The organism is Streptomyces zingiberis, from assembly GCF_012034935.1.
In the GTDB taxonomy this organism is placed as follows: domain Bacteria; phylum Actinomycetota; class Actinomycetes; order Streptomycetales; family Streptomycetaceae; genus Streptomyces; species Streptomyces zingiberis.
This window is the reverse complement of sequence record NZ_JAATEN010000022.1, coordinates 1-57,671: the sequence shown is the minus strand read 5'-3', so window position 1 is coordinate 57,671 and position 57,671 is coordinate 1. Positions and strand designations below refer to the sequence as shown.

The following is a 57,671-nucleotide window of genomic DNA, read 5'->3' as shown; positions in this document are numbered from 1 at the left end:
ACACGGCAGAGGCCGAACTTGCGGTAGACGGAGTGGGGCCGGCCGCAGCGCTGGCAGCGGGTGTACGCGCGCACACCGAACTTCGGCTTGCGGGCGGCCTTAGCGATCAGAGCCTTCTTCGCCACGGTCAGTTCTCCTTGAACGGGAAGCCGAGGTGACGCAGGAGGGCACGGCCCTCTTCGTCGTTGGTCGCCGTGGTGACCACGGTGATGTCCATGCCCCGGACCCGGTCGATCTTGTCCTGGTCGATCTCGTGGAACATGACCTGCTCCGTGAGACCGAAGGTGTAGTTGCCCCGGCCGTCGAACTGCTTCGGCGACAGGCCGCGGAAGTCGCGGATGCGCGGCAGCGCGAGCGACAGCAGCCGGTCGAGGAACTCCCACATGCGGTCACCGCGGAGGGTGACATGGGCGCCGATCGGCTGGCCCTCACGCAGCTTGAACTGCGCGATGGACTTCCGGGCCTTGGTGACCGACGGCTTCTGGCCGGTGATCGTGGTGAGGTCGCGGATGGCGCCCTCGATCAGCTTGGAGTCGCGGGCGGCGTCGCCCACACCCATGTTGACCACGATCTTCGTGAGACCCGGGGTCTGCATGACGTTCTCGTAGGAGAACTCCTCACGCAGCTTGCCCGTGATCTCCTCGCGGTAGCGCTGCTTGAGACGCGGGGTCACTGTGGTGGCAGTCATCAGATGTCCTCACCGGTCCGCTTGGCAACGCGGATCTTGTTGCCTTCGTCGTCGAAGCGGTAGCCGACGCGCGTGACGACCTTCTTGCCGTCCTTCTCCACCACGAGCTGGACGTTGCTCACGTGGATCGGGGCCTCGGTCGTGACGATGCCACCGGTCTTCGAACCGCGGGCGGTCTGGCCGGCCTTGGTGTGCTTCTTGACCCGGTTGACACCCTCGACCAGGACACGGTCCTCGCGGGGGAAGGCCTGGATGACCTTGCCCTGCTTGCCCCTGTCCTTGCCGGTGATGATCTGGACCAGGTCGCCCTTCTTGATCTTCATCGGTTACAGCACCTCCGGCGCGAGCGAGATGATCTTCATGAACTTCTTCTCGCGCAGCTCCCGGCCCACCGGGCCGAAGATGCGGGTGCCGCGGGGGTCACCGTCGTTCTTGAGGATGACGGCCGCGTTCTCGTCGAAGCGGATGTACGAGCCGTCGGCGCGGCGGCGCTCCTTCACCGTGCGAACGATGACCGCCTTGATGACGTCACCCTTCTTCACGTTGCCGCCGGGGATCGCATCCTTCACGGTGGCGACGATGACGTCACCGATGCCCGCGTAGCGGCGACCGGACCCGCCGAGCACACGGATGCAAAGGATTTCCTTCGCACCCGTGTTGTCGGCGACCCGCAGTCGCGACTCCTGCTGGATCACGTCTATCTCCTGATCGTCTGCCGGTTCCCGGCAGGGACTCCGCAGAGTCCCTGCCGAGCCTGGCGGAACTGGCCTGAGGGGAAACCTCAGGTTCTCTCACGCCGTCCCCGGCGGGAACGGCTCCTGGCTTACTTCGCCTTCTCGAGGATCTCGACGATGCGCCAGCGCTTGGTGGCGGACAGCGGCCGGGTCTCCATCAGGAGGACGCGGTCGCCGACACCGGCAGCGTTCTGCTCGTCGTGCGCCTTGAGCTTGTTGGTACGGCGGACGACCTTGCCGTACAGGGCGTGCTTCACGCGGTCCTCGACGGCGACGACGACGGTCTTGTCCATCTTGTCGCTGACCACGAGGCCCTCACGGGTCTTGCGGAAGCCGCGCTCGTTCTTCTCTGCAGTCACATTCGTCTCGCTCATCAGGCGCTCTCCACCGTCTCGATGCCGAGCTCGCGCTCCCGCATCAGGGTGTAGATCCGGGCGATGTCCTTGCGGACGGCCTTCAGCCGGCCGTGGTTCTCCAGCTGTCCGGTCGCCGCCTGGAAGCGGAGGTTGAACAGCTCCTCCTTGGCCTCGCGAAGCTTCCCGACGAGTTCCTCGTCGCCCAGCTCACGCAGCGCGGACGCCTTGGTTTCGGTCGCCATCACGACTCACCTGCCTCGCGCCGGACGATCCGGCACTTCATCGGAAGCTTGTGGGCGGCGCGGGTCAGCGCCTCCCGGGCAACCTTCTCGTTCGGGAAAGACAGCTCGAACATCACCCGACCGGGCTTGACGTTCGCGATCCACCACTCCGGGGAACCCTTACCGGAACCCATGCGGGTCTCGGCCGGCTTCTTCGTCAGCGGGCGGTCCGGGTAGATGTTGATCCAGACCTTGCCGCCACGCTTGATGTGACGGGTCATGGCGATACGAGCAGCCTCGATCTGCCGGTTCGTCACATAGGCCGGGGTGACGGCCTGGATGCCGTACTCGCCGAACGCCAGCTCCGTACCACCCTTGGCCATGCCACTGCGCTTGGGGTGGTGCTGCTTGCGGTGCTTGACCCTCCGAGGGATCAGCATGGGTCAGCTCTCCTTTCCGGCAGCGCTCGGCTCGGCGGCAGCGGCTGCGGGGGCCTCGGCCTTGGCCTCGGCCGGAGCGGACTGCTGCTGCGGCTTGCGACCGCGGCCACCGCGCTCTCCACCACGGCCGCGGGGCGCCCGGTCGCCGCCACCGCGCGCGGGACGGTTACCCGCCCGGGCGGCGGCGTTCTCGGCGCGCACCTCGGCGATGTTCTTGACGTCGCCCTTGTAGATCCACACCTTCACACCGATCCGGCCGAAGGTCGTCTTGGCCTCGAAGAAGCCGTAGTCGACGTTGGCGCGGAGGGTGTGCAGGGGCACCCGGCCCTCGCGGTAGAACTCCGAGCGGGACATCTCGGCGCCGCCGAGACGGCCACCGCACTGGATCTTGATGCCCTTGGCGCCGGCCTTCATCGTCGACTGCATGCTCTTGCGCATGGCGCGACGGAAGGAGACGCGGGAGGAGAGCTGCTCCGCGACGGCCTGCGCGACCAGCTGGGCATCCGTCTCGGGGTTCTTGACCTCGAGGATGTTCAGCTGGACCTGCTTGCCGGTGAGCTTCTCCAGCTCACCGCGGATACGGTCGGCCTCCGCGCCGCGGCGGCCGATGACGATGCCCGGCCGGGCGGTGTGGATGTCGACGCGGACGCGGTCACGGGTGCGCTCGATCTCCACCTTGGAGATACCGGCGCGCTCCATGCCCTTCGTCATCATCCGGCGGATGGCGACGTCTTCCTTGACGTAGTCCTTGTACAGCTTGTCGGCGTACCACCGGGACTTGAAGTCCGTGGTGATGCCGAGCCGGAACCCGTGCGGGTTAACCTTCTGGCCCATTACCGGGTTCCTTCCTTGCTGCTGACGACCACGGTGATGTGGCTGGTCCGCTTGCGGATCCGGTAGGCGCGGCCCTGGGCGCGCGGACGGAACCGCTTCAGGGTCGGGCCCTCGTCGACGTACGCCTCGGAGATGAAGAGGCTGCCGGCGTCGGTGTGGTCGTAGTTGTGCGCGGCGTTGGCGATGGCGCTGTCGAGCACCTTGGCCACCGGCACGCTCGCGGCCTGCGGGGCGAAACGCAGGACCGCCTGGGCCTCCGTGGCATCCATGCCACGGATGAGGTCCACCACACGGCGGGCCTTCATGGGCGTGACGCGGAGGTACCGCGCCTGGGCCCTGGCTTCCATGGTTGTCCCTTCGGTGTCTGTCATGGTCTTCGCACTCCGCCCGTCAGCGACGCTTCGACTTGCGGTCGTCCTTGACGTGGCCGCGGAAGGTGCGGGTCGGCGCGAACTCGCCGAGCTTGTGGCCGACCATCGACTCGGTGACGAACACCGGGACGTGCTTGCGGCCGTCGTGCACCGCGATCGTGTGGCCGAGCATGGCCGGGACGATCATCGAGCGGCGGGACCAGGTCTTGATGACGTTCTTGGTGCCGGCTTCGTTCTGCGTGTCCACCTTCTTGATGAGGTGGTCGTCGACGAAGGGCCCCTTCTTGAGACTGCGCGGCATCTGAACCCGCTCCTAGCGCTTCTTGTTCGTCTTGCGGCGGCGGACGATGTACTTGTTGCTGGCCTTCTTCGGCGAGCGCGTACGGCCTTCCTTCTGACCCCACGGCGAGACCGGGTGGCGACCACCGGAGGTCTTGCCCTCACCACCACCGTGCGGGTGGTCGACGGGGTTCATCACGACACCGCGGACGGTCGGACGGACGCCCTTCCAGCGCATCCGGCCGGCCTTGCCCCAGTTGATGTTCGACTGCTCGGCGTTGCCGACCTCGCCGACGGTGGCGCGGCAGCGGACGTCGACCAGGCGGATCTCCCCGGACGGCATGCGGAGGTGGGCCATGGCCCCCTCCTTCGCGAGCAGCTGCACGGAGGCACCGGCCGAGCGGGCGAACTTCGCGCCGCCGCCCGGCCGCAGCTCGATGGCGTGCAGCGTGGTACCGACGGGGATGTTGCGCAGCGACAGGTTGTTGCCGGGCTTGATGTCCGCGGCGGGACCGTTCTCGATCCGGTCGCCCTGCTTCAGGCCACGCGGGGCGAGGATGTAGCGCTTCTCGCCGTCCGCGTAGTGCAGCAGCGCGATGCGCGCGGTGCGGTTGGGGTCGTACTCGATGTGCGCGACCTTGGCCGGCACGCCGTCCTTGTCGTGCCGACGGAAGTCGATCAGGCGGTAGGCACGCTTGTGGCCACCGCCCTGGTGGCGGACGGTCACACGACCGGCGTTGTTACGGCCGCCCTTGCTGTGCAGCGGGCGGACCAGCGACTTCTCCGGCGTGGACCGCGTGATCTCGACGAAGTCGGCGACGGACGAGCCACGACGGCCCGGGGTCGTCGGCTTGTACTTGCGGATACCCATTTCTCAGTCCTCGGAAGATTCCGGACTTCAGGACGTTCCGGTCTCCGTCAGGAGACCGGGCCGCCGAAGATGTCGATTCGGTCGCCCTCGGCGAGGGTCACGATGGCGCGCTTGGTGTCCTTGCGCTTGCCGTAACCGGTGCGGGTGCGCTTGCGCTTGCCCTGGCGGTTGATCGTGTTGACCCCGGTGACCTTGACCGAGAAGACCGCCTCGACGGCCTGCTTGATCTGGGTCTTGTTGGCGCGCGGGTCGACGACGAACGTGTACTTGTTCTCGTCCAGCAGCGCGTAGCTCTTCTCCGAGACCACCGGCTTGACCAGGATGTCACGGGGGTCCGTGAAGGTCTTGCTGGTGACCGCGGTGGCAGTTGCCTCGCTCATCAGGCGTTGCTCCCTTCGAGCTCGGCCTCGGAGGCGACGGCCTTGCCGGCCGCGGCGGGACCCGCCACAAAGCGCTCGAAGGCGGCCTTGGTGAAGACCACGTCGTCGGAGACGAGCACGTCGTACGTGTTCAGCTGGCCCGGCTCCAGGAGGTGCACCTGGGGCAGGTTGCGGGCGGAGAGCCACGCGGCCTCGTCGGACCGCTCGGCGACCAGGAGCACGTGCTTGCGCTCGCTGACCTTGCCGAGCAGGGTCTTGGCGGCCCTGGTGGAGACCTCGCCCTCGACCACGCCGGAGACGACGTGGACACGGCCGTGGCGCGCCCGGTCGGAGAGGGCGCCGCGGAGGGCGGCGGCCTTCATCTTCTTCGGGGTGCGCTGCGAGTAGTCGCGCGGCACGGGGCCGTGCACGACGCCACCGCCGGCGAACTGCGGCGAGCGGGTCGAGCCCTGGCGCGCGCGGCCGGTGCCCTTCTGGCGGTACGGCTTCTTGCCGCCGCCGCGGACCTCGCCACGGGTCTTGGTCTTGTGCGTGCCCTGGCGGGCAGCGGCCAGCTGGGCGACGACGACCTGGTGGATCAGCGGGATGCTGACCTGCGCGTCGAAGATCTCCGCGGGGAGCTCGACGGTCCCGGCCTTGTCGCCTGCCGGCGAAAGGATGTCAATGGTGCTCATTACCTCAAGCCCCCTTGGCCGCGGTACGGACCAGGACGAGGCCGCCGTTCGGACCGGGCACGGCTCCCTTGATCAGGAGCAGTCCCTTCTCCGCGTCAACGGCGTGGACGGTCAGGTTCTGGGTGGTGACCCGCTCGTTGCCCATGCGGCCCGCCATGCGCAGGCCCTTGAACACGCGGCCCGGGGTGGCGCAGCCACCGATGGAGCCCGGCGAGCGGTGCTTGCGCTGGGTGCCGTGCCCGGCGCCGAGGCCGGCGAAGCCGTGGCGCTTCATGACACCGGCGGTGCCCTTGCCCTTGCTCTTGCCGGTCACGTCGACCTTGGTGCCCGACTCGAACACCTCGGCGGTGACTTCCTGGCCGAGGGTGTAGTCGGACGCGTCGGCCGTCCGCAGCTCCACCAGGTGGCGGCGCGGGGTGACGTCGGCCTTGGCGAAGTGGCCCTTGAGGGGCTTGTTCACCTTGCGCGGGTCGATCTCGCCGAAGGCGATCTGGACGGCGTCGTAGCCGTCGGAGTCAGCGGTACGGACCTGGGTCACGACACAGGGACCGGCCTTGACGACCGTCACGGGAACGACGCGGTTCTTGTCGTCCCAGACCTGCGTCATACCGAGCTTCTCGCCCAGGACGCCCTTGATCTGCTTAGCCATCTCGCGCGTCACCTCAGAGCTTGATCTCGATGTCGACGCCCGCCGGCAGGTCGAGCCGCATGAGCGAGTCGACGGTCTTCGGCGTGGGGTCGAGGATGTCGATGAGGCGCTTGTGCGTACGCATCTCGAAGTGCTCGCGCGCGTCCTTGTACTTGTGCGGCGACTTGATGACGCAGTACACGTTCTTCTCTGTGGGCAGCGGCACCGGGCCCGCGACCGACGCACCAGTACGTGTCACCGTCTCGACGATCTTCTTCGCCGAGGTGTCGATGACCTCGTGGTCGTAGGCCTTGAGCCGGATGCGGATCTTCTGTCCCGCCATGGCTACTTCGTAGTCCTGTCTCTCGTAACGCTCCGGTACCCGGCGGGCCGGTCACCTTCTCTCCGACCCACGCGGTCGGGCGTGTCGCACTCCCGCCGGTACACGTCTCCATAAGGAGATCCCTGCTACGGGGGGTGCGGCGCGAGCCGCGGGCCGGGGGAAGACACCCACCGGGTGCCTGGCTGAGACCCCGCTGACGCTTCCCGGAAGATTCCCGTACTTCCGCCCCTGAGAAGGGGCGACGAGTACCGCGGGACTCGCTTCCGGTCCTCCCGGCGGGAGGCGCGCAGCATCGGCACTCAACCGAGCAACCTGGACAGTGTGCCACAGGGGAGGGAAGCCATGCCAATCGGCCCGGGACCGTCACACCGGGGGCCGAACGGCCCGGCGGGTCTCCGCGCTCGGGAGACCTCTTCCCCACCCGGCGGTCCCGCTACACCTCCCGCCCGCCGCGCTTCCCCCCGCCGCCACGAGGGCACGGGCCGGGACCGGGACGCGGCGGCTCCCACCGCGCGCGCCGGGGCGCGGTGCGCCGGGCGCGCGGTGCCTCAGAGCGCCGCCGGCACGGGGGCGGGGGCCGCAGCGGGGACGGCTGTGGGGAGCGCCGCGGGAACGACCGTGGCGGCGCCCGCGACGGCCTGCGGGCTGCGCCGCTGGTCGCTGCCGGGCACCGGCTCGGAAGGGTCGCCGCCGAGGGCGACGACGCGGTTGTCCGCGTCCACGTGCACCACGCGCGGGGTCATCCGCCGCGCCTCGGCGTCCTCGACCTGGGCGTAGCTGATGAGGATGACGAGGTCACCGGGGTGGACCAGGTGGGCCGCGGCCCCGTTGATGCCGATCACCCCGGAGCCGCGCTCACCCTCGATGACGTAGGTCTCCAGCCGGGCACCGTTGGTGATGTCCACGATGTGCACCAGCTCGCCCGGGAGCAGGTCGGCGGCGTCCAGCAGATCGGCGTCGACGGTGACGGAGCCGACGTAGTGCAGGTCGGCCTGGGTCACGGTGGCACGGTGGATCTTGGACTTGAACATGGTGCGCAGCACTTTGGACTCCTCTAAGACGGCTCCCTGCCCGCTTTGTGCAGGTCAAGGGCGGTCTCGACTTTACACCGACACGCCCGTCCGATGTTTGTGAGGAACATCGCTCCGGCCTGGCTGGACGGCTTCCCGCCTGGGTTTCCTCTCAGTGGGCGGTTCGTAAGGTGATGCCCGTTTCCGGCTGAGGTTGGGGCAAGGCCGGTGGCGAAGGTTCCGTCGGCTATTGCTTCCTGGTGAAGTTGCCGGTGTCGGCCTCGGCGATGATCCCGAGTTTGACCAGGCGTTTCAGCTTGGCGCGGGTGCCTTCGACGTTCTTCGGCAGCAGTTCGTGGCCGAGGGCTTCGCAGACGTCCTTGGCCCGTAGCGGCCCGGTCTCGTGGTTGAAGACGGCGAGGATGCGGGGGTAGTCCAGGTGCTCGGGCAGCTCCGGCGCGACAGCCGGGAGCCGGTCGGCGAGGCCGGTGACGGTCTTGCGGGTGATCGCGAGGTGCTCCAGGTGCGTCTCGGCCTCCCGCAACCGGGCATGCAGGCCGTCGATCTGTGCGCGGAGGTCGTCGGCCAGGACCCGGGCGGCGTCTTCCTGGAGGTCCAGGGCGTCGAGCAGGGGCTGGATTCACGCTGCCACCGCCTGCGGCTCGCGCCAGGTGGGTGTGTTCGCGCCGGTGAGGCGTCGGGTCATGACGTGGGTCATCGCCCAGTAGACGCGGGAGGCGGAGGAGGAGGGGCGGTGCTCGTAGTCGCGGACCAGGCGCCGGTGCAGTATCAGGATCCCGTAGGTCTGCTCGACCCTCCACCGCTTCGGCTGCGGCACGAACCCCTTGACCTGTGGGTTGCGTGCGACGATCTCAACGTCAACGTCAACGCCCAGGCCGGCGCCGTGCATGACGACCTGGTTCTTGAAGCCCTGGTCGACCAGGGCTTGCCGGACAGTCCCGCCGGCGTGCTCGGCGACCTGGTCCAGCAGGACGATGCCCGCGGCGTTGTCGTGGGTGTTCGCCGCGAGGACGACGACCGCGACGACCAGGCCGAGGACGTCCACAGCAAGGCCCCGCTTGCGGCCCAGCACCCGCTTGGCCGGATCGTGCCCGGTCGTGGCGGCGGGGACCCCGGCGGCCACGTGGACACTCTGGGTGTCCAGCACCACCAGGGTCGGGTCCTCTAACCGCCGGGCGCGCTCGCGGACCTGGCAGCGCAGCAGTTCATGGATGACCTGGTCGGTCCCGTCGTCCCGCCACGCGGCGAAGTAGTAGTACGTCGCGCTCTTGGGCGGCAGGTCGTGCGGGAGATAGGCCCACTGGCAGCCGGTCCGCCCCTGGTAGAGGATCGCGTTGACGATCTCCCGCATGTCGTAGGCGCCCCGGTGGCCGCTGACCGAGCGGTGCCGGTCCTTCCACGCGGTGATCACCGGCTCGATCGACGACCACTGCTCGTCCGATAAGTCACTCGGGTACGGCTTACGTTCACTCACCCGGCCACATCACCAGATCATCAACCGCGGACCGGCAGATTCCGCCCCGCCGCCACACGATCAGGCGACAGCGGATCCACTCAAAGACTCACGAACCGCCCACTTACAGTCCCCGTCCCGGGCGAACCGGCCTTCGTCCTGTGCGGCTGGGCCTCGTACAGGTCCTCGGGCCTTCGTCTCCAGCGCGGGCAGGGCGGCGGCCACCGGGTCGCCGGCTGGGTGTCTTCCAGCCCATGGGCTGGGTCGGCTCCTGCTTCGACAATGCCGTCAGCGAGGCGTTCAACAGCGTGCTGAAAGTCGAGTACGTCCACCGGCAAGCCTTCGCCACACGCATCGAGGCCCGGATCCGAATCGCGACCTGGACCACCGACTTCTACAACAACCGTCGGCTGCACAGCGTGTGCGGCTTCAAGAGCCCGATCGACTACGAACACGACTACTGGGCCAGCCTCGATGAGGAGCTGGCTGCATAGGAAGGTCTCCACGATTCGAGGGATTGACACATCCGCGGTGCAGCGCAGCCACCCACCGTGGACGGCTCCGGGTTGGAACCTGCTGGCTACACCGCATCCTCTCGTTGCAACGGCGGTAGAGGGGATGGACGCGATGACCGCCTCTCAGGCGTTCTCGTCATGGATCCGCGCGCCCAGGTCCTCCACCCACTCCAGCGCCCACGCCTTGAGTTCTTCGATCTGCCGGGAGGTGAGCCCGTACGCGGTGTAGTCCTCGTCCTCGTACCAGTCCGCGCCGATGAGCCGGTCCCGGAGGTCTTCGAGGCTGAACTCGTCGTGGGCGCGACGGCGGCCCAGGGATTCGAGGTCGGCGGTGGAGCGGTGGCGGGAGGCGGCCTGGACGTCGATGAGGTCACGGACGGTACCGCGGTCGGCGAGGGCACGGACCTTGGTGGCGATCACGTCATCGAGGGAAAGAACGGGGCCGTAGGGGGTCTGAGCGGGCGGAGCCCAGAACGCCTCCTTGAGGACGTCGACCTCGCACTCCTCGCCGGTGTCCAGATCGGTGACGAGGAAACGGCCGCTGAGCGGATCAGTCTGGACGTGGGTGGTCCGCCATCCGCGCGCGCTGAGACCCGCCGTGAGTGAGGCGACGATCTCCTGCATGGGAGCGGGGTTCTCGGTGGCGACGTCGAGGTCGCGGCTGAAGCGTTCGACCAGGCCGTGGGCCTGCACGGCGTATCCGCCGGTGAGGACCAGGGGGTAAGGGGAGCCGATGTCGAGGATGTCGGCGAGGAGACGCTCGTGGAGCGGAGTGAGCTTCACGCGGCGGTCGTGTCGGCCGGAGCGGTGCGGAGCAGCTCGGGGAAAACGTCCTCCCAGGCCTCGCGGATGTAGGGGCTGATCAAGCGCCGCAGCACGGGCCACTGCTCTGTGAGCAGCCGGTGGTGCAGGAGTGCCACCAAGTCCTCACTCAGTCCTTCGGCGAGGACGGTCCGGTAGAGCGTCATGCGGGACTTCGGACGGTCCAGGCTGTAGCTCGTCCGCCCGGACCAGACGATGTGGAGCGGCAGGTCCACGGTGCCCTCGACGGGGCCGGCCAGCTCCTGCAAGCGCTCGGGCAGTCGGCTGCGGTAGCGGTCCCGCAGCACCTCGGCGCGGGGTGCGGTGGTCGTCGTGTCCATGTATCCAGTATCGCTGCTGGGAAGCGACGGCATGGCGGATACGGGGTCCCCTGTCGCACGTACGGGTCGGGCGGCCACCCGCCCTTCTCGGACATCTCACCCAGTGGGCGCTTAGCGCATCCTCGCCTACCCGTGCAGGCCCCCAGGTGGCGCGGCAACCGGCTGCCCTGCACGCCCGGATGCCCTGCACGCCCGGACCAGCCCGCCTGCGGGCGCGGGTGATCATGACACAGCAGGTCACACGGAGGGCCGCCGCGGTCGGACCGGCTGCGGCTTCGGTGGGAGCCAGAGACCTGTCGAGGTCACCCGTCGTGGCGGCCACCTGGTCAGCAAGCTGGGACACTCCCGCGCCCGATGCTGACCGTTTGCTGACCTGAGCGGGGCCATCAAGCCTCTGACCTGCGGAAACATGCAAACGCTAGCTCTTGGACTTGAACAAGGTGCGCAGCATGAGGATCTCCCGACTCGTCTGCTCCCTGCCCGCTGCCTGCGGGTCAAGGGCGTCCCTTCGGAGACTACAACGATCGGCGGGGGCGGTCAGGGGCCCCCGGCTGTCGCGGGACTCACACGGACACCGGGGTGTGGCGGCGGGAACGGGATCGGCCGGGGGCGACGGAGTGGGGGCGCGGGAGCGGGGCCGGCCGCGCGTCAGGCGGGAGGCGCGGGGTCCGCCGTCACGGCGACTTCGAGGACGAGGGGTTCGGTGCGGTTGCCGAGCGTGGGCGTCAGCTCGTCGAGCGTGCGCAGCAGATCGCCGTGGCCGGTGACGGTGCGCGCCGGGCACCCCAGGGACCGGGCCAGGCCGGCCACGGAGACCTCGGTGAACGCGGGCCACGGGGCCTTGCCCCCCTGTTCCGCCGCGAGCTGGTCCATGATCGCGTAGCGGCCGTTGGCGAGGACCACGAAGATCACGCCGACCCCGTAGTGCGCGGCCGTCCACAGCGCCTGGATCTGGTACAGGGCGGAGCCGTCCCCCGCCACCGCCACGACCGGGCGGCCGGGCGCCCCCATCCGTACACCGATCGCGGCGGGCAGCGCGAAGCCCAGGCCGCCCATCGCCGCGCTGAGGAACCCCAGCGGCTCCCGGGCGGGCAGGAGTTCGTGGAGCCGGGTGCGGCTGGACGGGGTCTCCTCCACGACCACGGTGTCGGCCGGCATCCGCCGCGCGAGGGCGGCGAGCACGTGTTCGGGGCGGAGCGGCTCGCCCGGCGCCGGCGGTGCGGGCGACGGCGGGCGGGCCGCCGCGAAGGTGGCCGCGCGGGCGGGGGTCCGCTCCGCCAGCGCGGCGCAGAATCCGGGCAGCGGCGCCACGACGGCCAGGCCGACGGGGGCGCGTTCGGCCTCGGCCGGATCGTCGGTGACCAGCGCGAGCCGGGTGGTGGCGGGGGCCAGGGGGCCGTCCTGGTATCCGTACTGGCGCAGCACCGGCGCGCCGACGGCGAGGACGAGGTCGTACGGGGCGAGGATCTCGCGCAGCTCGGCGCGGCCGGCGGGCAGATGGCCGGCGAACTGCGGGTGGTCCTGCGGGAAGCCGGCCCGGGCGCCGAACGGCTCCTGCCACACCGGGCAGCCGAGCCGGCCGGCCAGGGTGGCCAGCGCGTCCCAGGTCCTGCGGTCGTCCGCGCCGGCCCCGGCCACCAGGGCGGGCGAGCCGGCCCCGGCGAGGAGGCCGGCGACGCGCTCGACGAGGTGGGGGTCGGCGCCGGTGGAGTGGCGCAGTTCGGCGGGCGCGGGGACGGGCAGGTCCTCGGCGGGCCGCCCCCAGTCGTCCATGGGGACGATCACCAGCGCCGGGCCCCGCTCGCGCCGCGCGGCGTGGACGGCGCGGCCGATCGCCCCCGGCACGTCCTGGGCGCGCACCGGGGTCTCGGTGCGGACCGGGTAGTCGCCGCCGAGCCCGTCGAGCCGGCCGGCCAGGAACGGCTCCTGGGCGAGGTGCCCGCGGTCCTGCTGGCCGACCAGGACGACCATCGGGGCCCGGTTGACGCGCGCCGTGGCCAGCGCCCCGGCGGCGTTCCCGAGACCCGCGGTGGTGTGCAGCAGGACGACCGCGGGCCGGTCCCGGACGAGGGCCCAGCCGGTGGCCGCGCCGACGACCGAGCCCTCGTGCAGCGCGAGCACGAACTCCAGGTCGCCGGGGAGGTCGGTGAGGAGCGGCACCTCGGTGGAACCGGGGTTGGCGAAAATCCTGGTCATGCCGTGCCGGCGCAGCACGTCGAAGGCGGCGTCGCGAACGGTGCGCACGAGGGGTCCTCTCGGAAAGGGGAGATCCGGGGGCAGGCGGGCGTGATTCTTCACCACGGAAAAAAATGATGAGATACCGGAGCCTCTGAGCTGCGAGGCTACGAATGATGCCGGTGTGGCGAAATGCCCTCGGCTATTCTTTCTGCTATGCCGAATCACTCGTCCGACCCGTACGGCGCGACCTCCGCGGCCAACACGCTGCGCACGCTGCTCTTCCTGCGCGACCGGGGGGCGGTCCGGGTGACCGAGCTCAGCGGCCACCTCGGCGTCGCCGCGTCCACCGCGCACCGCCTGCTCTCCACGCTCCGCGCCCACGGCTTCGCCGAGCAGGAGACCGGCGGCAAGCGCTACCGGCCGGGCCCCGCGCTCCTCGGCCTCCGCGCCGGTGTGGACGAGGACACCCTGCGGCGGACCGCCCGCCCCCACCTGGAGCAGCTGCGCGACGCCACCGGGGAGACCGCCAACCTCCTGGTGCCGCACGGCCCCGACGTCTACTTCCTCGACGGCGTCGAGGGCCCGCACCCGCTGCGGGTCTCCCCCCGCACCGGCGACCACGTCCCCGCCCACGCCACGGCCGCGGGCAAGGCCCTGCTGTGGGACCTGCCCCCGGAGGCCGTACGCGAGCGCTGCGCCGCCGGCCTGGCCGCGCTCACCGAGACCACGCTCACCGACCTGGGGGCCTTCCTCGCCGACCTGGAGGAGAGCCGCGGGCGGGGTTACGCCCTCAACGCCGGCGAGAGCGTCACCGGCGTCCACGCCACCGGCGTGCCCGTCCACGACCGCTCCGGCCGCTGCGTCGCCGCCGTCACGCTCTCCGCCCCCGCCACCCGCCTCGACCACGCCCGCGCGGCCGAACTCGCCCCGCTGATGCGCCGCACCGCCGGAAGGATCACGGCCGGTCTGGGCTGAGGACCCCGAGCGGCACCCGGCCGCGGGCCCGCACCGCTCGGGTCATGCCCGTGTGCCGCGCCATGAGAAGGCCACCAGAAGGCCACCTCCACCCGGTCGGCACACGCCGCAGAAACCCAACGTCCGGCCGCACAGGCCGGATCGTTGAGCGTGCCGACTTCTCACGCCGGGGCAGCGGTGTGGGCCGGGGTGGCCGTACGGCCAGTTCCGCCCAGACCACCTTGCCGCTCACGGCGCGCGGACGGTACGAACCCCACCGCTCGGCAAGCTGCTGCACGAGCAGAAGTCCACGCCCGTCCTCGGCGTCATCGTCGGCCTGCATCGGAGTGGGAGCTTCAGGCGATGCGTCCCACACCTCAATGACGATGCTGTCCCGCAGACCAACCAGTCGCACCTGAACGAGGTTGAGCTTCTCCAACTCACCCCACGTCGGGTGATCGGTGAGAACCCCGGTGGCCGTGACCGCGTTGGTCACCAGTTCCGACGTGATCAGAAGTGCGTCGTCCTCGACGAACGCCGCCTGCCACTTGAACAGGGTGAGCCGCAGGAAGTGACGGGACGTCGAAACGGCCGAGCGGACCGCTGCCAGCGACAGCTGGTCGAAGAAGCGCACGTCCTGCGGACGGTACGGTCGCGATTGGCCCGTCATGCGCACTCGTCCAGGCTGATGACCTCTGCACCGGTGACCCACGACAGGTGCGCCAGCATGGCGTCCTGGAGCGGCTTGCCGAGCGCCAACTCCCGGTAGGACGTCACGACAACGTGCTTCGCCTCGGCGTGCTTCACCGCCTCGATCAATTCCGTGAATGCCGCCTGCGCCCCCATCACGTACTCGTGGAATACGGCCGCCAGCTGGTAGCCGTTTCTTGCCGCGTAGGAGTTGAGGTCGTCGCGCTTCTTCTTCGCCTCCTCGTCACTCATGCCGTCGGGAACGCGCATGTAGCCAAAGATCAGCGGATTCATCGCTCTCCGGTCTCCTTCACCACACCTGGGATCGCATGGGGCGCCTGTGGGTCACCCGTGGGGCCACCGAGTGAAGCACTGGAGTACTCGAATATGCAACACTCCAGATTGAATATCCGATGGCGGAATCTTCGAACAGATATTTCCTATTCCGCAATGACAATGCGAGGGATTCCATATCGGATGTAAGGTGGGTTCCAGATCGGAGGTACATCAAGTGGCAGGAGCGGCAAGCGGCTCGACCGTGCCTCGCCGTCAACTCGGGCGGCACCTGCGTGAGCTGCGCAATCGTGCGCGACTGACCGTACGCGCGGCGGCGACGGCCCTGGAGTGGTCGGACCAGAAGATCTGGCGCATCGAGACGGGGCAGACGTCCATGCGCAGCCTGGATGTCGAGGTCATGTGCCGGGTGTACGGTGCTGGCGCCGAGTTGACCGAAGGCCTGATGGGTCTGGCCAAGGAGACGAAGAACCGGGGGTGGTGGCACTCCTACGGCGATGTGATTCCGGCGGGGTTCGACCTGTTCATCGGGCTGGAAGGCGCGGCTGCCGACATGCGGCAGTACATCAAGGACCTCGTGCCGGGGCTGGTGCAGACGGAGGACTACGCCCGCGTCCTGATTCAGGCGGACAACCCCGACGTCGATCCCGATGAGATCGAACGTCGCGTGCACGTTCGCCTCGCGCGTCAGGAGCTGCTGACCAGGGTGACCGCTCCGCCTACCCTGGAACTGGCCCTCGGTGAAGCAGTGCTCCGGCAGCCGATCGGCGGCGGCGAAGTGATGACTCGCCAGTTGAACCGGCTGGCGGAGGTGATGGACATGCCGAATGTCTCGCTGCGGATCGTGCCGTTCTCGGCAGGCGTGCACCAGGGACTCATGTCCGGCCCGTTCACCATCCTCCGTTTCCCTGTCAACGGTGACGGCCGGCCGATGGAGCCGCCCACCGTTTACATGGAGGGCTTCACCGGTGACCTCTACCTCGACAAGTCGCACGAGATCGAGCGGTACGACCGGGCGTTCACATCGATCTGGGAGGCGGCCATGGAGGCCGACGGCACACGGAACATGCTTCGACAAGCGGCAAAGGAGTTTGCGCGATGATGAGTTCAGACCTTGCGGGTGCGGTGTGGCGTAGGTCCAGCCACTCTCAGAACAACGGCCAGTGTGTAGAGGTCGCCTTCCTGGCCGATGGACGGGTGGCCACGCGTGACAGCAAGGACAACGGAGTCGGCCCGGCCCTCGCCTTCGCCCCTGGCAAGTGGGCCGCGTTCAACGGCGGCATAGTGGATGGTGAGTTCGAGCAGCGGTAGCACCGTCCGTCGGTACACGGCGGTTGGAGCGCCCGGCCACGCGACCGGTCGGGCGCTCTTTCGGTGCGCGCCCACGCCGTCGGCGTGACGCGCGTCCACCACTGCCGGTCGCCCGGCCCTCGGCCGCGCTCTCAGGCCCCTCACGGCCCGCCGGGCGGGGACGGGTGGCCTCGCTCAGGAGGGGGTCGTGGCGAGGAGGTGGTTGAGCGCGCTGTCCGGGCGGGCGGTGAGCTCCTCCCAGGTGCCCTCCTCCGCCACGCGGCCGTCGCGGAGGACGGCGATGCGGTCGGCGCGGCGGATGGTCGCCGGGCGGTGGGCGATGACGATCGTGGTGCGGCCCTCCGCCGCCAGCGCGGTGGCGAGCCGGGCGTCGCCGGCGTTGTCCAGGTGGGCCGTGGACTCGTCGAGCACGAGGACCCGCGGCCGGACCAGCAGCGCGCGGGCGAGGGCGACGCGGGCCCGCTGGCCTCCGGAGAGGGTGGCGCCGCGCTCGCCGACGAGGGTGTCCAGCGGGGCGATCCGGTCGACGCCGCACCGCCGTGCCGCCGCGGCGAGTTCCGAGCCGTCCGCGTCGGGCGCGGCGAGCCGCAGGTTCTCGGCGAGGGTGCCGTGGAAGAGCGGGGTGTCCTGCCCCACCAGGACGACGGCGCGCCGCAGTTCCGCGTCGTCCACCTCCCGCAGATCCACGGGGTCGCCGCCCTCCGGCAGCAGCTGGACGGCTCCGGCGGACGGGTCCCAGAAGCGGGCCAGCAGATGGGCACAGGTCGACTTGCCGGCACCGGAGGCGCCGACCAGGGCGAGGGTCCGGCCCGGGGGGACGGTCAGGCGGAGGCCGTCCAGCACGGGCGCGCCGCCGTAGCCGAAGCTCACCTCGTGCAGCCGCACGCCCAGCGGTCCGGGAGGCAGGGGGCGGGGCGCGGCGGGCGGCGGGGCGAGGGCGGGGGCCCGGACGGCCGCGCGGACCCGGGAGGCGGCGGCGCGCAGCGCCACGGCCTGGCTCAGGGCGCGGGCCGACTCGGCGACGGGGCCCAGGACGGACAGCGCCAGCGCCAGCGCCGCCGGAGCCCACGCGCCGTGCAGCCGGCCCGAGGTGACCGAGTGCGCCACCGTGGCCACCACGCCCAGCGCCGCGAGCACGATGAGGAGGTCGCGCGCCGCGGCGGCGACGGTCTCCCAGGTGGCCTCGGATCGCTGGGCCCGGCCCACCTGCCGCCCCCGCCGGGCCAGTGCGCGGCGGCGTTCGGCGAGGGCGCCGAAGGCGAGCAGTTCACGCAGCCCGTCGACGGTCTCCACGGTGTCCGCCGACAGCCCCGCGACGGCGGTGCGGGTACGGCCGCCGCGCGCCGCGCGGGCGCGCGCGTCGGCGAACGGGGCCGCGGCGAGCAGCGCCGCGACCGGCGCCACGACCGCCACCAGCCACGGCTCCACCGTGGCGAGGACCACGGTGGCCCCGGAGAGGACCGTCCCGGCCGCCAGCAGCTGGGCGGTGGTGTGGGCGTAGAAGAACTCCAGCGCCTCCACGTCGGCCATGGCGGTGGCCGCGAGGTCGCCGCTGCGCCTCCCCGCGACCCGGGCGGGCGCGCTGCGGGCGAGCCCGTCGAAGACACGGACCCGCAGCACGGCCAGCACCCGGTAGGCCAGGTCGTGCGAGAGGTCCATCTCGCGCCAGGTCATCAGGGCGCGCACGGTGACCAGGGCGAGGAGCGCGGTGACGGTGCCGGCCGAGGGGGCGCGCCCGTCGAGGACGGCGGTGCCCACGGTGTGCGCGGCCAGGGTCAGCAGCGCGACGAGGGAGCCCTGTTCGAGGAGGGCGGCGGCGCAGGTGCGGGCCGTCAGGGCGCGGTGCGCGGCGAGCGCGGGGAGCAGGGCGCGCAGCGCTCCGCGCGTGGGTGCCTCCGGGCCCGGGGTGCCGGGGCCGGCCGCCGGGGTGCCGGCGGTGCCGGTGTCGGTGTCGGCGGTGGCGTTGGCGGTGGTGGTGCCGGCGGCGGTGGTGGCCGTGGTGCTCATGCGGCGAGTTCTCCCCGGGGGACGCGGCCCGCCTCGACGAGCCGCGTGTAGAAGCCGTCGGCCTCGATCAGGCCGGCGTGCGCGCCGGCCGCGTCCACCCGTCCGGCGTCGAGGACGACGATGTGGTCGGCGTGGCGGACGGCGGCCGGCCGGTGGGCGACCACCAGGACGGTCCGGCCGCGCGTGGCCGCCGGCAGTTCCCTGACGATGTCCGCCTCGCGGCGTTCGTCGACGGAGCTGGTGGCCTCGTCGAGGACGAGCACCGGCGCGTCGGCCAGCAGGGCCCGGGCGAGGGCGAGGCGCTGGCGCTGGCCGCCGGAGAGGGTCGCGCCGCGTTCGCCGAGGACGGTGGCGTACCCGCCGGGCAGGGCGGCGATCTCGTCGTGGACCCCGGCGGCGCGGGCCGCGCGGGCCAGTTCGGCGTCCGTGGCGTCCGGCCGGGCGAGGCGCAGGTTGGCGGCGATGGTGGCGTGGAAGAGGTACGTCTCCTGTGAGACGACGGCGATGCCCCGCCGCAGCGAGTCCAGCGCGTACGCGGTCGTGGGACGGCCGTCCAGGGTGATCCGGCCCTCCCGGGGGTCGTGGTGGCGCAGGAGCAGGGCGAGGAGCGTGGACTTGCCCGCGCCGGACGGCCCGACGATCGCGGTGGTCCGCCCCGCCGGCGCGGTGAAGGAGACGCCGCGCAGGGCGGGCGCCGGGGCGCCGTCGTAGGTGAACCCGACGTTCTCGAAGCGCAGTTCGGGCGGGCCCGGCCAGTGCGCGGGCACGGTCCCGCGGTCCGGGACGGCCGGCTCGGCGGTGCGCAGGGCCGCGAGGCCGTCCGCGGCCGAGGCCCCCAGATACCCGGCGTGCCACTCGCGGGCGAGGTCCCGGACCGGCCGGAAGCACTCGGAGGCCAGCAGCAGCATCAGGTAGGTCCCGGTCGCGGTGGTGGATCCGGTGACGGCCGACCGGCACGCCAGGAGCGCGGCGGCGGCCGTGCCGCCCTGGACGGCGAGGTCGGTGAGGCCGGTGCCGGCCAGGGACACCCGCAGTTTCGCGACGGTCGCCCGGTGCAGCGCGGCGGACCGCTCCTCCAGGCGGGCACGGGTCCGGCCGACGGCTCCGGCGGCGCGCAGGGCCGGCATGCCCTGGAGGGCTTCCAGGTAGTCGGCGCCCAGCCCCTCGTAGGTGTCCCAGTGCTCCTTGCCGCGGGCGGCGAGCAGCCGGTCCCACAGGCGCGGCCCGGCCAGCGCCAGCAGCAGGGCGGGCACCAGCCCGAGCAGGGCGGCGGGTTCCACCACGGCCAGCGCGGCCAGGACCAGGGGCGGCACGGCCAGGGTGACCAGGAGCTGCGGCAGGTAGCGGGAGACGTAGGCGTCGACGCCCTCCACCCCCTCGACGAGGGTGGCGCGGACGGCTCCGGCCCGCACGGTGGCCGGCCAGGAGGGCCCCAGCCGCCCGAGATGGGCGAGGAGTTCGTCCCGCAGGGCGACCCGGGCCCGGGCCCCGCCACGGGTGGCGGCGCGCCGCTGCGCGAGGGCCAGCCCGGCGCGGGCGGCGACGACGGCGAGCACCGCTGCCAGCAGCCACGGGAGGCCGCCGGTGTCGCCGCGGGCCAGGCCGGCGAGCGCGAGGGCCAGCAGCGCGGCCTGCGCCAGGTGGGTGAGGGTCACGGCGCCCTGGAGCAGGGTGGCCGCGAGCAGGGGGCGCCGTACGCGCCATGCGGCGCGGCGCAGTTCGGGATGGACGATCACGGGGGTTTCTCCTCGTCGGCGTGGTGGGTGCCGAGGGCCAGGGCGTGCACGACCCAGTCCCGGCCCGGGGCCGCTCCGAGCGCGGCGCCGAGGTCCGCCTGCTGCCAGGAGCCGACGGGCCGGGCGGCCAGCCCGTGGCGCCGGGCGGCGATGTGGGCCAGGTGGACGGCGAAGCCGGCCCGGAGATGAGCGCGGCGGATGTGCGGGGCGCCGGCGTCCGCGGGGCAGCCGTGGGCGAGCAGGACGGCGCCCGCGTCCGCGAGCCACGCCTGGCCCGCGGCCCAGGCGGCGAGCGCGGGCCGGGCGTCGCCCGCCGCGTACCGCCGCAGGGCCGTGCCGTCACCGGCCGGTTCCACCAGGCCGGGCTCCGGTGGGCCGACCGCGGCGCACCAGCGCAGCTCGCCGCCGCCCGCCCGGGCAGCGGTGGTGAGGACCGCGTGGAGCGCGTCCCGCGGCGGGGTGCCCGGCAGCGGGGGCGGGGAGCTGCGGCGGGCCAGCAGTTCGGCGGCGGTGGGCGGACCCCCCGGCACCTGCGGGACGCGGGCGTCCTCCGGCACCTGCCGGACGCGGGCGTCCTCCGGCGTCCGGGGGACGTGGACGCCATCCGGCGCCTGCGGGCCAGGGGTGCCGGCGGTCCGGCGCACCGGGCCGGGCCCGGCGGGCGGCGGGACGTGCCCGGCGGACGGCCGGATGTGCCCGCCGGGCGGCGGGATGCGCGCGGGGCCGGGCGCCGGGATGTGCACGGTGACCAGGGGGTGTTCGGTGCGTCCGTCCAGCCGCACCCGGGGCTCGCCGGAGCCCGGCGCGCGGGCCGCGAGGACGAGGGCAGCGGCGGCGTGCCCGGTGTCCAGGAGCAGCAGCGGCCAGGCGCGGTGGCCGTAGTGGGAGGCCGTACGGCGCGCGGTGACGGAGAGTCCGGCGGTCAGGCCCGGTGGTGTGCCGTGCGGTGGCCCGCCGAGGTGGTGCACCTGGTGGCGGAGCGGGTCGTAGCCGTAGCGGCCGGGCGGCAGGGAGCAGCCCTCGCCCACGGCCAGTTCGGAGTCCACCGGGTGCAGGGCACCGGCGGACGGCGTGGGGCGCAGGCGCCCGGAACCGTCGGAGGCCGCCAAGGACAGCCGCAACAGGGTGTGCAGGTCGAGGGAGCCCGGGCCGGCCTCCGGGATCGGGTGCGGCGGCCCCGGCCAGGACCGGACGGCGCCGCCGGCCGGTGCGTCGGGGCCGGGGCGCTCCGGGGAGCGGGCGCGGGCGAGGGCGGCGGCGAGATCCACCGGGCGGTCCTCGTCCTCAGGGGAGCGGTGTTCCACGGTGGCGTCCTCACATGTGCGGCGGGGGCGCCAGCGTGAAGTCCTCCGGCCCGCTCGGCGGCGTGTCGCGCCAGCCCCGTGCGACGGCGGCCCCGGCGAGACGCGGGCAGCCGAAGTAGCCGAAGGCGGCGGGCGCGTTGGGCAGCAGCCCGGAGACGAGGACGCGGGCGACGCGCAGGGCCGTTTCGGCCACGTCCTCGGTGGTGAGGTCGAAGGTCATGACCCGGTGGCCGCCCGCGCGCAGCGCGCTCTCCAGCCGTTCCCGGCCGCCGGGGGCGATCGCGTCGACGGGGACCGTTCCGAGCGCGGGCGCGGTGAACCGCCGGGCCTCGGCGGCCATCCGCTCGTCCAGCCACACCTGCACGTGCGCTCCCAGGTCCCGCACGTGCTCGAACTGCTCGCCGCACGCGTCGAGGTAGCGGCCGTCGGCGCGGTGGTCCAGGTAGAGGCCGCGCGCCAGCAGCCCGGCCTCGACGGCCTGGAACACCCAGCCGCCGGGGCCGGTCAGGCCCTGGGTGAAGACCCAGGTGTGGACGGCTTCGAGGACGGCCTTGCGGGCCGCTTCCGCCGGGTCGTACTTGCACGCGAACCCGGCGGCGTACAGGCCGAGGCGCGGATCGTGGACGAGCGCGGCCACGCAGGGGGCGAACTCCGAGGCCATCTCGACGAGGTGGACCTCGAGCGCGGAACCCGCCAGGTCCTCGGCGAGGCCGGGCACGCTGGCCGGGTCGATGCCGCGGGACGGGCCGTCCAGGTGCCACCACAGTTCCAGCGCGTCGCGTTCGACGATCTCCAGCAGGCCGCGCTCGGCGGCGTCGTCCAGGCCCTGCCCGGTGGCGATCCCGGCATAGTTGAGGTGGTGGGTGCGGGGCAGCTCGCGCAGGTCGCCCTGGCGCCAGTTGAGATGGGTGAGCGCGACCGGCGCCCACACCTCGGCGGAGGCCCCGCCCGGCAGCAGTTCGGTGCCGCGCGTCCACAGGGCCGGGGTCCCGGGGGTGAGGGGCCGGTAGGGGAACTTCTCCCGGATGTACTGCCAGTGGGCGTACGCGGGCAGCTCCCCCGGGCCGTACAGCCGCAGGCCCCGGCCGGCCAGCTCGGCGGCCGTGGCGCGCACCGGGGCGCCGGGGTGGCCGGGCGGCGGCACACGGTTGCCGCAGTACCGCTCCACCCCCTCGGCTATCGCGGCGACCCGCGCCTGCTCCGGGTCGCCGAACGTCGTGCCGAGGGAGACCCGGTCGGCGGGCCACAGGCCGAGCCTGCGGGCGTCCGACACCTCGGCCGTCACCGCGGTGTACCGGGGCGGGGTGCCCGGGGGGTGCTCCACGGGCTTGACCTTGCGGACGATGCCGCAGACGGGGTCGACGAGTGCTTCCAGTGGCAGCGCCGTCATCGCAGAATCTCCTCGGCGGGGTCGGCGGGGGTGGGACGGGACGGGAGCACGGGCAGCCTCAGCTCCACGCCGGCCGGGTCGACCTCGCGCCGGGAGGCGAGCAGCCGGTCCGCCGTCACCGGGTCCTCACCGGTGTGGGGGTTGCGGGCGTGGGCGGGGAAGTGGTGCCCGGCGATCTCCAGGCGCAGCCGGGTACCGGCCGGCAGCCGGCGCGCGAGCCGGCCGAGCCCGACGGTGAACCCGCTCTGCCGGCCCGCCGGTTCGGCGCGCCGGACGACACCGGCGGCGAGCCGCTCGGCGGCACCGTCCGGCGTGAGGGCGACGAGCCGGGCGGCCCAGTCGGCGGACGGCGTGTGGGCGGTGGCCCGCAGCCGCACGCTCACGGGGCCGGCCACGTCGAGCGGGCGCGGCAGCGGCGGGGTGGCCAGCACACACCGGTCGGGCGGGCGCCCGGAGGGGGACGCGTGGGGTGCGGGGACGGCCAGGTCGTCGGAGCGGACGGGCCGGCCGGGGTCGGCGGTGAACGCGGCGCCGTGCAGCGGCACCAGCCGCGGCGTGCGGAGCTGCCCGCCGGTGGCGGCGGGCAGCCACAGATCCGCGCCGCCCAGCGCCAGCGCGCCGTGGTGGCCGGGGGTGAGGGCGCCGGCGAGGGCGCGGCGGGCCCAGCGCGCGTACAGCTCGCCGAGGTTCAGCCGGTGGGCGGGGCGCGCGTCCGGTCCGGGCGTGGTCACCAGGGAGTGCCCCCAGGGGCCCAGCAGCAGCCGGGCCGAGGGCCCGCCCCAGGCGCGCCACAGCGCGACGGTCTCCTCGGCGAAGTGGTCGTGGTGGCCGCCCACCGCCAGCAGCGGCACCCCGGCGTGCGCCGCCCGCGCCACGAGACGCCCGCGGCCGTGGTGGCGCCACAGGCCGGCCCAGGAGGGCAGGCTCCGGCCCAGCCGCTCGGGGAGGCCGGTCAGCGGCAGGTGGCGGAGGAGACCGGGATCGCCGGCGAGCGCCCTCTCCAGCGCGCCCTCGTCGGAGTCCCGCCGGTCGCCGTGGGCGGCCCACCACCCGGCGCGGGAGAGCAGCCGTTCCACGCCGGACGCCTCGCGTGCGGTCTCCGCGGGGCCGAGGGCGGGCACGGCGGCGAGGACGGCGTCCGGCCGGGCGTCCTCCGGCGCGTCGAGGGCGAGCACGAGAGCGCAGTGGGCGGCGTAGGAGGCCCCGGCGGCGACCAGCCGGCCGTCGCTCCACGGCTGCCGCCGGACCCAGCGGGCGGCGGCCGCCCCGTCGGCGGCCTCGTTCTCGTACGGGCGCCACTCCCCCGGCGCGGCGAACCGGCCCCGCACGTCCTGGACGACGGCGGCGAAGCCGTGCCGGGCCCAGCCGTCCGCCTCGGGCAGGTGCCGGGCGCGGTCGTAGGGGGTGCGCAGGAGGACGGCCGGGAAGGGGCCCGCGCCGTCGGGGAGGCGGACGTCGGTGGCGAGCCCGCCGGTGTCCGCGCCGGGCGCCGTCATCCGTGCCCACCGGGCGCCGGCGCGACCTCCGGGACGGGGAGGACCGGGTGTGCGGTGACGGTCAGCGTGGTCAGGTCCACCCGGCGGAGCCGGAGCCGGGCGGGGAGCCGGGCGGGAAGGATGTCCGGACCGGGGGTGCCGGTGGCCCACCGGCCGAGGTCCTCGGCGAGCAGCGCGGCGAGCAGCGCGGCGGCCGGAGGGGTGAGCCCGGCCGGTGCGCCGGAGACACGGGGGCCGCTCCAGTACGCGGCCAGTTCGCGGTGCGCGGGGGTGGCGGCGAGCCGGCGGGAACGGACGTGGGCCGAGGTGACGTCCCCGGGGGCGGCGGCCACCGGCTCGACGAACGCCTGCCGGCCCTCCCGATGGCAGCGCAGCCAGGCGACGCCGTGCTCCGGCAGCCGGTCGGCCCCGTCCCAGAGGCCGCCGGGCACGGGCCCGTCGAGGCACCACACGACGGCGGCGGGGTCCGTGGCGAGCAGGTCGCCGGTGCCGGGCGGCGCCGTGGGGTCCGTGGCGGGCGGGTCGCCGGCCCCGGCCGGCGCGGGGTACGGCTCGGCGCCCAGGGCCGTCAGCTGCGCGGCGAGCGGTCCGGTCAGCACGGCGTCGCCGAGCAGCAGGACGCGCCGGCGGGCGGCGGGCCATCCACCGGGCGGGGAGCCGTCCGTCAGATATCCGGCCTGCTCGAACGCGTGGACGACCCGGTCGAGTTCCGGGTCCGCCGGGCCGGCGGTGCCGTCCGCGAGCCGCGCGAGCAGCGCCCGCTCGTCCGCGCCGCCCGTCCTGACGCCGAGGAACTCCCCTCCGGGGGTGCGGAGGGCGAGACCCCGCCCGGGTACGGCGACGACCTCGGCACCGGGAACGAGCCGGCTGCGGGACACGGTGATCCTCCTTGACGCGTGAACCTGGGACGGGCAAGAGCTGGGGCTTTGAGGGGCGAGGGCTCCGGCGGGCAGGAGCTCCGGCGGGCAGGAGCTCCGGCGGGCGTGGGCCCGCCCGGCCGGAGGAGGCGCCGGGCGGGCCCACGGTCGAGGGAGCTGAGCCCCGCTCACTTCTCCGTGCTCACTCCTCCGTGTCGTCGAAGGGGTTCTCGACGAGCGCGTTGGAGTGGGAGGCCGAGTCGTGGGCCAGCTGGCCCGGGTCCGCGATCGGTGCGAAGACCTGCTCGTTGTCCATGAACTCTCCTTCATCGTCAGGGAGATACGGCGTTCGGTTGACCGCCGCCATGAACTCTAATGAATATGATTTTCATATTCTAGTGGGGGGAGCGGGTGATCTGGATAACACACCGGCCATCCCCCCTCGGGGTCCTCGCCGACCCGGCCGGCCACCCGCAGCACGTCCGCCAGCAACCCCGGCGTGACGACCTCCTTCGGTGTCCCGTCGGCCACCACGCGGCCCGCGCGCAGGGCGACGACACGCTCGGCGAACCGGGCCGCGTGGGCGAGGTCGTGCACCACCATCACCACGGAGAGCCCGCGTTCCGCGCGCAGCCGCACCACGGTCCGCAACACGTCCAGCTGGTGGTGGAGGTCGAGGTAGGTGGTCGGCTCGTCGAGCAGCAGCACGCGGGTGTCCTGGGCGAGCGCCATCGCCAGCCGCACCCGCTGCCGCTCGCCCCCCGACAGCGCGTCGACCTCCCGGCCGGCCCACCGCTCCACGCCGACGTCGCGCAGCGCCCGCGCCACGACGGGGTCACCGTCGCCGTCCTCGCGCAGCATGCCCAGCGGGCCGCGCGCCGCGTACCGGCCCTGCCGCACGAGGTGGCGCACCGTCATACCCGGCACGGCGGGGGACGACTGGTGCAGCAGCGCCACCCTCCGGGCCGCGGCGCGCCGTGAGAGCCGGGCGAGGTCGTCCCCGCCGAGCAGCACACGCCCCTCGTCCGGCCGCAGCAGGCCCGCGGCCAGCCGGAGCAGGGTCGACTTGCCGCAGCCGTTCAGACCGATGAGGGCGGCCAGTTCACCCGGCCGGACGGTCAGGTCGACCCCCCGCAGCACGGGCCGTCCGGGGTAGCCGAAGTGGACCCCCTCGACGTGGATTCCCACGGGCTCGCTCATGTTCCGTTCTCCTGGATCGGCGGGGCGGATGTCAGGCCGGCGGGGGCCGGCCGGCGGACCGCCGGGGCGGCGGGCGGTCTCAGAACGTGTGGCCCGGCGTGCGGCGCACGACCACCAGCAGCAGGGCGGCGCCGAGACACGCGGTGAGGGCCCCGACGGGCAGCGTGAGGCGCCCGGCGTCCAGCCCTTCGGCCAGCAGCCGCGAGGCGAGTTGCGCGGCGGCGTCCGCCCCGGCCACCACGACCGCACCCGTCAGGGCGGCGCCCGGCAGGCTCACCCGCAGGTCCGCCCCGAAGACCGCCACGGCCAGATGCGGGACGAGCAGCCCCACGAAGCCCAGCGCCCCGACGGCGGCCACGGCGCCCGCCGTCAGCGCGACCGCGCACAGCAGGGCGAGGGCCCGGGCCCGGTGGGCGGCGAGACCGGCGGCGAGTGCGGTGTCGTCCCCGCACCGCAGCAGCGTCAGCGGACCGGCCAGCAGCCAGGCCGCCGCACCCCAGGCGAGCGCCCACGGCCACAGCAGCTGCCAGTGCTGCCACACCCGGCCCTCGGTGGTGCCCACCAGCCACTGGACGACGCTGCCGAGTTCGCCCGGCTCCACCAGGAGCACCATGGCGGTGCCCCCGCCGAGCACGGCCGACACCAGTACCCCGTGCACCGCGGTCCGCGCGGGATCGCCCCGGCCACGGCCCGCGAGCAGCCACAGCAAGGTGGCGCCGGCACAGCCGCCGGCGACCGCGGCGAGGACCACCGTCCCCGGCGACTCCCAGCCGGCGAGACCCAGGGCCGTCGCGGTGACGGCACCGAGGACCGCCCCGGGCGTCACCCCCGTCACCTCGGGCCCGGCCAGCGGGTTGCGCAGCGCGGACTGAAGGACCAGGCCGGCCACGGCGAGGCACGCGCCCGCGCCGAGGGCCACCAGCAGCCGGGGCAGGCGGAGCTGGAAGAAGATGTGACGCTCCGTCGGGTCACCGCCGCCGCCCAGGACCTCCCAGGCCACGACCGGGGACATGCCGCGCCCGGCCACCAGTCCCACCCCCGCGCAGACCACGGCCAGGGCCGCGAGCACCGCGAAACGCCGGGTCACCGCTCGTCCTCCGGCCCGGCCGCCGCGGCGGAGGGCCGGGAGGCGCCCGCGGGGCCGCCGCCCGTGGGCCCGCCCCGGTGAACGCCACCCGCCCCGGGGGCGGGGGCGGAGGGCGCCGTGCCGGCCGCCGCCCGGGGGCCGGGCGGGGTTCCGTACCCGGCGGCGGCCGGCGCGGCGCCGGAGCCCGCCCGGGCCCGCCGGACCGCCCGGCGCCCGCCCCCCGCCCGCATCAGGGCGACCCCGGCCGGCACCCCGAGCAGGGCCGTCCAGGCACCGGCCGGTGTCTCCACGGGAGCCAGGGCCAACCGGGCCGGGACATCGGCGACCGCCACGACGACGGCCCCCCACGCGGCGGACCACGGGAGCCGGCGCACGGCTCCCGCCGCGGGGGTGAACCAGCGGGCCAGGTGCGGGGCGAGGAACCCCACCCAGGCCACGGGCCCGCACACGGCCGTCACCGGGGCGATCAGCACCACGGCGAGGGCCAGCGCGGCCAGCCGGGCGCGCCGGACCCGCACGCCCAGCGCCTCGGCGTCCTCGTCACCCAGCCGCAGCACCGACAGCACCGGCGCGCACAGCACGAGGGCGGGGGCCGCGACGAGCAGCCACGGCCACAGCCCCGTGACGTCGTCCCACGTCCGGGCGGAGAGGGAGCCGAGCAGGTAGCGGTAGATGAGCTGGAGGTCGAGCTGGTCGGCCATGACCATCAGGACGAGCAGCGCGGCTTGCAGCGCGGCCGCGACCGCGGCTCCGGTCAGCAGCACCGCGGACGGGCTGCGGCCCAGCCCGGCGGCGAGCAGGGTCAGCCCGCCGCCCAGCGCGGCTCCGCCGACGGCGAGCAGGGGCTGGACGGCGGCGGGCAGCGACACGGCCAGCACCAGGGGAGCGGCCACTCCCAGCGCGGCCCCGGAGGACACCCCCAGCATCTCGGGCACCGCCAGCGGGTTGCGCAGCGCCTCCTGGAGCACCAGCCCGGCCGCACCCAGACAGGCACCCGCGACCACGGCCAGCACCAGCCGGGGCAGGCGGAGTTCGGTGACGACGATCCCGGCGAGGGTGGCGTCCCCGTCCAGCACCGCGCCGGCCAGCCGGTGCGGCGGGACGAGAGGGGTGCCGAGACTCAGGGCGCAGACCGAGGCGGTGGCCGCGAGGACCGCCACCAGGACGGGCTGCCATCCGCGGACCCCGCGCGGCGGACGGCGGGTTCCCCGCGCGCGGCCGGCCGGGACAGGCTCCGTCGCGCGCGCCGGAGCGGGCACGGAAGGGGAGCCGCTCACCGCAGCGCGGCCGTGGCCTCGTCGAGGACGATGCCCAGTGAGCGGGTGCCGCGCCCCTTGGCCCACACCTCGGAGTTCACCTCGTGGACCGCGCCGTTCCGCACCGCCGGGATCTTGCCCCAGAGGGGGTTCGCGGCCAGCTTCTCCGAGAGCCTGCCGTCCGCGTCGCCGAAGCTCATGGTCTCGACGAAGAGCACGTCCACGTCCTTGGCGAGGATCTCCTCAAGGCTGTAACCGCCCTCCACGCCCCGGGACTTCCAGGGGTACTCGGCGATCCTGGGGAAGAGGCCGGCGGTCACGTCGGTCTCCGGGGTGGCGACGCCGAAGTTCTCGTCGCTGCCGTAGATGACGAGCGCGGTCCTGCCGCTCGGGGCCTTCTCGGCCTCGGCGAGCCTGGCGCGGAAGGCCCGTTCGGCCTTCTCCCCCTCCGTGGTACGCCCGGTCAGCGCCGCGAGGTCGCGCAGGTAACCCACGCTGTCCTGCCAGGTCCCGGGCTGCATGGACCAGAACGTGGTGGCGCCCTTCAGCGCCGGGGCGAGCTTGCCGTGGGTGTCCCCCAGCCCGATCACGAGATCGGGCTTGTGGGAGAGGATCGCCTCCACCTCCGGGGCGATGAACCCACCGGGGATGACGTCGACCTCGGCGGCCTTCTCCTTCCCCAGGAAGTCCGGGTGGGCGAGGAGTTCACTGTTGGTGGCCACCGGGACGATGCCCAGTTCGGTCAGGGCGTCGTCGCAGAGCGCGAACAGGCAGACGATCCGCTCCGGCGGTTTCTCCAGGGCGATCCGCACGCCTTTGGTGTCGGTCAGCTCCGTCGCCGCCTCGATCGGCTCGGCGGTCACCTCCGTCCTCGCCGGGGGCTTCGCCCCTCCGCCCGCCCGCTCCCCGGCAGCCGGGCCGCAGCCGGCCAGGGCGCAGCCCACCAGTGTCGCGGTGAACCAGCCGCGGACGCGTCTCGACGGTGTGCGCAGCATCGCTGCCCTCTTCTCTCCTCGGATACCGGCGACGCACCGAAGATACATGATAATCATTTTCATCAACCAGCCCGAGTTCCCGGAGGCCCGATGCCCGATCCCGCCGCCCCCGTCCTGCTCGTCTCCGACCACGTGGCCGGAGCCGTCCACGTGGTGACCGTGCCGGAGGGCGCGGTCACCGGACGCCTCACCGGCCGTCATCTCTCCGAGCACGCCGGGTTCCTGGCCCTGCCCGGGGGGCGGGTGGCCTGCGTCGACGACCGCCGTGGGGAGCTGCTGGTGCTCGACCCCTTCGGTGAGACGCTCGTGGAGCGCGCGGTGCCGGTCGCCGTGCCGGCCGAACACCTCGCCGGCGACCCGTCCGGCCGCCGGCTGGTGGTCACCACCGGCCTGGGCGGGAACACCGCGCCGTGGTCGGACCTGCTGACGGTGGCCGATCTGGCCACCGGGGAGGCCGCGCGGGTGCGTACGCGCGCCGGCGAGCCGGGGGTGACGGTGCTGGACGGCGGGGATCCGCTGGTCGTCCTGCGGCACCGGGAACCCGGGGCGCTGGCCGTCCACCGGTTCGCGAGCCTCCTCGCGGCACCGCCCGGCTGCCCCGTGGTCCCCCCGGACACGCTCCTGCCGCTGCCCCCCGACGGCCACGGCGACGCGTGCGACCCCGGCCCGGGGGAGGTGTTCGCCGCCGCGGGCGACGGGGTACACCGGGCCCGGCGGAGCGGCGGCACGCTCGTGGCCGGGGCGGTGATCCCGTGGGAGTCCCCCGCCCGAGGCTGGTACCTGCGGCTCGACACCCGGCGGCGGGCGCTGTGGTCCACCCTGCGCGGCGGGCCCCCGGATCCCCTGCGGTGGCCGGAGTGGAGCAACCAGGCCTGGCGCCACGATCTGGCGACGGGCCGCACCGCACGCACGGACCTCGGGCCCGGCCTCGTCTTCCGGCTGGCCCTCGCCCGGAGCCACACCGCGTTCACCCGCGTCCACCCCGACGGTGACGAGCTGGTCCTGCTGGGCGCCGACGGCACCGTCCGGCGCCTCCCCCTGCCCGCCATGGAGGGCGCCCCCCGGCGCGGCGGCACCCCCTGGGAGGGCGTCCAGCGGCGGGCGGTGGCCGCCTCACCGGGGTCCGACTGGGTCGCCGTCACCCGCGGCGGCCACGGCGAGGTGCACCTCGCCGACGCGCGCACGGGCCGGGAGGCGGCGCGGGTGCGGCTGGACACGCCGCTGCACCACGGCGGCCACCTGGTGCTGCGCACCCGTCACGACGGCGCCGCCGGCGACCCCGTGGGACGCTGACGGCACCTCACGCGGGATGTCCGGCGCGGATGCCGGACGCGGGCCCGGCCGGCACCACGGCCCGGGCCCGGGTACGGACGGGGGCGGGGCTCCGCGCCCGGCTCCGCGAGGCCGGGCGGGCCCGGGCGGACCCGGGCCGGCGCGGGTGCCGGCGGTGGCGGAAAACCCGGTGCCGTAGGCGGGCTGGGCACCGGGCGGAAGGGCGGCAGGGGCACGCGCCACGGCGCAAGGATGCCCCCTCGGGCAGAGTCCCGGGACCGGTGGGGCAACGTTCGGGATCTCGGCCGGGGCGCGGCCGGCGGCGCTTCCGGAGGGCCTGATTCCTCCGGCGGCGCCCCCATCGCGGCGTTCCGCCCGAGAGAGCCCCCGGTGGTCCCGCCGGGGGCCGGACCGCGGGACGATCCGGGCCGGTCCCTCCCGGATGACATCACGCCCGGCACGGCAACCTCCATGCCGTAGTCTGCCGCCTCACGGCGATATTGAGACAGGTGTTTCTCTTGCGCACTGCGGTGCGCACGGGAGTCGCGTCGCCCGCGAGTGCCGCCAGGAGGTGGGGCGAGCCATGAACGCAACGCAGGGTCAGGACATGTGGTGCGGCCTGCTGGGCCCGGTCGAGGTACTGCGGGGTGACACCGCGGTGGACCTCGGTCCGCGGCAGCGGAAGGTCCTTCTCGCGCGGCTGCTGATCGAGGACGGCCGCCCGGTCTCCGTCGGCGAACTCTGCCACGACCTGTGGCAGGGGGATCTGCCGACCGGCGCCGTCTCCTCGGTCCGCGCCCACGTCAGCCGGTTGCGCGCGGCGCTCGAACCGGGACGGCAGGGCCGGTCCACCGTGCTCGTCAGCGGCCCGTCCGGCTACGCCCTGAAGGTGCCGCGGGAGGCGCGGGACACCACCGCCTTCGAACGGTCCGTCAACCGCGCGCGGGACGCCCTGCGTCTCGGGCGGCTCCAGGCCGCCGAGCGGGAGATCGACGCCGCGCTCGGGCTCTGGCGCGGCGAGGCGCTCGGCGAGGCTGCCGGGCACGCCTTCGCGCTGCGCGAGAGCGCCCGCCTCAACGCGGCGCGCCAGGACGCCGAGGAACTGCGCGCCGCCCTCCTCATCCAGCTCGGCGACGCGGAGCGGGCGGTGGAGGCGGCGGAGGACCTCACCGTCGGCGCGCCGCTCCGGGAGGCGTCCTGGGCGCTGCTGATGCGCGCGCTCTACCTGGCGGGACGCTCCGTGGAGGCGCTGGACCGGTACGAGCGGTTCCGCACCATGCTGGCGTCGGAACTGGGCCTGGACCCCAGCCCGAAACTGCGTGAGCTGCACACCGCCGTCCTCCGGCACGACCGGGACGTCCTCGGGGACCCCCGGCCCCCCCGCTCCGCCACCACCCTGTCCGGCACACCGGAAGCCTTCGGCCTGCCCCTGGTGGGCCGGGCCGGGGAGACCGCGCGGCTCACCGGCCTGCTGGGGCCCGCCGCGGCCGGCCGCACCCAGTGGGCCGTGCTCTCCGGCGAGCCGGGGTCGGGCAAGAGCCGGCTGCTGGAGGAGGTCGCCGCGCGAGCCGGGGAGGCGGGGTTCACCGTGGCCCGGGCCACCGGCGGGCAGGCGCTGGGCGGCAGCGACGGGATCTCCCTGCTCTGCCCCACCACCCAGCTCCTCGACGCGCTGCGGGCGGACCGCGACACGGCCGAGAGCCCCACCGCGCCGGCGGACCACGGCACCGGCACCGGCAACAGCAACAGCAACAGCAACAGCAACAGCAACAGCAACAGCAACAGCAACAGCAACAGCAACAGCAACGACGGTGGCAGCCGGGGCACCACCACCGCCGGGCCGGGCACCTCCGGCGAGGAGCCGTTCGAGACCCTCCTGCGCGAACTCACCCGGGGCCCCGGCCCCACCCTGTGCGTCATCGACGACCTCGACTGGGCGCCGCCGGACTTCTGCGCCCTGCTGCGCCGGCTCGCCTGCGTGGTGCGGGACGCCCCCGTCGCCGTCGTGTGCGCCCTGCGGACGACCGACGGCCCCGCGGCGGGCGAACTCGGCGGTCTCCTCGCCGAACTGGCCCGCCGCGGGGCGACGTGGCTGCACCTGGAGCCACTGTCCGCCGACGACGTGGCCGACCTGCTCAGGGCCCGCGGGGAGGACACCCCGGCCGAGACGGTCCAGGCGCTCCACCGGCGGTCCGAGGGCAACCCCTTCACCCTCGGCGAGCTGCTGGACCTCCCGGCCGACCGGCGCACCGGACCGGCGGCGCGGATACCGGCCGCGGTGCGCAGCATCGTCCACGCGCGCCTCGCCGACCTCCCCGGGCCGGTCCGCACGCTGCTCGGCCACGCCGCCGCCGACGGCGAGTGGCTGGACGTCGAACTGCTCGCCGCCGTCCAGGGCCTGACCCAGGACCGGCTGCTCCCACTCGCCGACGCGGCGGTCACCGCGGGGGTCCTCGTCTGGGACGCGGACCCGGACGCGGAGGCACGCGCCGCCGGGCGTTACCGTTTTCCCGAACTGCCGCGCGAGGTCGTGCTGTCCGCGCTCACCCCGTCCTCGCGCCGGCTGCTGCACGCGGCGCTCGCCCGTGAGCTGACCCGGCGGGCCGGTGCCGACCCCGAGCGCCTGGCCCGCCATCTGCGGGCGGCGGGCCCCATGGCCCCCGACCCCGTCCGCAGACCCGCGCCGGAGCCCGGGACCTGACCCCGGCCCCGGCACCGCCCCCCGACCGCTCCTGTCCCCCCGTCAGCCCCGTCATCCCGTCGGACTCGAGTCCGAGACCCGAGGAGAAGTACATGTCCGATCGGCATCAGCCAGCCGGTGAAGCCTCCGCCCGCGAGGAGGGACAGGCCGCCGCCGGCGGCGCCCCCGCCCCGGGCGCCGCCGGGGAGGCCACCTCCCAGGGGACCCCCACCCCGGACGCCGGGGACGCCGCCGCGGTCGACGCCGCCACCGTCGAAGCCCGCCTCGCCGGCCGGAAGGACTCCGCCGAGTCCCGCACCGAGCCGGAGCCCCGTACGGAGCGGGAGCTTCCGCCGACCCGTACAGAGAGCGGCGGGTCCAAGGCCGGGACCCCGGCGGAGGCACCGGCGGAGGCACCGGCGGAGACCAAGTCCGTGTCCGCGGTGACCCCCCGCCGTGGCACGGCCGCCGGCCCCACCTCCGAACCGGAGACGGACCCGGACGAGCCGGGCGCCTCCGGCACTCCTGGCGCCACTGGCAGCACCGGCGCCTCTGACACCTCTAACACTTCTGACCCCGCTGGCACCTCTGGCACCTCTGACAGCGCGGCCTCCGGCACTCCGGCCGCGGGGACCGCGAAGGCCGGCGGCGTGGACGCCACGGCGGACGCGGAGGCGGCGCCGGACACGGCCCGGGACTCCGCCGCCGGAATCCACGCCGGTGACGCTCCCACCTCCCGGACGGCCGTCACCGCCGGGGCCGCCACCGCCGGGGCCGCCACCGCCGGGGCCGGGGCCGCCACCGCCGCGGCGCCGGCCGACGCCGCGCGCTCCGGCGGCATCCGCGGCTGGGCCGCCCGCCGGCGCCAGGCCCGGGCCACGGGCGACGGTGACGGGCACGGCGGCGGCGTCGCCGTGGCGGCGGCCGGTGCCGGTGCGAACTCCGGGAAGGGCGCGACCGCCTTGGCCGAGCCGCTGCCCGGGCGTCCCAACAAGCCCGTGCTCGCCGGCGCGGCGATGGCGGGCGCCATCCTCGTCGCCGTCCCCCTGCTGATCATGGCCACCGGCAGGAGCGGGGGCGGCGAGGAGAAGACCACCAACACCGGCTCCGGCACCGTCCTGGAGGAGGACGACGGGATCGCGGGTCAGTTCGTCGCCGAGTCGCCGTCGCCCTCTCCCTCGCCGTCGAAGAAGGACGAGGACGAGAAGGAGAAGGAGAAGCCGGTGCCGCCGCCCGTGGCGCCCCCGGTCGCGGTGGAGTCGCCGTCGCCGTCCGCCACCCCTGAGAAGGAGGCGGAGGAGAAGAACACCGTCAAGAAAAAGAAGAAGAAGCCGAGCGATCTGCCGCCGGTGCTGACCCGGGTGCTGATCAAGAACAACACCAACGGCACCTGCGTGGACATCCCCGGCAGGGGCAGCGGGAAGATGGGCGGCCCGATCCAGCACGCCGGGTGCGACGGCAGCGACGAGGACAACCAGCTCTGGAACCTCGAGAAGATGTTCGACGACAAGGGTCCCGGCGGCACCCCGCTCTTCCAGATCCGCAACGTCATCGACAGCCTCTGCTTCGACCTGCCCGGCAACGGGGGTGTCGACCCGGCCACCAAGGTCGTCCAGTACAAGTGCTGGGGCGCCAACCTCAACGACAACCAGCTCTGGTGGCTGGACAAGCGGGCCGAGGGCCGCTACTGGATCCGTAACCTCGCCAGCAACAACATGTGCCTGGACTCCTACGAGCCGGGGGACCCGAACAAGAACCTGATCATCTGGCACTGCACCCAGGAGAGCCAGAACAACCACGAGTGGATCATCACTCGGGGCTGACCGCCCCGGCTCCCACGGCCGGTCCGTGACACGGCCCGGCCTCCCGGCGGCCACGGACGGCCCGGAGAGCCCGGACGGCCCCGGCGGAATCACCTTCCGCCGGGGCCGTCCTCCGTTTCCGGGCCGGTCACGGTCAGGTGCCGTCCGCCGTTCCCGGGGCGGGGCGCTCGCCCTCCGCCGCGCTCCCGGGTCCGCCGCCGTCCACCGCGGCGCGCGGGCCGCTCTCCGTCACCGCCGGGGCGGGGAACGGGACACCGCCGGAGAAGTCCAGCAGCCCGGAGGCTCCCTGGTCCTGCTCCGACGGTCCGAACCCGGCCGCCCCGTCGCCGAACTCGTCGCCGTCCTCCTCGGCCGCGAACCGCTCCAGGTCGGCCTTGCCCGCCCGCAGGGCGTCCGCCGTGACCAGCTGGCCGACGGGCGCGGAGGAACTCAGGAAGAGCACCTCCTTGCCCTCCGGCAGCCGCTCCAGCAGCGCCGGCACGGGCATCACCTCGTGCGGCGGGAGCCGGTCCCCGTCCAGCTCCGGTGAGGGCGGGAAGACCGGCACGGCGGGGGTGCCGTCGGGCGCCTCGGTGACGGAGAGACCGCCCTGTTCGTCGAGGCAGACGGCCACCTCGGCGTCGGCGAGGCAGAGCGCGAACAGCTCCTCCGAGCCGTAGCCGGTGGCGACGAGCTGGGCGGCGGCGTCCGCGGGGCTGACCGGCCGGGCCCAGCCGTGGGCGTCCGGCGACGGGCGGTAGTCCGGGTTCTCCTCCCACTCCACGATCTCGCCGCGCGCGTCGCTGCGCCAGCGCCCCAGCACGGCCCAGGAGGGCGCGGGCTCGCCCGGCTCGCCCTCCCAGTGCCGGTCGATCACGGACAGCCAGTGGTCGGTGGCCACCTTGGCGGCCTTGACGTAGTCCTCGGGCGGCTCCCGGAAACCGGGCTGACCCTTGAGGACGGCGGTGGGGCCGCCCTGGATCCGCTCGTCGCCGTTCTCGGGGGTCTCGGGGGTCTCGGAGGTCTCGGAGGTCTCGGAGGTCTCGGAGGTGTCGGAGGTCTCGGAGGTGGTGTCCGGGGTCCCGTCGTTCTCCGGGCCCGGGTTCCCGGGGGTCACGGAGACCTCGGGGGTCTCGGGGGCGGGGCTCTCGGTGTTCCGGGGGCCGGTGCTCTCCGGCTCCTCGGGCGGTCCGGGGGGACTGGCCATGGGGAATCTCCATCAGTTCGTCAGTGCGGGGTGCCGCGGCGGGCCGCGGCGGATGCGGAGGGCCGGTGTGGCCGCGGTGGGACGGGCCGGTCGCCGAGGGCCCGGCGGCCGGGGTCAGCCGGCGGAGGCCGGGCCGGAATCCGGGGCACCGGCGCTCCCGGCTGCTTCCCCGGACTCCCCGGATGCCCCGGAGGCCCCGGAGGCCCCGGGATCCGCGGGTTCCCCGGCTCCTCCATCGGCGGAGGCGGCCGGGGTGGCGGAGCTCGCGCCGCCCCCCACCGTCGAGAGGCGTACGGCGGCGGGCGTCGCGGGCGGCGGCTCCTCCTCGCCGGGCCGGGCGGCCGGTTCGGTCCGCCCGTCCGCGCCGCCGTCCGCCGTGCCCGTGCCGTCCGCCGTGCCCATGGCGTCCGCCGTGCCCATGGCGTCCGCCGTGCCCATGGCGTCCGGCGTGTCCGTGCCGTCCGCCGTGCCCGGCGCTTCCGGCGTACCGACGGCGTCCGCCGGGTTCGGCGCGCCCTGGGCCGCCACCGCCGAGGCCGTCTCCGCCACCGCCAGCCGCAGCGCGTCGGCCTCCACCGTCATGGACACCGGGCCGGAGGGGTTGAGGTACAGCACGTGCCCCTCCGGCAGCCGGTCCACCACCTGGGGGACGGGGATCAGCTCGTAGCCGAAGCGGCCGGCCAGGTGCAGATACGTGGGCGAGGTGAACACCGGTACCACCGGCGCCCCGTCGGGCGAGGTGGCGGAGAGCGGGGCGCCGCCGGGGCCGAGGAGGACGGCGACCTCCGCGGCGGCGAGCGTGCGGGGCACCGCGTCGCCGGGGCCGTAGCCGGTGGCGGCGAGCTGCACCGCCTCGTCCACCGGGTCGGTCGGCGCGGGCCAGCCGAGGGCCTGGGGCGAGGGGCGGTACTCCTCGTTGGGGCGCCACTCCTCGATCTCGCCGTCCAGGCCGGACCGCCACTGCCCCACCACCGCCCAGTTCGGCGGCTCGCCCGTGCCGGACCAGGTGGGGTCGACCATGCCGAGCCAGTGGTCGGGGGCGAGCCGGGCGGCCTCCCGGATCTCCTCGGGGACCGGCGGCTCGGCGTCCTCGGCGGTGCCGGCCCCGGCGGTGGCGGCCGTGGCGGCCGTGTTCTCGGCGGCGGCCTCGGCGGCTTTGTCGTTCATGAGCTCCTCGTGCCTGTGTCAGGGGCGGTCGTACAGTATCCGGCGCAACTTCTCGTCCAGGGAGTCCGGGGGGTCCAGCCGCCGGCGGTGGAACCACGCGTCGAGCAGGCGCTCCAGCGCGCCGGCGGAGACCGAGGCCGGTACGGGGCCGGGCCCGGTGCCGGGCACGGGTCCGGCGGGCGCCGAACCGCGGCGGGGGCCCGGCACCTGGCCGGGGCCGAGCGCCGCCAGGACGTCGAGGACGTCCTCCAGCGCGCCCCGGTACCGGGCCAGCCAGGCCTGGAACGTCTCCTCGTCGCGGCCGGAGGTGCCGTCCCCCAGCCAGCCCAGGGTGTCCAGGGCGTGCTCGTCGGGGAAGAGGCCGTCGGCGGCCACGTGTTCGCGCAGCTCGGCCTCGGTGAGGGGGGAGATCCGCCAGTAGCGGCCCCAGTTGTTGACGTAGTCCAGCTGCCCCGGCTCGGGCCGGCCGCGCTCCCGCTGCCGGTCCAGGACGAGCTGCGAGCCGCGCATCACCTCGTCCAGGGAGTGGTGGCGCACCGGCAGCATCTCCGCCAGCAGCGCGGCGCGCACCAGCCCCAGGTCGATGTCCAGGCCCCAGACCTCGCGCATCTTCACGGCCTGCGACATCAGCCGGGCGGCCGAGCCGGAGGTGCCGGCCTCGACCAGGGCACCGCTCCGCGCTGCCGCGCGGTGCGGGGCGCTGTGCAGGGAGATGTCGTAGCGGTTCGCCCCCGGAATCCAGGGCAGGACGTCCCCGCCCATCAGGGAGCGCTCCGCCTCGCTCAGCGGCGGCCGGATGTCCTCGACGCGCAACGGCACCCGCAGCGCCCGCTCGACCTCCTTCAGCGTCGCCCGCGCCTCGGGCGACTCCCGGTCCCCCGCGAGCAGCAGCTTGTGGTCGATCATGAGCATGGACGGGGGACGCGAGACGATGTACTCGGCGGTGATCACCGCCGGGTTGGGGTCGGGGCTGCCGAGCAGCTCGGAGATGAGGCCGCCGTTCCCCTCCCGGGACTGGGCGCCGATCCAGAGCATGCCCATCCGCTCGCGCAGATTGCCCGACACCGCGACCGCCCGCAGCCGCGCGCGGTCGGTGCCCACGGCGCCGTCGATCGTGGGGTCGTCCGAGCCCAGCTCGGCCCAGCGGCCGACGGCCTCGGCACGCTGCCACAGGACCCGTGTCATGACGGCGAGCTGGGCGTTGACGGCCGGGTGGCCGGCGAGGTGGTGGGCGAGCCGCCGCTCGAACTCCACGGCCTCCGTCAGATAGCGGAGGCGGGCCATGGTCCAGTCCGGCGCCCGGCGCCTGCCGTCCCGCCCTCCCTGGGAGACCAGCTCCCGCAGCCGGTCGCGGACCGGGCCGGGCGCGGCGGAGAGGGCCTCGGCCACCCGGGCCAGCCGGGCGCTGTCGGAGTAGGCGCCCCCGGTGTCCACGAGATCACCGAGACTGCCGAGATCGCCGAGGTCTCCGGGGCTGCTGCTGCCCGGGGACCCGGCCGGCCCGGTGTCGGCGGGGCCGCCGGGGAGCCCGGAGAGGTACCGGTCCCGCTCCTGGTCGTGGACGAGGAGCGCGGGTGGCTCGGTGGCCTCGCCGGGGGTGCCGGGACGCACGGCTCCGGCCTCGCCGGGCGTGCCGTCACCCTCGGCACCGTCGCTGCCGTCCGTGGCGCCGACGGGGTGGAAGGTCACCGCTCCGTCCGGCCCCGCCACGGCCACGACCGTGCCGAGCGCGCGGGCGGCCGCGGTCACGAGGGCGTCCATGGGCAGCGCCGGGTTCGCGGCCCTGTCGCCGCGGGACGGGTCGATGAGCAGCAGCCGGAGGCGCTGGACCGGGCTGAGCGTGACCTCCGGGGTGGGGAGCCGGTCGCCGAGGAGCATCGCCTGCGTGCGCTGGGCGACGTCGAGTTCCACGCCGATCCGCTCCAGCCGGACCACCGCGATGGTGCCCGACATGGACAGCGGGGGCACCGCCGCGGCGGACGCCGGGGAGACGTCGGCGTCGGTGAGGTTCCCCGCCAGCCATTCGCGGAAGCCGTCGGCGGTCTCGACACCGGCGTCCCGGAGCTCGGCGGTGGCCGTGTACCGCAGGGCGAAGTACAGGGCGGGGACATTCCGGTCGCCCTCCCCCGGGGACTCGTGCAGGGCGTAGCGGACGCCGTCGAGGTCCGCGGTGAGCTCGTCGGTACGCCGGTAGTCGCCGCGCGACACGGGCGGGGCGGGCGATTCCGGCTCCGGGGAGACGGAGCCGTCGCGATCGTCGCCGAACGCCTCGAAGGCCCGGTCGGCGGCGGCGCCCTCGTCGGAGTCGGCGACGCCGTCGGGGAGTTCGACGATCCGCGGCCACCTCCCGTCGTCCGCGTTGTGCAGCGCCGCGGGCGGGTACGGGGGCATCTCCTCCAGGAGGTAGTCGGCGTACGGCTCCCCGGTCGTCGGGTCCTCGTTGGGCTCACGGGCGTGGATCGTGAGCACCGTGCCCGGCGCGTAGAGCACCTCCTCCTCGTCGATCCACGCGGAGAAGGGCGTCACCTGGCGGGCGACGGAATGCCCCACGTAGGCCACCATCGGGTGGCGGTCCTCGGCGCCGTCCTGGTCGTCCCGCATGTACGCCAGCGCCATGGACTGGGACTCGGTGGTGGAGCGGAACCGCGGGACGAACAGGACGGAGTCCATGACCAGCGGCGAATCCCCCAGCTGGTCCAGGCCGCCGGGGAGCCAGCCGCCCCACCACACCGGCCGGTTCATGGGGGGCAGGATCTCCAGCGCCTCGGCCACCATGCCGACGTGCGCGGGCATGGCGGCGTGCAGGCGGTCGGCGACCCGGTTCACCCGGCGCCGGATCTCCAGGACCGCCGGCCCGCTCGCGTCCGGCCCCAGGTCCGCCAGGTCGTCGATGGCCTGGTTGAGGTCCGGGTCGTCCTTCAGCAGGTCGAAGGACTCCTCTCCGACCTCCGCGCGCGCGTGCCGCCACACCCGCTCCCTGAGCAGCCAGCGGCCGGCGAGCGCGCCGAAGCGGGTTCCCGTGACGTACGGCTTGAACAGCTTGTGATCCGTGTCGGTGTAGAGGTGCAGCGCGATCAGATGGCCCGGGTGCAGCGCGGCCAGGGCCCGGCGGCCCTCGTCCCCGTACCGTTCCAGCCACGCCCGCGCCGCGTCGGCCCGGTTCGACTGTTCCTCGGTGTGCGTCGGGCCCCCGGTCAGCGCCGCGTTCAGCGCCTTGATCATGTCCCCGGGCACGGGGATGCCGTAGTCGTTCTCGAAGGCGGCGGTGCGGGCGTACACCTCGTGGTGCGGCAGCGGCAGACCGGGCGCGAAGGTGCGCGCGGCCCACCGGTGCAGGCGGGCGCCTTCGAGGCCGACGGCGGCGCGCTCGGTGTCGTCGCCCAGGCCGGCCAGGTGCGAGGCGCGCACCGCCTCGGACAGGGACTGGGTGTCGGTCAGGACGGCCCAGGCCAGCATCGCCTGGCGGAAGGCCGCCAGTTCGGACGGGTCCGCGCCGACGGCCCGCAGGGCCTGGAGCGTCCACAGGGCGGGGCCGGCCGTACCCCCCACGTACCGGAAGCCGCGGAGGTCGTGCGCGAACCGGTAGGCGCCGCCCCGGTGGCCCCGCGGGCGCGGCGCCGAGGGCGAGCTGAGCCACCCCGGCAGGGTGCGCAGCAGCGTGCCGGGCTCGGCGGAGGCGTAGGCGGCGTTCGCGAACGCCTGGACGAGATGCGGCACCCCCGGCCCGGTCGCCAGGAACCGGCCCACCGCGTCCGGTTCCCCGAGCAGGTCCGCGGTGGGGGTCCCGGCGAGGAAGGCGCGGTCGGCGGCGGCGGGCCCGTGCCGCTGGGCCAGGTAGGTGTGGAGCCGGGCGACGGCGCGGCGGGCGCCCTCGACGGCCTCCTGCCGGGCGGCCAGCCGCCGCGCCAGCTCGAACTCGAAGCGCGCGCTCAGGTTCCGCCACTCCCGCTGCCCGTAGAGCGGGGTGAAGTGGACGGCCTGGGACGAGCCGGGGACCCGCCAGCCGGGGACGTGCCACGGCCGTCCGCCGGGCGTCCCGGCGCCGGTGGCCGGCGGGGCGGGGTCGGGGAACCGCGCCAGCCCGGGCCGGGAGGTGGGCGGGACGCGGAGCCAGCCGGTGGCCCGGCCGTCGGCGGCCTCCAGCAGGTGGACGGTGGCCGCCGGGGCCCCGTTCCCGTCCTGTCCCCGGGTGACGGCCGCCCGGCCGGTGACCAGGTAGACGTCGAGGCCCGTGGCGTCGGCGATGCCCTGCGCCCGCCGGACCGCGCTGGAGACGTCCGTCAGGTTCGTCAGGTCCGTCAGGCCCGCCGGCCCGGCGGGGGCGTTCCCGGCGCGGCCGGGGCGCCGGCCGGTGTCCTCGGGCGCGCAGGCGAGGACGGTGACGCTGGTGAAGCCCGCCGCGGCGATGCCGGGGCCGAGCAGGCGGCCGACGGTCTCGCTGTCGGCGCCGGTGGGGAGGTCCTCCGCGGTGGCGACGGTGTAGCCGTCCGCCGAGCCGTGGGAGGTCCAGAAGAAGGTGGAGCCGGATCCGGTGGCGGGCAGGGGGCGCTGCCGCGCCACGCGCTCCCCGGCCGGGCCGCGGCTCCACTCGGTGTAGTGGCTCGCGGCGCGCAGGCCGCCGTAGAAGCCCTCCCGCAGGGCCCAGTCCCGCCGGGAGAACGAGGCCGCGCCGAAGACCTGGCCGTTTCCGTCGCGGATCTCGCGGACCACGATCCCGGCCGGGGCGGGCACCGCGGAGGGCCCGTCCCACGGCGCGTTCCAGTAGTCGGGCTCCGGGTAGCCCGGCTCCGGCGCGGTGGGCCGGCCCGGCCCGGTGGTGAGGGTGGTCAGGGCGGTGACGGGGCCGGTGGTGTGCGCGGCCGTGGTGGCGGGGGTCTCCGCGAGGAGGAGGTGCTCGTAGACGCGGCCGGTGTCCGGGTCGGTGCGGATCGCGCGCCGCAGGACGGTGAAGTCGGCGGGCTCCGCGTAGGCCACCGGGCCGTCCAGCGGCTCGGCGGCGAAGACCGCGATGTCGCGGGCCGAGGAGCGCTCCACCTCGAAGAGCACCGGGTGGTGGCCGCGGGCCGGCTCCCGGGCCCACAGCTGCTCCAGCGCGATCCCCGACTCCAGCCGGGCCACGTGGAACCGGCCGGTCGCGACGGACCGCGGGGTGCCGTCGGTGAGTCCGGTGGTGCGGTCCGGGCCGCCGGAGGGCTCGGGCAGGGTGCCGGGGAGCGTGCCCGCCCACCAGACGCGTTCCCGCACCGGGGGCAGCAGCTCCAGCGCCTCGGCGGCGAGGGCGGCGTGCTGCCGTGTCTCCGCCCGGAGCCGGCTGTCCGCGGCGGCGACCGCCTGGCGCAGGGCGGGCAACAGCTGGGCGCGGCCGGGGCCGTCCGCGGGAAGCGCCCGGGCGCGCTCGGCCAGGCGCAGGATCTCCGGCTGGCTCAGCATCACGACGGGGAGGGTGAGGTCACCGGCGAGGGCGGGCGCGAGGGCGCGCTGGGCCGCCGTCACGGGCGCGTCCTCGGCGAACAGGGCCGCGTCGGGGCCGCCGAGCAGGTGCAGGGCCGTGACGTGGGCGGGGTCCAGGCCGTCGAGGGGGGAGCCGCCGTGCCGCTGCCGCCAGTCGTGCAGGGCGTCGTCGCGGTCGAGCAGCCCGTCCGGGTCGAAGTCCCCGGCCAGCCTCTCCTCACCGGAGCGGATGGAGCGGGCGAGCCCGTCGGGCAGGACCAGGCCACCGGAGGCCCGCGGGTCGGGGCGGCCGGCTCCGGTGGCGTACAGGGCCCGGTGGGGCAGGCGCAGCCCACCGAGTGCGGCTCCCAGCCGCGCGGCCGGGTTCCAGGTGGCCTCGGCCCAGCGGTGGACGTGCGCGGCGTCACCAGTGGTCGCGGCGCGCTCGGCGGTGTCCCCCAGCCCGGCCTCGCGGGAGGCGAGCAGGATTTCGACGAGGGTGTGGCGGCCGGTGGGCAGCAGCCAGCCGACCACGGCGTCCCGGAAGGCCAGGACGTCGGCACGGAGCACCCCGGGCAGCCGCGCGTACCGCGTGAGCGCGTCCACGGCCGGCCGGGCCGGGCCGCCCGCCAGGGGGAAGCCGCGGTCGTGGTGGAGATCCCGGTACCAGTTGCCCTCCTGATCCGGCGGGGGCGGGGCGCTGAACCACGAGGTCAGGCCGGCGCCCCTGGCGAACGTGGACATCAGGTGCGGCAGCCCGGCGTCTCCCCGGGGGTCCAGCGTCCGGCGGAGGGCCGTCTCCTGGTTCTCCCGGCCCGTGACGGTCTCCGGGAGGAGCAGCGACAGGGCCCGCTCCGCGCCGTACCGGTCGGCGAGCCACTCGTGCAGCCTGCGTACGGCGTCGCGGGCCGCCGCCAGGACCGCCGTGTCACCGGCCAGGGCGCGGCCCAGCGCCCGCTCCCAGGCCCGGCTCGCCACGGGCCAGCGCGGATCGGCGTAGAGGGAGGCGAGGCCGTCGGTGTGGTGCCACGGGTCGCGCGGCGCCCCGCCCCCGGTGCCTTCGCCGGGCTCCGGGGTGTGGACGAGCCACCGGGGCGCGGGCAGCCCGGGGTCGCGCGCGACTTCCAGCCCGAAGGGCGGGACGGCGCCGGAGCCGCGGTCGTAGGTCTCACTGGGCGCCGTCGCGCCGACGGTGTCGACCCCGGAGCGGTCCGCCATCCGCCGGGCCAGCGGGCCGGCCCCGGCGGGCGGGCCGAGGACGACGAGCGCGGCGGGCCGGGGCCGGTCGTGGGCGCGGAGCAACTCCCGGACGTGGTCACCCGCCTGACCGGCGGTGACCAGCTTGGCGCCGTCGCGGGAGGCGAGGCGGACCAGCCGGCCGTCGCCGGGGGCGGCGAAGAACAGCGCGCCGCGCTCCCAGGGCACCGGCACCCGGTCGGCCTCCCAGGTCCCGCTCTCGGTGTCGAAGTACTTGAAGTAGCTCAGCTCGGGGAAGGTCCGCAGGGCGCTGTGGCGCTCCGCCGCCTCCTGCACGGTGTAACCGGTGACGCCGGCCCAGCTGCCGTCGGGCCGCATCACCGGGCGGACGAGGACCTCCCGGTCCCACGCCTGCCCGGCGGGCGGGGCGGGCAGTTCCCGCACGGTGACGTGGAGCAGGTCGCGGCCGAGGGCGGCGTCGTACCGGACCTCCCGGGCCACTTCCTGGAAAGAGGTCTCCCGCGGGTACAGGGCCTGCCGGACGCCGGGGTTGCGGCCGAACGGCGCGACGTCCCGCGCGGAGGAGCGGCGCACCTCGTAGACCACCGGGTGGTGCTCACCGGGCGGCGGCGTCCGCAGGGCCCGCGCCAGGGTCTCCCGGGAGGTGGTGACCGTGTCGAAGGCGGGCTTGGTGAAGGTGAGCCCCGCCATGGCCGAACCGGCGTCCGCGAGGCTCCCCGGCTCCCAGGTGTGCCAGTACGCGGCCGTGTCCAGCGGCGGCAGCAGGCCGAGGGCCTCGCCGGCCATCCGCCGCAGGACGGCGAGTTCGCCGCGGAGCCCCTCGGCGAGCCCGGTGGCGCGGTCCGCCGCCTCCCGGGCGATCCCGTCCAGGACGGCCTGCCGGTCCGGGATGTCCGGCGGCAGGAACGCGGCGCGGCGCACCAGCGTCCGGAACCGCGTGTCGCGCAGGAGGAACAGCGACCACCGTTGCTCCGGCACCCCCCGCGGGATGTCCCGAAGGGCCAGCTTGCCCAGGGCGTCACGGAGCCGGTCGAGCGAGCCGGGCCCGGTGGTCAGCTCCGGGTCGGTCAGCAGGGCGTCCTGCCCGCTGATCAGGTAGAGCGCGGGGACGTGCGCCGCGGTGAGGTTCCGCAGCAGCGCGGGGCTCTCGTGCCGCAGCAGCCAGGCGCGCCGCGCGGCACGCCGCCTCCGCGCCTCGGGGCCCGCCGGCCAGGGAAGGGCGGCCAGGTCCGCCCCGCTCCAGGTGGAGCCCTCCAGCCGGGCGAACGCGGTGATGGCGGCCGGCTCGGCCGCGCCGGCGGTGATCCACGGGCGGAGCCAGGCGGTGGTCCGCAGGTACAGCCGCTGGTGCGGCGGGATGAGCTGCTCCCGCAGGGTGCCGTCGTCACCGAACTCCTCGCTCAGGGCGGGCTCGGTCCGGACGCGGTGGCGGGGGTCGAAGACCGCGTCGGCCCACAGGTACAGCCGGGCCGCCTCGGTCTGCGCCGGCACGGGCTCGGTCTCCTCGCGCACCCCGGCCCGGTGCGCGGCCTCCAGGAGTTCGGCCAGCGAGTGGGTGCCGCCGCCGAGGTGGGTCGCGATCAGGGCGGTGCGCAGCGCGGACAGCTCGGCCGGGTCCGTGCCCGGCAGGCTCCGGAAGGCCCGCAGCAGCCACTCCACCCGGGTGGCGTGGCCGGTGCCGACGTGGTGCCCCAGCTGGTCGTGGCGGTCCCGGAACCAGGGCCCGTTCCAGGGGTGGTCCTCCGTCTCGGGCGCCGTGGCGGGCACGTCGTCGGGCCGCAGCCCGGGACGTTCCTGCCACAGCAGGCGCAGCGACGGGTGCGACGGGCCGGCCGGCGACCCGTACGCGGCGGACGCGAACGCCGCCATGAGCGTGTCCGTGTCCACGCCGGCGTCCTCGTCGGTCAGCGCGTCGAACCGCTCCTCGGGGTCGGTCCCGGGGTCCACGGCCGGGAGGAACGCCGAGGCCGCCGCGGCGGGACCGACGTGCCCGGCGAGGTAGGCGTGGAGCGCGAGCACGGCGGACCGCGCCCCGGCGACGACGGCCCCGTCGAGGGTGAGGACCCGGCCGAGGGCCGTCTCGTACTCGGCGCGCAGCACCGGCCAACGCGGGTCGGCGTAGAGGAGGGACAGCCGCAGGCCGTCGCCCTCCGGCGGGACGGGCCGGGCCGGTACGGGCCACGGCGTGTCGCGCGCCTCACGGACGCGGACGTGCGCGAACCGCCGCCCCTCGGTGCGGCGGAGGGTCCGGCTCTCCTGGCGGTAGAGGCTGGCGGGCGGGTAGAGCGCCTCCGTCTCGCTCAGGAACCGGGAGAACAGGGAGATGTCCCGGGCCGAGGAGTCGGAAACCTCGGTGAGCTGGCGGTGGGTCCCCGAGGGCGCGGGGCGGGTGTCCAGCGCGAAGTCCAGCGCCTCGTCCTCCCCGAGGGAGGTGCTGCGGAAGAACGGCACCATGATCAGGTTCTGGGTCGGACCGGCCGGCTGCCCCGTCAGGGGGCCCGGCGCGCCGCGGTCGCCCCACCAGACGGTGCGCGCCACCGGGGGAAGCAGCTCCAGCGCCTCGGCCGCCATCTCGATGTGCAGCCGCAGATCGAAACTGAACCGGTCCACGACGGTGTCGAGCCGGCGCCGCACCCACGCGGTCTCCGGGTCCCTCAGGTCCAGGCTGCCCAGGTGCATGACGTCGCTCATGATCTCGCCGAAGCCGGGGTACATGCGCAGCGTCAGGGGCACGTGGTGCTCCCAGGACTGTGCCGCGTCGACGCCCTTCACCACCGTCTTCCAGGCGACGGTGCGCAGCAGCCACCGGGTGGTGCCGCGGCCGAACCGCTCGCCGTTCAGATACGCCTTCATGAGCTGGTAGTCGGGGAGGCTGTAGATGAAGAGGGCGGCCATGTGGGCGGGGGTGAGCCTCAGCAGCGCGGCGCGGCCCGCGGCACCGTGCCGTGCCAGCCAGTCCTGCGCCACGGCCATCCGCTCCACGTCGGTGACCTGCGGGGAGCCGGGCACGAGGAGTTCACGGACCATGGCCTCCAGCCCGCCCGGAACCTCGACGCTGGCGGTCGCGGTCTCCGGGTAGCGGGTCACCTCGCCGTAGACGGCGGTGTGCGGGGAGCGCAGGCGGTGGGCGAGGGCCTGACCCTGCTCGTCGCCGGGGACCCGCTCCCAGGGGACGAAGTGGTCCCGCACCCAGTTGTGCATCCGGGCGGCGTCCAGGGAGAGGGCGCAGCGCTCCTCGCGGCTGCCGAGGCCGAGCCGGTGCAGGGCGCGGAGCACCTCGGGGAGCGAGTGCAGGCCGGCCGGGACGGCCCAGGCGATCAGCGCGGCGCGGAGGGCGCCCAGCTCGGGGTCGGTCGCGCCGAGTTCACGGGCCGCCTGGAGCAGCCAGAGGGCGGGCCCGTCCACCCCGCCGGCCTGCCGGAAGCCGAGGGCGTCGTGCTGCTGCCACTGCCCCCGTTCGGCGCGGTTCAGCGGGATCACGGGACGGCCGTCGTAGGAGATCCGGCCCGGCAGCGCGCCGTGCACGGTCCCCTGGGCCTGGGCGCCCGCGAAGACGGCGTTCGCGTAGGCCGCCATGACCTGGTGCAGTTCGGCGGTGGCCGCCGGGCCGAGCAGACGGCCGACCGGGTCGCCGGTCTGCTGCCACGCGGGGTCGGACGGCGGGACGAGCGTGCGGGCCGCCGCCTCGGCCCCGAACCGCTGGGCGAGGAAGTGGTGGGCGCGGCCGAGCGCCTGCCGCGCCGCGGCGAGCACGGTCGGGTCCATCGTCAGCGCGTTCGCCAGCGCGAACTCGAACTCGACGCTCCGCTGCCGCCAGGCGGGGCTGCCGTAGAGACCGGTGAAGCGCGGCACGTCGGGAGAGCCGGTGATCCGCCAGGAGGAGGTGTGGAAGGGCAGCCCGTTGTCGGCGCGGCCGGGCGCGCGGCCGGTGGTGGTGCCGGCGTCCGGCGCGTCGTCCGGTTCCCCGTCGGACTCCGAGACCTCACCGGACTCGGGCCCGGAGTCCATGACGAGGTCCGGTGCCTCGTCGGAGTCGTGGCCGAAGACCACGTGGCTGTCCGACGCCTCGCCGGAGTCGGAGCTGAAGACCACGTCGGCGTCCGGCGCCGCGCCGAAGGCGGGGACGAAGAGCAGGCCCTCGTCCGACATCACGGCGGACGCGGCACCGGAGCCGGAGGACCCGGAGGAGCCGGAGGATTCCGGGGAGCCCGAGGATTCCGGGGACCCCGAGGATTCAGAAGATCCGGACACCTCGCCGGACTCGGGCCCGGAGCTCATGTCGACGTCACCGTCGACAGCGGAGTTGACGAGCGCGGGGCCGGGATAGGTGATTCCGGCGCGGGCGGCGCGACCGGAGGTGGGCCTCGGCGGGCTCCCGGCGGACCGTCCGGAGGGGTACTCCGTCACCCAGTCCGTGGCCCGGCCGGCCCCGTCCTCCAGCGTGTGCAGGACCGCCGGGCCGTCCCCACCGGCCGTCACCGCGGCACGGCCCACCGGCAGATGCACCGGCACCCCCACCGCGTCCGCCAGCCGCCGGGCCCGCGCCCGCGCCAGGGCCACGCCCCCGGTGGCGCCGACGGCGGTGCCGGCCGGGCCGCAGGCCAGCACCGTCAGGCTGCGGAAGCCGCCCGCCCGGATCGCCGGCGCCAGCAGCCGCCCGACGTACCCGCCGTCGTCCCGCCGGACCCCGCCGTCCCCGGTGACCGCTGCCAGTCCGTCGGGGCCGGCGTGCGAGGCGTAGAAGAACGTGCCGCGGGCGCTCCCGCCGCCGGGCAGTTCCCGCCGGGTGGCCACGGGCGGGCCGTCCCCGTCCCGCTCCCAGGAGACGAACTCCGACGCGCCGCCCAGCCGGCCGTAGGCCGCCTGCCGTACCGCCCAGTCCCCGTCGTCGAACGACGCCACCCCGAGCAGGCGTCCGGACGCGTCCCGCACCTCCCGCAGCACCACCGCGGGCGGGACGGAATCGGCCGCCGGGTCGTCGGACAGGTGCGAGATGTCCGACATCCCGGAGTCGCTCGCGGAGTCCCTGCCGGCGTCGAGGTCGAACAGGTCGTCCACGGAGTCGCCGAACGCGGCCGGAGCGTAGGGCAGCGGGCCGGAGGAATCGTCGGCGCCGGTGAGTTCCGGCAGCGGGGTGATCTCGGTGACCACCTCACGCAGCATCGGGTACGGCCCGGTACGGGTGTCCGGCTCACGGGAGACGACGCCGAACCGCATGGCCGGCGGGTAGAGCGCCTCGCCCTCCGCCATGAACTTGAAGAACGGCCTCCCGTCGCGCGCGGTGGAGTCCCGCACCTCGATCAGCTTGCGGTGCGAACGCTCGGGCACGCCCATGTCGGACTGCGCGAACTCCAGCGCGCTCTGCTCCACCAGCGAGGTGGAGCGGAAGATCGGCACATCGATCGTCCCGGAGCCGTAGACCGGGCCGTTCGCCGCGGGGGCGTGCAGCGGTCCGGGCGCTCCACGCTCACCCCACCAGACGGTCGTTCCGGCCGGCGGGAGGATCTCCAGCGCCTCGACCGCCATGTCGATGTGGAGCCGCAGCTCGTCGTGGACCCGGTTCGCCAGATCGTCCACCCGGCGCCGCAACCGGGCGGCGGTCCCGCCGACGGCATCCGGCCCCTCGGCCAGCTCGCGCAGGCCCGCGTGGATCTCGGCGAAATCGGGGTGGTTCATCACGGTGAGCGGCAGGGTCTCGGTGTTCCCGTCCCCGATCGCCAACTCGAGGTGTTCCCACACCTGGTGGCGCACGAGGTGGCGGCTCATGCCCGGGCCGAAGCGCTCCCCGTTGAGCAGTGCCTTCATCAGCCGGTAGTCGGCCGCGCTGTAGAGGTACAGGGCCGTCATATGGGCCGGGGTGAGTCGCTCCAGCGCCTCGGCGCCGCGCTCGCCGTGCCTCCTGAGCCACGCGCTCAGCACCTTCACCCTGTCGTGCTCCTGGCCCCGTGGGCGGTGGCCGCTGAGCACCGCCTCGGTCATGTTCACGAGCATGCCGGGGATGTCCATCGTCCCGGTGACCGCCCGGGGGAACGTCATGCGGCGTTCGTACAGGGCCTGGTGCGGCGGGATCAGGGCGTCGGGGAGGTCGTCGCCGCCGTCGAGGAGTCCGGCGGCGGTGAAGTGCGGTGCCACCCAGGTGTGGAGCGCGGCGCCGTCCTGGTCCGTGGCCGCGCGTTCGGCGGCGTCACCCATGCCGATCAGGTGCGAGTCGCGCAGCACCTCGTGGAGCGACTGCGCGTCGGAGGAGACCAGCCAGGCGATCAGGGCGGCCCGGAACGACGGCAGCGCGGCCGGCGGCAGGTGGGTCGCGGCGGCCATCCGCAGCAGCCGCAGCGCGGGGCCCCGCTCCCCGCCGACCCGGCGGAAGCCGCGGCTGTCGTGCACGGCCCGGTAGGCGCTCTCCGCCGCGTGACGCGCGCCCCCGATGCCGGAGAGCGCCTGTGCCACCGGGCCGGGCATCCCGCCGCCCGTGTAGGCGGCGCGGACCAGGGCGATCATGAGCCCTTCCAGGGCCTCCGGCCCGGCGGGCGCGGTGAGCACCCGGTCCAGCGCGGCGCCGGGATCCGCCGGCATCGCGTCCGGGGCGAAGAAGGCCCGCGCCGCCCGCTCCGGCCCGTACCGCTCGGCGAGCCGGTCGTACACGCCGCGCGTCACCACCCGCGCCACCGTGACGAGCTGGGGGTTCTCGCTCAGCGACTCGGCGAGGGCGTCCTCGAGACCGACGCTGAGCGCACGCCAGTCACGGTCCCGGTAGAACGCCGCGTACCGGACCCGGCCGGGGCTGCCCGCCGGCTGCCAGGAGGAGAGCGCCCACGGCCGCCCCCCGGCCGCCTCCGCGTCCTCCAGCTGTTCCGGAGTGGCGTCCGGCCCGCCCGTGTTGATCTGCTCCGGCCCGGGATAGGCCACGGTGGCCGGGGAGCCGTCCGTGGCGGTCGGTGACGGGGCCGCGGGCCGGCCGGCCGGGTGTTCGGTCACCCAGCCCGTGCTGTTCCCGTGGAGGTCCTCCAGGGTGTGCACCACCGTCGCGCCGTCCTGGCCGACGGTGACCGCCGACCGGCCGACCGGCATGTGCACCGGCAGGCCCACCGCGTCCGCCAGCCGCCGCGCCCGCGCCCGCGCCGCCGCCTCGCCGTGGGCGATCCCGCCGGGACCGCAGGCCAGCACCGTCACGCTGCGGAAGCCGCCCGCCCGCACCGACGGTGCCAGCAGGTGCCCGACGAGGCTGCCGTCGTCCCGCCGCACGCCGCCGTCCCCGGTGACGGGCGCCAGCCCGTCCGGGCCGCCGTGCGAGGCGTAGAAGAACGTGCCCCGCGCGCTCCCGCCACCGGGCAGCGTCCGCCGCGTGGCCACGGGCGGGCCGTCCCCGTCCCGCTCCCAGGACACGAACCCGGACACACCGCCCAGCCCCGCGTACGCCGCGCGCCGCACGGCCCAGTCGCCGTGGTCGAAGGACGCCATCCCCAGCAGCCGGCCGGAGGTGTCCCGCACCTCCCGCAGCACCGGCGCGGGCCACTGCCGCCCGGGATCCGGGGTGCCGATCGTGAACAGGTCGTCCGGGAGGGCGGCCCCGGGACGCGGCGTGGGGGTGCCGCCCCGGCTGGGCGGCCGCTCGCGGGCGACGACGGCCTCGTACCAGTTCCGCTGGTCCGGGTCGGTGGAGACCACGCTGCGCTCGGCGATGTCGAAGGCCGCCCCGGGCGGGTACGCGGCCTCGTTCTCCGAGAGGAAGACCACGAACGGCGTGACCTCGCGCGCCGTCGAGAACGGGACGTGCACCAGCCCGAGGTGGGCGCCGCCGGGGGTGCCCTTGCTCCGGCGCATGAAGCCCTCCGCCGGCCCGGCCAGCAGGGAGGTCGAGCGGAAGAACGGGAACGTGATGGTGTCGCGCCCGTAGATGGGACCCGCGGCCGGCGGGCCGTTCAGCGGGCCCGGAATGCCGCGGTCGCCCCACCAGACGTCGGCGTTGACCGGCGGCAGGATCTCCAGCGCCTCGATCGCCATGTCGACGTGGAGCCGCAGCTCGTCGAGGGCCCGGTCGGCCATCGCGTCCACACGGCGGCGCAGCCGCTCCACCTCGCGGGTGCGCGCGGCGAGGTCGTCCACCTCCCACATCGCGTCGAACAGGTCCATGAAGGCGTCCCGCCGGCGGAGGACCATCGGGACCATGTCGGGCTGGCCGACCTCCGCGGCCTTCACCGTCATCGTCCAGGCGCTCAGACGCACCAGCCGGCGGCTCATCGCCGGGCCGAACCGCTCCCCGTTGAGGTACGCCTTCATCAGCCGGTAGTCGGGGCCGCTGTAGAGGTAGAGCGCCGTCAGGTGGGCGGCGGTGAGGAGGTCCAGCGCCTCCTCGCCCCGGTCGCCGTAGCGGTGGAGCCAGCGCAGGAGTTCCCGGCCGCGCTGCGTGTGCGCCGGCAGATCGCCGCCGAGGACCTCCTCGATCAGGGAGATCAGGTCGTCGGGGACGGCGAGCCGGTTGGGGGTGGCGTCGCGGCCGAGCTGGTACCGCCGGTCGTAGAGCGCGTGGTGCGGCACCGTGAGGTGCTGGATCCGGGGGTCGTCGGCGTGGGACTCGTAAAAACCGGACCGGTGGGCGGTGTTCGACGCCCAGACGTGCAGCCCGGCGCCGTCCCGCAGCGCGACGGTGCGCTCCTCCGCGTCCCCGAGACCCGCCAGGTGCGAGTCGGAGACGATCTCGTGGAGGGACTGGAGGTCGGCCGGGATCAGCCAGGCGATGAGGGCGGCGCGGAACACCACCAGCTGCGGCCGGGTCGCCCCGAGGGCCGCGTACGTCCGCAGCATCCGCAGGGCCGGGCCCCGCTCCCCGCCCACCCGGCGGAACCCGCGGCTGTCGTGCACCTCCCGGTAGGCGCTGCCCGGGGCGTACCGCGACCGGTTGCCGGGCGCGCGGGAGAGCACCCCGGCGACCCCGGGCGGCAGCCCGGGACCGGCGTACGCGGCGTGGGCGAACGCCGTCATCAGCTCGTCGAGGGTGAGCACGCCGGGCGGCAGGGAGCGCGTCCACGCCAGGGCCGCCGCCGGGTCGGCCGGCGCCGCGCCCGGGTCGAAGAAGGCGCGCGTCGCCGCGGCCTCCCCGTGCCGGGTGACGAGTTCGCCGTGCAGACGGCCCACGGCGTCGCGCGCGATCTCGGAGATGTCCGGGAGGCCGCCCAGCAGCCCCGCCAGCGCGTACTCCAGGGCCGTGGAACGCCGGCGCCACCCGCGGTCCCCGTACATCGAGGTGAACCGCGGCCGGCCCGCGGAGCCGGCGGGGCGCCAGGAGGAGACCGCCCAGGCCGGGCCCGCCTCGGAGGGACCGTCTCCGGAAATGTCCATCGCGGTGCCGCCGGCGTCCTCCGGTCCGGCCCCGGTGGTGGTCACGGGGGTGACGTTGATCTGGGCCGGGGACGGATAGGCGAGGCCGGTGCGGGCGTCCCGCTCCCCGGTGCCGTCACCGTCCCGGCCGGGCACGGCGGACGGGGCGGTGGGGGCCGGCGGCGCCGCGGGCGCGATGTGGAAGGTACCGGCCGGGCCGCGCCGGGTCTCCGGCTCGGGCCAGGCCGCCCGCGGCGGGGCGGGGGTGGTGGCGGCGACCGGACCGCCGGTCTCCCGCGGGGTCCCGCTCGCCGGGCCGGCCGGCGCGTCCGTCTCCGGCCCCGTCTCCGGCCCCGTCTGCGGGGAGCCCACCGGGGAAGCCGGGCCGGCCGTCGTGACGATGCCGGGGGCAGCCGTGGCCGGCTGGGCGTTCCAGGTGGTCCTGCGCCACATGCCCAGGTTCTGGTCATGGCGGACCGTGACGGTGAGCGGGGCGCCGGGTCCCGCCCCGGTGAGTTCCAGGGGCCCGGTGTAGGCCCAGGCGGCGCGGCCGGTGCGGTCGGAGAAGGCCTGGGTCCGGGAGCCGCCGTCCCCCACCCCGAAGCCGGAGGTCACGAAGAGCGCGGGCGTGTCGATCTTCGCCGGCCTCAGCACCGGGTCGAGGTCCAGCAGAGCCCACAGCTCCGCGTCCGGCACCCGCACCGGGCCGGCCGCCCTGGGCAGATGGAGCTCCACGGTGTCGCTCCGCGCCGGCCCGGTCAGGACCGTCAGGGGCCGGGGGGACGAGGCGCCCCACGGCGGCGGGAGCTGATCGGTCACGGTGCCGGTGCCGCTCAGGCGCACCGCGCGGATCCGGTCCGGGGCGACACCGTCCGGGGCGGGCACACCGCTCCAGTTCCGGCCGCCGACCTCGCCGCCTTCCATGATCTGGACGGTGGGTGCGAAGGCGCCCAGGCCCACCAGGTGCAGGGCGGCCAGGACGTCCGGGTCGGCGCTGTCCAGCCGCCGGGCGTGCGCCCGCGCCACCAGGAGGCCCAGGTCCGACAGCTGGTCCTCGTTCCACGGGACCGTGGTGGGCAGGTGGAGGACACGGCGGCCCAGGCGCTCCTGAGCCGCCGGCTCGGTGCCGTGCAGCACCTCGGAGGCCGCGGTCATCGCCCAGAAGGCCCGCGTGGTGTCCGCCTCGCTCAGCGTCCCGGTGCGCTTCTCCAGGATCTCCCTGATCCGGGCTTCGCGTTCCGGCTTCGCGAACTCCCCGGCGGCGTAGGTCAGTCCGTCGTCGCCGAGCTCGGCGGTGAGCGTGGCGTCCGGGCGGTCGAGCACCCAGGTCCAGCTCGTCTCCAGCGCCCGGAGATGGGCGAGCCGGTCCGACGCCCCTCCGTCGATCCGCCGGGCGGCGAGCGTCCACAGGTCCTTGGTGAAGGGGGTGTGCGGGCTCAGGTCCGGGTCGTTGTCGCGCAGGGTCTCCAGCGCCCCGATGCCGGCGAGCAGCGTCGCGTGGCGGCCGTCCGCCACCCCGCGGTCGCTCTCGATGTCCTCGCCCAGCACCTGGCGCAGAGCGCGCAGCAGACGGAGCGTCACCTGCCGGGTGTGCGGGGACACCGGGCCGGGCTCGTCGTCGGGAAACGCCTGGCGGGCCAGGGTCTCCAGCTCGGCGTCCGACGGTTCGGGCCGGAAGCGGACCACCCGTCCGGGGGCACCGTTCGGCGGGTCGACGAGGAAGTGGGCATCGCTGAAGGCCGCCATCCCCACCGAGGTGGTGTAGGCGTCCACCTCCCGCCCGCTCACGTTGGCGACGTGCTGGGCGAGGGGGAGCTCCTCCAGCGGGTCGTCCACGGTGGGCAGCGGGAGGTGCTGCCGCTGGGGCCGGCGCGGGTCGCCGGGGGACGCCCCGTAGCAGACCTCCAGGTTGATGCGGTGGCCCGCGGGCGCCTCGCGCACCTCGCGCAGCCCGCCGATGTACAGCCCGCCGTCCGCGGCGTTCAGCACCACGGTCCGGCCCTGGCGCAACCGGAGATAGAGCCTGCCCGGCTGGCCGTGGTAGTGGGCGAGGTACACCGCGGGGTCGGGGATGAGCTCCTCGGTGCTGATCTCGACATGCCCGTCGGTGGTGGGCACGTCGTGGTGAAGCTTGCGCAGGCTGAACCACCGCCGAAGGACCCAGGACCGGCCCGCCAGCTCGTCACCGATCGACGTCCGCCCGAACCGCCGGCCCTCGGTGACCAAGGGCATCGTCATGACGTCGCTGTCGCGGAACGTCCGGCCGGCCACGGACGTCCAGACGCGGTCCTGGAACCGGGCGGGGGTGGCCGGCGGGTCGAAGGGCACCCAGTCCCCGGGCCAGGCGTCCTCGTCCCGGTCGATCATGGTGGGCACATGCGCGTCGAGGTCCGCGTCGTAACGCAGGCGGCCCTCGCCGCTCGGCGCCCACACCCGGCGCCCGAGCCGGCCGGCGACCTCCCGCATCAGCTCCAGATACTGGGTACCGGCCTTCGGGATGGCGAGCACCACCGGCACATGGGCCGGCAGCGCGGACAGGGCGGGATCCGCGGCCAGCTTCCGGGCGAAGTCCGCACGGCTCAGCACCTGCCCGTCGTGGGTGCGCACCTTGCCGCCCCTGACGCGGTCGGCGCCCACCAGGTACGCCTCCGCGCCCCAGGGAGCGGGGTTGTTCGACTCCACGAACTCCGCGTCGTCCCCCGGACGGGCCTCGACGACGAGCGCCCGGTCGGCGCGGAGCTTCGTGATCTGCTCGCCCGTCCAGTTGCGGCCGCGCACGGCGCCGGAGTCGTCGGTCAGCAGCGTCTGCGGGGCGAACAGCGGATCGGCGGCGGCGACGGCTCCCGCCGGCGGGGAGGAGACCATCGCCGTACCGGAGGTGACCGGCACCCCCGTGGCCGCCTCCTTCCGCAGCCACGCCTTGCGCCAGACCCCCGGAACCCCCGTCGCGGGGTCGATGCGCTCGATCAGCCGCAGCGGAGCCCCGTCGGGCGGCGTCTCCACGCCCAGCGGACCGCTGTACGCCCAGGTGTCACGGCCGAAGCGGTCGGTGATCACCTGTGCCAGCGGGGAGTGGCGGTCCGGCGCACCGGCGCGGGAGGAGAGCAGCACGAGCGGGACACCGAGGGGGGTGGTGCGCAGCAGCGGGGCGAGGTCGAGCAGCGCCAGGAGTTCCTGATCGTGCACGCGCATCGGTGGCATGTCCGCCAGCCGCAGCACCACCATGCCCTTGGGGTCGGCCGCCGTCCACACCGACAGCACCTCGGCCGGCTCGCCCTCCGCCGTCCACGCCGCCGGAGCCGTCTCCATCGCGCCGCCGGGCGCCGTCTCCCGGCCCATGGTCCGCAGATCCAGACCACCGGGCGCGACCGCGCCACTCCAGTTGTAACCGCGGACCGCCCCGCCTTCCCGCAGCACATGGGCCGGGCCGAAGGCGCCCTTGCCCGCGAGGTGCAGAGCCGCCAGCGCGAACCGGTCATCCGCGTCCACGTGGACGGCGAGGGCATGCGCGGTGAGGATCCACAGCTCCTGCTTCCGCTGCGGGGTCCACGGCTCCGTGGGCGGCAGGTGGAGCACGGGACGGCCCAGCGCCTCCGTGGACGCCGGATCCAGCGCGCCCATCCGCCGGGCGGCACCCGCCATCGCCCACAGGACCCGCGTCACCTCGGCCCGCGTCACCGGCCCGGTCGGCTTCCCCAGCACGTTCCGGACGAGGTTCTCGCCGAGCTTGGTGACCTGACCGAGCGCGTGCTGGAGATGGGGTATCCCGATGCTCGCGCCGAACGTGGCATCCGGCTGCTGCGCGATCCGTACCGCTGAACTGACCAGCACCTTCCGGTAAGCGGACTGGTCGACCGTGCCACCG

At 74.9% G+C, this 57,671-nt stretch carries 42 protein-coding genes and 2 pseudogenes (1 of these 44 running past the window's edge); 7 read left to right on the top strand and 37 right to left on the bottom strand.

From position 1 onward, the window contains the following. The 18 genes and pseudogenes from HCK00_RS22475 to HCK00_RS22390 form a co-directional block, all read right to left on the bottom strand. A protein-coding gene (locus HCK00_RS22475) for a type Z 30S ribosomal protein S14 (RefSeq protein ID WP_003956452.1) crosses the window boundary here: on the bottom strand, window positions 1–125 show its 5' portion. Its footprint begins 61 nt before the window's first position; 125 of the gene's 186 nt are visible here — the first part of the coding sequence; it begins with the start codon at window positions 123–125; the stop codon falls past the left edge of the window. Window positions 126–127: 2 nt separating this feature from the next. After that, window positions 128–688, bottom strand: coding sequence for a 50S ribosomal protein L5 (rplE, locus tag HCK00_RS22470; protein ID WP_168103846.1), 561 nt, complete (start codon window positions 686–688; stop codon window positions 128–130). Next, window positions 688–1,011, bottom strand: a complete 324-nt coding sequence (rplX, locus tag HCK00_RS22465) for a 50S ribosomal protein L24 (RefSeq protein WP_168103845.1) — start codon at window positions 1,009–1,011, stop codon at window positions 688–690. Before rplX ends, rplE begins: the two co-directional genes overlap by 1 nt. A 3-nt stretch (window positions 1,012–1,014) precedes the next feature. Next, window positions 1,015–1,383 (bottom strand): 50S ribosomal protein L14, encoded by a 369-nt coding sequence (rplN, locus tag HCK00_RS22460; protein WP_019707831.1) that lies wholly within the window; start codon window positions 1,381–1,383, stop codon window positions 1,015–1,017. A gap of 128 nt (window positions 1,384–1,511) precedes the next feature. Then, complete coding sequence (gene rpsQ, locus HCK00_RS22455) at window positions 1,512–1,796, bottom strand: 30S ribosomal protein S17 (RefSeq protein ID WP_030542569.1); 285 nt, start codon at window positions 1,794–1,796, stop codon at window positions 1,512–1,514. After that, complete coding sequence (gene rpmC / locus HCK00_RS22450) at window positions 1,796–2,020, bottom strand: 50S ribosomal protein L29 (protein ID WP_168103844.1); 225 nt, start codon at window positions 2,018–2,020, stop codon at window positions 1,796–1,798. Before rpmC ends, rpsQ begins: the two co-directional genes overlap by 1 nt. Beyond that, on the bottom strand, window positions 2,020–2,439 hold the full coding sequence (rplP, locus tag HCK00_RS22445) for a 50S ribosomal protein L16 (RefSeq protein ID WP_168103843.1): 420 nt from the start codon (window positions 2,437–2,439) through the stop codon (window positions 2,020–2,022). Before rplP ends, rpmC begins: the two co-directional genes overlap by 1 nt. A 3-nt stretch (window positions 2,440–2,442) precedes the next feature. Next, window positions 2,443–3,273 carry a 30S ribosomal protein S3 gene (rpsC, locus tag HCK00_RS22440; protein ID WP_168103842.1) on the bottom strand — a complete coding sequence of 277 codons (831 nt, stop codon included), beginning with the start codon at window positions 3,271–3,273 and terminating at the stop codon, window positions 2,443–2,445. Then, entirely contained in the window at window positions 3,273–3,620 is a 348-nt protein-coding gene (gene rplV / locus HCK00_RS22435) for a 50S ribosomal protein L22 (RefSeq protein WP_168103895.1), read from the bottom strand. Before rplV ends, rpsC begins: the two co-directional genes overlap by 1 nt. Before the next feature lie 43 nt (window positions 3,621–3,663). Then, on the bottom strand, window positions 3,664–3,945 hold the full coding sequence (rpsS, locus tag HCK00_RS22430; protein WP_168103841.1) for a 30S ribosomal protein S19: 282 nt from the start codon (window positions 3,943–3,945) through the stop codon (window positions 3,664–3,666). Between the two features lie 12 nt (window positions 3,946–3,957). Continuing rightward, window positions 3,958–4,794 (bottom strand): 50S ribosomal protein L2, encoded by an 837-nt coding sequence (rplB, locus tag HCK00_RS22425; protein WP_168103840.1) that lies wholly within the window; start codon window positions 4,792–4,794, stop codon window positions 3,958–3,960. Window positions 4,795–4,841: 47 nt separating this feature from the next. Next, entirely contained in the window at window positions 4,842–5,174 is a 333-nt protein-coding gene (gene rplW, locus HCK00_RS22420) for a 50S ribosomal protein L23 (protein WP_168103839.1), read from the bottom strand. Next, window positions 5,174–5,848, bottom strand: a complete 675-nt coding sequence (gene rplD / locus HCK00_RS22415; protein WP_168103838.1) for a 50S ribosomal protein L4 — start codon at window positions 5,846–5,848, stop codon at window positions 5,174–5,176. Before rplD ends, rplW begins: the two co-directional genes overlap by 1 nt. A gap of 4 nt (window positions 5,849–5,852) precedes the next feature. Then, window positions 5,853–6,497, bottom strand: a complete 645-nt coding sequence (gene rplC, locus HCK00_RS22410; protein WP_168103837.1) for a 50S ribosomal protein L3 — start codon at window positions 6,495–6,497, stop codon at window positions 5,853–5,855. Window positions 6,498–6,510: 13 nt separating this feature from the next. Continuing rightward, window positions 6,511–6,819, bottom strand: coding sequence for a 30S ribosomal protein S10 (gene rpsJ / locus HCK00_RS22405; protein WP_159481494.1), 309 nt, complete (start codon window positions 6,817–6,819; stop codon window positions 6,511–6,513). A 632-nt stretch (window positions 6,820–7,451) separates the two neighbouring features. Beyond that, window positions 7,452–7,862: pseudogene (panD, locus tag HCK00_RS22400) on the bottom strand (aspartate 1-decarboxylase); the annotation flags it as partial. A gap of 214 nt (window positions 7,863–8,076) precedes the next feature. Continuing rightward, the gene (locus tag HCK00_RS22395) at window positions 8,077–8,373 is read right to left on the bottom strand and encodes a hypothetical protein (RefSeq protein WP_240965996.1); all 297 of its coding nucleotides are present in this window, start codon (window positions 8,371–8,373) and stop codon (window positions 8,077–8,079) included. A 96-nt stretch (window positions 8,374–8,469) separates the two neighbouring features. After that, a complete protein-coding gene (locus HCK00_RS22390) occupies window positions 8,470–9,324 on the bottom strand; it encodes an IS5 family transposase (protein WP_168103836.1) in 855 nt (284 codons plus the stop codon). Window positions 9,325–9,557: 233 nt separating this feature from the next. Here HCK00_RS22390 and HCK00_RS22385 point away from each other — a divergent pair, with 233 nt between their 5' ends. Then, window positions 9,558–9,797: an integrase core domain-containing protein gene (locus tag HCK00_RS22385; RefSeq protein WP_168103835.1), complete on the top strand. Its 240-nt coding sequence runs from the start codon at window positions 9,558–9,560 to the stop codon at window positions 9,795–9,797. A 144-nt stretch (window positions 9,798–9,941) separates the two neighbouring features. Here the strand turns inward: HCK00_RS22385 and HCK00_RS22380 are convergent, their stop codons facing one another. From HCK00_RS22380 to HCK00_RS22370, 3 genes are all read right to left on the bottom strand, one after another. Next, complete coding sequence (locus HCK00_RS22380; protein WP_168103834.1) at window positions 9,942–10,601, bottom strand: nucleotidyl transferase AbiEii/AbiGii toxin family protein; 660 nt, start codon at window positions 10,599–10,601, stop codon at window positions 9,942–9,944. Continuing rightward, a complete protein-coding gene (locus HCK00_RS22375) occupies window positions 10,598–10,960 on the bottom strand; it encodes a hypothetical protein (RefSeq protein WP_168103833.1) in 363 nt (120 codons plus the stop codon). The genes HCK00_RS22380 and HCK00_RS22375 overlap by 4 nt, the downstream gene beginning before the upstream one ends. 648 nt (window positions 10,961–11,608) lie before the next feature. Continuing rightward, the gene (locus tag HCK00_RS22370; RefSeq protein WP_168103832.1) at window positions 11,609–13,204 is read right to left on the bottom strand and encodes a thiamine pyrophosphate-dependent enzyme; all 1,596 of its coding nucleotides are present in this window, start codon (window positions 13,202–13,204) and stop codon (window positions 11,609–11,611) included. Window positions 13,205–13,351: 147 nt separating this feature from the next. Here HCK00_RS22370 and HCK00_RS22365 point away from each other — a divergent pair, with 147 nt between their 5' ends. Beyond that, window positions 13,352–14,113 (top strand): IclR family transcriptional regulator, encoded by a 762-nt coding sequence (locus tag HCK00_RS22365; RefSeq protein ID WP_168103831.1) that lies wholly within the window; start codon window positions 13,352–13,354, stop codon window positions 14,111–14,113. Here the strand turns inward: HCK00_RS22365 and HCK00_RS22360 are convergent. Both HCK00_RS22360 and HCK00_RS22355 read right to left on the bottom strand, forming a co-directional pair. After that, window positions 14,094–14,726, bottom strand: coding sequence for an ATP-binding protein (locus HCK00_RS22360; RefSeq protein ID WP_206320750.1), 633 nt, complete (start codon window positions 14,724–14,726; stop codon window positions 14,094–14,096). The two genes, HCK00_RS22365 and HCK00_RS22360, sit on opposite strands and share 20 nt — an antisense overlap. Window positions 14,727–14,758: 32 nt before the next feature. Continuing rightward, window positions 14,759–15,076 carry a recombinase family protein gene (locus HCK00_RS22355; protein WP_168103830.1) on the bottom strand — a complete coding sequence of 106 codons (318 nt, stop codon included), beginning with the start codon at window positions 15,074–15,076 and terminating at the stop codon, window positions 14,759–14,761. 217 nt (window positions 15,077–15,293) lie between these two features. On the opposite strand from HCK00_RS22355, the gene HCK00_RS22350 reads away from it, so the two are divergent. Together HCK00_RS22350 and HCK00_RS22345 are read left to right on the top strand one after the other, a co-directional pair. Then, entirely contained in the window at window positions 15,294–16,178 is an 885-nt protein-coding gene (locus tag HCK00_RS22350; RefSeq protein ID WP_168103829.1) for a helix-turn-helix domain-containing protein, read from the top strand. After that, the gene (locus HCK00_RS22345; protein WP_168103828.1) at window positions 16,178–16,387 is read left to right on the top strand and encodes a DUF397 domain-containing protein; all 210 of its coding nucleotides are present in this window, start codon (window positions 16,178–16,180) and stop codon (window positions 16,385–16,387) included. Before HCK00_RS22350 ends, HCK00_RS22345 begins: the two co-directional genes overlap by 1 nt. Before the next feature lie 174 nt (window positions 16,388–16,561). Here HCK00_RS22345 and HCK00_RS22340 read toward each other — a convergent pair whose 3' ends face one another. From HCK00_RS22340 to HCK00_RS22295, 11 genes and pseudogenes are all read right to left on the bottom strand, one after another. Next, the gene (locus tag HCK00_RS22340; RefSeq protein ID WP_168103827.1) at window positions 16,562–18,394 is read right to left on the bottom strand and encodes an ABC transporter ATP-binding protein; all 1,833 of its coding nucleotides are present in this window, start codon (window positions 18,392–18,394) and stop codon (window positions 16,562–16,564) included. After that, a complete protein-coding gene (locus HCK00_RS22335) occupies window positions 18,391–20,130 on the bottom strand; it encodes an ABC transporter ATP-binding protein/permease (protein WP_168103826.1) in 1,740 nt (579 codons plus the stop codon). Before HCK00_RS22335 ends, HCK00_RS22340 begins: the two co-directional genes overlap by 4 nt. Beyond that, window positions 20,127–21,434, bottom strand: a complete 1,308-nt coding sequence (locus HCK00_RS27895) for a nitroreductase family protein (protein ID WP_240965994.1) — start codon at window positions 21,432–21,434, stop codon at window positions 20,127–20,129. The genes HCK00_RS22335 and HCK00_RS27895 overlap by 4 nt, the downstream gene beginning before the upstream one ends. Window positions 21,435–21,444: 10 nt before the next feature. After that, complete coding sequence (locus HCK00_RS22325; RefSeq protein ID WP_168103825.1) at window positions 21,445–22,824, bottom strand: YcaO-like family protein; 1,380 nt, start codon at window positions 22,822–22,824, stop codon at window positions 21,445–21,447. Next, window positions 22,821–24,320, bottom strand: a complete 1,500-nt coding sequence (locus HCK00_RS22320; protein WP_168103824.1) for a CocE/NonD family hydrolase — start codon at window positions 24,318–24,320, stop codon at window positions 22,821–22,823. The genes HCK00_RS22325 and HCK00_RS22320 overlap by 4 nt, the downstream gene beginning before the upstream one ends. Continuing rightward, window positions 24,317–25,198, bottom strand: a complete 882-nt coding sequence (locus HCK00_RS22315; protein WP_168103823.1) for a hypothetical protein — start codon at window positions 25,196–25,198, stop codon at window positions 24,317–24,319. The genes HCK00_RS22320 and HCK00_RS22315 overlap by 4 nt, the downstream gene beginning before the upstream one ends. Before the next feature lie 181 nt (window positions 25,199–25,379). After that, window positions 25,380–25,493, bottom strand: coding sequence for a streptamidine family RiPP (amiA, locus tag HCK00_RS27890; RefSeq protein ID WP_240661371.1), 114 nt, complete (start codon window positions 25,491–25,493; stop codon window positions 25,380–25,382). A 56-nt stretch (window positions 25,494–25,549) separates the two neighbouring features. Further along, window positions 25,550–26,377 (bottom strand): ABC transporter ATP-binding protein, encoded by an 828-nt coding sequence (locus tag HCK00_RS22310; RefSeq protein WP_168103822.1) that lies wholly within the window; start codon window positions 26,375–26,377, stop codon window positions 25,550–25,552. Window positions 26,378–26,456: 79 nt separating this feature from the next. Continuing rightward, window positions 26,457–27,464: a FecCD family ABC transporter permease gene (locus HCK00_RS22305; RefSeq protein WP_168103821.1), complete on the bottom strand. Its 1,008-nt coding sequence runs from the start codon at window positions 27,462–27,464 to the stop codon at window positions 26,457–26,459. A gap of 191 nt (window positions 27,465–27,655) precedes the next feature. Next, window positions 27,656–28,627: pseudogene (locus HCK00_RS22300) on the bottom strand (FecCD family ABC transporter permease); the annotation flags it as partial. Window positions 28,628–28,737: 110 nt separating this feature from the next. Next, window positions 28,738–29,715, bottom strand: coding sequence for an ABC transporter substrate-binding protein (locus HCK00_RS22295; protein WP_168103820.1), 978 nt, complete (start codon window positions 29,713–29,715; stop codon window positions 28,738–28,740). Window positions 29,716–29,805: 90 nt separating this feature from the next. Here HCK00_RS22295 and HCK00_RS22290 point away from each other — a divergent pair, with 90 nt between their 5' ends. From HCK00_RS22290 to HCK00_RS27035, 3 genes are all read left to right on the top strand, one after another. Continuing rightward, the gene (locus HCK00_RS22290; protein WP_168103819.1) at window positions 29,806–31,008 is read left to right on the top strand and encodes a hypothetical protein; all 1,203 of its coding nucleotides are present in this window, start codon (window positions 29,806–29,808) and stop codon (window positions 31,006–31,008) included. Window positions 31,009–31,570: 562 nt separating this feature from the next. After that, on the top strand, window positions 31,571–33,688 hold the full coding sequence (locus tag HCK00_RS22285; protein WP_168103818.1) for an ATP-binding protein: 2,118 nt from the start codon (window positions 31,571–31,573) through the stop codon (window positions 33,686–33,688). 92 nt (window positions 33,689–33,780) lie between these two features. Next, window positions 33,781–35,490, top strand: a complete 1,710-nt coding sequence (locus HCK00_RS27035) for an RICIN domain-containing protein (RefSeq protein ID WP_206320749.1) — start codon at window positions 33,781–33,783, stop codon at window positions 35,488–35,490. A gap of 133 nt (window positions 35,491–35,623) precedes the next feature. On the opposite strand, the gene HCK00_RS22270 is transcribed toward HCK00_RS27035, so the two are convergent. From HCK00_RS22270 to HCK00_RS22260, 3 genes are all read right to left on the bottom strand, one after another. Next, entirely contained in the window at window positions 35,624–36,676 is a 1,053-nt protein-coding gene (locus HCK00_RS22270; RefSeq protein ID WP_168103816.1) for a type VII secretion system-associated protein, read from the bottom strand. A 114-nt stretch (window positions 36,677–36,790) separates the two neighbouring features. Beyond that, window positions 36,791–37,843, bottom strand: a complete 1,053-nt coding sequence (locus HCK00_RS27885; RefSeq protein WP_240965992.1) for a type VII secretion system-associated protein — start codon at window positions 37,841–37,843, stop codon at window positions 36,791–36,793. 18 nt (window positions 37,844–37,861) lie between these two features. After that, window positions 37,862–57,637, bottom strand: a complete 19,776-nt coding sequence (locus HCK00_RS22260) for a lonely Cys domain-containing protein (RefSeq protein ID WP_206320748.1) — start codon at window positions 57,635–57,637, stop codon at window positions 37,862–37,864. Window positions 57,638–57,671: the final 34 nt, after the last annotated feature.

Bases quoted from the DNA above. Each gene is read 5' to 3' on its own strand.
- rplE (WP_168103846.1), bottom strand. From the start codon at position 688: ATGACTGCCACCACAGTGACCCCGCGTCTCAAGCAGCGCTACCGCGAG.
- rplX (WP_168103845.1), bottom strand. From the start codon at position 1,011: ATGAAGATCAAGAAGGGCGACCTGGTCCAGATCATCACCGGCAAGGAC.
- rpsQ (WP_030542569.1), bottom strand. From the start codon at position 1,796: ATGAGCGAGACGAATGTGACTGCAGAGAAGAACGAGCGCGGCTTCCGC.
- rpmC (WP_168103844.1), bottom strand. From the start codon at position 2,020: ATGGCGACCGAAACCAAGGCGTCCGCGCTGCGTGAGCTGGGCGACGAG.
- rplP (WP_168103843.1), bottom strand. From the start codon at position 2,439: ATGCTGATCCCTCGGAGGGTCAAGCACCGCAAGCAGCACCACCCCAAG.
- rpsC (WP_168103842.1), bottom strand. From the start codon at position 3,273: ATGGGCCAGAAGGTTAACCCGCACGGGTTCCGGCTCGGCATCACCACG.
- rplV (WP_168103895.1), bottom strand. From the start codon at position 3,620: ATGGAAGCCAGGGCCCAGGCGCGGTACCTCCGCGTCACGCCCATGAAG.
- rpsS (WP_168103841.1), bottom strand. From the start codon at position 3,945: ATGCCGCGCAGTCTCAAGAAGGGGCCCTTCGTCGACGACCACCTCATC.
- rplB (WP_168103840.1), bottom strand. From the start codon at position 4,794: ATGGGTATCCGCAAGTACAAGCCGACGACCCCGGGCCGTCGTGGCTCG.
- rplW (WP_168103839.1), bottom strand. From the start codon at position 5,174: ATGAGCGAGGCAACTGCCACCGCGGTCACCAGCAAGACCTTCACGGAC.
- rplD (WP_168103838.1), bottom strand. From the start codon at position 5,848: ATGAGCACCATTGACATCCTTTCGCCGGCAGGCGACAAGGCCGGGACC.
- rplC (WP_168103837.1), bottom strand. From the start codon at position 6,497: ATGGCTAAGCAGATCAAGGGCGTCCTGGGCGAGAAGCTCGGTATGACG.
- rpsJ (WP_159481494.1), bottom strand. From the start codon at position 6,819: ATGGCGGGACAGAAGATCCGCATCCGGCTCAAGGCCTACGACCACGAG.
- HCK00_RS22385 (WP_168103835.1), top strand. From the start codon at position 9,558: ATGGGCTGGGTCGGCTCCTGCTTCGACAATGCCGTCAGCGAGGCGTTC.
- HCK00_RS22375 (WP_168103833.1), bottom strand. From the start codon at position 10,960: ATGGACACGACGACCACCGCACCCCGCGCCGAGGTGCTGCGGGACCGC.
- HCK00_RS22365 (WP_168103831.1), top strand. From the start codon at position 13,352: ATGCCGAATCACTCGTCCGACCCGTACGGCGCGACCTCCGCGGCCAAC.
- HCK00_RS22355 (WP_168103830.1), bottom strand. From the start codon at position 15,076: ATGAATCCGCTGATCTTTGGCTACATGCGCGTTCCCGACGGCATGAGT.
- HCK00_RS22345 (WP_168103828.1), top strand. From the start codon at position 16,178: ATGAGTTCAGACCTTGCGGGTGCGGTGTGGCGTAGGTCCAGCCACTCT.
- HCK00_RS22340 (WP_168103827.1), bottom strand. From the start codon at position 18,394: ATGAGCACCACGGCCACCACCGCCGCCGGCACCACCACCGCCAACGCC.
- HCK00_RS22325 (WP_168103825.1), bottom strand. From the start codon at position 22,824: ATGACGGCGCTGCCACTGGAAGCACTCGTCGACCCCGTCTGCGGCATC.
- HCK00_RS22320 (WP_168103824.1), bottom strand. From the start codon at position 24,320: ATGACGGCGCCCGGCGCGGACACCGGCGGGCTCGCCACCGACGTCCGC.
- amiA (WP_240661371.1), bottom strand. From the start codon at position 25,493: ATGGACAACGAGCAGGTCTTCGCACCGATCGCGGACCCGGGCCAGCTG.
- HCK00_RS22310 (WP_168103822.1), bottom strand. From the start codon at position 26,377: ATGAGCGAGCCCGTGGGAATCCACGTCGAGGGGGTCCACTTCGGCTAC.
- HCK00_RS22295 (WP_168103820.1), bottom strand. From the start codon at position 29,715: ATGCTGCGCACACCGTCGAGACGCGTCCGCGGCTGGTTCACCGCGACA.
- HCK00_RS22290 (WP_168103819.1), top strand. From the start codon at position 29,806: ATGCCCGATCCCGCCGCCCCCGTCCTGCTCGTCTCCGACCACGTGGCC.
- HCK00_RS22285 (WP_168103818.1), top strand. From the start codon at position 31,571: ATGAACGCAACGCAGGGTCAGGACATGTGGTGCGGCCTGCTGGGCCCG.
- HCK00_RS27035 (WP_206320749.1), top strand. From the start codon at position 33,781: ATGTCCGATCGGCATCAGCCAGCCGGTGAAGCCTCCGCCCGCGAGGAG.
- HCK00_RS22270 (WP_168103816.1), bottom strand. From the start codon at position 36,676: ATGGCCAGTCCCCCCGGACCGCCCGAGGAGCCGGAGAGCACCGGCCCC.
- HCK00_RS27885 (WP_240965992.1), bottom strand. From the start codon at position 37,843: ATGAACGACAAAGCCGCCGAGGCCGCCGCCGAGAACACGGCCGCCACG.